This window comes from Nonomuraea recticatena, from assembly GCF_039533245.1.
GTDB classification, from domain to species: domain Bacteria; phylum Actinomycetota; class Actinomycetes; order Streptosporangiales; family Streptosporangiaceae; genus Nonomuraea; species Nonomuraea roseola.
On the sequence record NZ_BAAATE010000045.1, the window covers coordinates 1 to 53918 of the forward strand.

The 53918-nt window shown below is 71.7% G+C and carries 58 protein-coding genes and 1 pseudogene; 33 read left to right on the forward strand and 26 right to left on the reverse strand.

Translation table 11 applies throughout. The annotated features are described in order from the left end of the window. Positions 1 to 1180 precede the first annotated feature (1180 nt). The 4 genes and pseudogenes from ABFX50_RS51595 to ABFX50_RS45220 all read left to right on the forward strand — a co-directional run. Positions 1181 to 1411 (forward strand): annotated as a pseudogene (locus ABFX50_RS51595) (RICIN domain-containing protein); the annotation flags it as partial. A 246-nt stretch (positions 1412 to 1657) separates the two neighbouring features. After that, positions 1658 to 2083, forward strand: a complete 426-nt coding sequence (locus tag ABFX50_RS45210) for a CAP domain-containing protein (protein ID WP_346156032.1) — start codon at positions 1658 to 1660, stop codon at positions 2081 to 2083. 357 nt (positions 2084 to 2440) lie between these two features. Next, positions 2441 to 3421: an ATP-binding cassette domain-containing protein gene (locus ABFX50_RS45215; protein ID WP_346156035.1), complete on the forward strand. Its 981-nt coding sequence runs from the start codon at positions 2441 to 2443 to the stop codon at positions 3419 to 3421. After that, a complete protein-coding gene (locus tag ABFX50_RS45220; RefSeq protein WP_183643994.1) occupies positions 3418 to 4242 on the forward strand; it encodes an ABC transporter permease in 825 nt (274 codons plus the stop codon). Before ABFX50_RS45215 ends, ABFX50_RS45220 begins: the two co-directional genes overlap by 4 nt. A gap of 77 nt (positions 4243 to 4319) precedes the next feature. Here ABFX50_RS45220 and ABFX50_RS45225 read toward each other — a convergent pair whose 3' ends face one another. Further along, a complete protein-coding gene (locus ABFX50_RS45225; RefSeq protein WP_346156038.1) occupies positions 4320 to 4961 on the reverse strand; it encodes a PadR family transcriptional regulator in 642 nt (213 codons plus the stop codon). 78 nt (positions 4962 to 5039) lie between these two features. Further along, complete coding sequence (locus ABFX50_RS45230) at positions 5040 to 5981, reverse strand: GNAT family N-acetyltransferase (protein WP_346156041.1); 942 nt, start codon at positions 5979 to 5981, stop codon at positions 5040 to 5042. Between the two features lie 97 nt (positions 5982 to 6078). On the opposite strand from ABFX50_RS45230, the gene ABFX50_RS45235 reads away from it, so the two are divergent. Continuing rightward, positions 6079 to 6510 carry a type II toxin-antitoxin system PemK/MazF family toxin gene (locus tag ABFX50_RS45235; RefSeq protein WP_346156044.1) on the forward strand — a complete coding sequence of 144 codons (432 nt, stop codon included), beginning with the start codon at positions 6079 to 6081 and terminating at the stop codon, positions 6508 to 6510. A gap of 72 nt (positions 6511 to 6582) precedes the next feature. On the opposite strand, the gene ABFX50_RS45240 is transcribed toward ABFX50_RS45235, so the two are convergent. From ABFX50_RS45240 to ABFX50_RS45250, 3 genes are read right to left on the reverse strand one after another with little or no spacing between them, the layout of a single operon-like run. Then, positions 6583 to 6990, reverse strand: a complete 408-nt coding sequence (locus ABFX50_RS45240; protein WP_346117425.1) for a cupin domain-containing protein — start codon at positions 6988 to 6990, stop codon at positions 6583 to 6585. Further along, positions 6991 to 7812 carry a phosphoenolpyruvate hydrolase family protein gene (locus ABFX50_RS45245; RefSeq protein WP_183644007.1) on the reverse strand — a complete coding sequence of 274 codons (822 nt, stop codon included), beginning with the start codon at positions 7810 to 7812 and terminating at the stop codon, positions 6991 to 6993. Then, positions 7809 to 9176 carry a Tm-1-like ATP-binding domain-containing protein gene (locus ABFX50_RS45250; RefSeq protein ID WP_346156049.1) on the reverse strand — a complete coding sequence of 456 codons (1368 nt, stop codon included), beginning with the start codon at positions 9174 to 9176 and terminating at the stop codon, positions 7809 to 7811. Before ABFX50_RS45250 ends, ABFX50_RS45245 begins: the two co-directional genes overlap by 4 nt. A gap of 61 nt (positions 9177 to 9237) precedes the next feature. Here ABFX50_RS45250 and ABFX50_RS45255 point away from each other — a divergent pair, with 61 nt between their 5' ends. The 5 genes from ABFX50_RS45255 to ABFX50_RS45275 all read left to right on the forward strand — a co-directional run bounded on the left by ABFX50_RS45255 (position 9238) and on the right by ABFX50_RS45275 (position 14605). Further along, complete coding sequence (locus tag ABFX50_RS45255) at positions 9238 to 10287, forward strand: NAD(P)/FAD-dependent oxidoreductase (RefSeq protein ID WP_346156052.1); 1050 nt, start codon at positions 9238 to 9240, stop codon at positions 10285 to 10287. Positions 10288 to 10327: 40 nt separating this feature from the next. After that, positions 10328 to 11026 (forward strand): DUF3152 domain-containing protein, encoded by a 699-nt coding sequence (locus tag ABFX50_RS45260; protein ID WP_346156053.1) that lies wholly within the window; start codon positions 10328 to 10330, stop codon positions 11024 to 11026. A gap of 14 nt (positions 11027 to 11040) precedes the next feature. After that, positions 11041 to 12435, forward strand: a complete 1395-nt coding sequence (locus tag ABFX50_RS45265) for a carboxylesterase/lipase family protein (protein ID WP_346156055.1) — start codon at positions 11041 to 11043, stop codon at positions 12433 to 12435. Positions 12436 to 12558: 123 nt separating this feature from the next. Further along, positions 12559 to 13680 (forward strand): MBL fold metallo-hydrolase, encoded by a 1122-nt coding sequence (locus ABFX50_RS45270; RefSeq protein WP_346156058.1) that lies wholly within the window; start codon positions 12559 to 12561, stop codon positions 13678 to 13680. A gap of 1 nt (position 13681) precedes the next feature. Then, complete coding sequence (locus ABFX50_RS45275) at positions 13682 to 14605, forward strand: pirin family protein (protein WP_346156062.1); 924 nt, start codon at positions 13682 to 13684, stop codon at positions 14603 to 14605. A gap of 95 nt (positions 14606 to 14700) precedes the next feature. Here the strand turns inward: ABFX50_RS45275 and ABFX50_RS45280 are convergent, their stop codons facing one another. From ABFX50_RS45280 to ABFX50_RS45290, 3 genes are all read right to left on the reverse strand, one after another. Continuing rightward, positions 14701 to 15855: an aminotransferase class V-fold PLP-dependent enzyme gene (locus tag ABFX50_RS45280; RefSeq protein ID WP_346156064.1), complete on the reverse strand. Its 1155-nt coding sequence runs from the start codon at positions 15853 to 15855 to the stop codon at positions 14701 to 14703. A 76-nt stretch (positions 15856 to 15931) separates the two neighbouring features. Beyond that, positions 15932 to 16924 (reverse strand): coiled-coil domain-containing protein, encoded by a 993-nt coding sequence (locus ABFX50_RS45285; protein WP_346156066.1) that lies wholly within the window; start codon positions 16922 to 16924, stop codon positions 15932 to 15934. Positions 16925 to 17024: 100 nt separating this feature from the next. Continuing rightward, a complete protein-coding gene (locus ABFX50_RS45290; protein WP_346156069.1) occupies positions 17025 to 18725 on the reverse strand; it encodes a protein kinase domain-containing protein in 1701 nt (566 codons plus the stop codon). A 74-nt stretch (positions 18726 to 18799) separates the two neighbouring features. Between ABFX50_RS45290 and ABFX50_RS45295 the strand changes: the two genes are divergently transcribed. Both ABFX50_RS45295 and ABFX50_RS45300 read left to right on the forward strand, forming a co-directional pair. Continuing rightward, positions 18800 to 19474, forward strand: coding sequence for a GNAT family N-acetyltransferase (locus ABFX50_RS45295; RefSeq protein ID WP_346156073.1), 675 nt, complete (start codon positions 18800 to 18802; stop codon positions 19472 to 19474). 60 nt (positions 19475 to 19534) lie between these two features. Next, positions 19535 to 20164: a DUF4396 domain-containing protein gene (locus tag ABFX50_RS45300; RefSeq protein ID WP_346156075.1), complete on the forward strand. Its 630-nt coding sequence runs from the start codon at positions 19535 to 19537 to the stop codon at positions 20162 to 20164. 13 nt (positions 20165 to 20177) lie between these two features. Here the strand turns inward: ABFX50_RS45300 and ABFX50_RS45305 are convergent, their stop codons facing one another. The 4 genes from ABFX50_RS45305 to ABFX50_RS45320 all read right to left on the reverse strand — a co-directional run bounded on the left by ABFX50_RS45305 (position 20178) and on the right by ABFX50_RS45320 (position 23847). After that, entirely contained in the window at positions 20178 to 21170 is a 993-nt protein-coding gene (locus tag ABFX50_RS45305) for a VOC family protein (protein WP_346156079.1), read from the reverse strand. After that, complete coding sequence (locus ABFX50_RS45310; protein ID WP_346156081.1) at positions 21160 to 21876, reverse strand: TetR/AcrR family transcriptional regulator; 717 nt, start codon at positions 21874 to 21876, stop codon at positions 21160 to 21162. Before ABFX50_RS45310 ends, ABFX50_RS45305 begins: the two co-directional genes overlap by 11 nt. Positions 21877 to 21939: 63 nt before the next feature. After that, entirely contained in the window at positions 21940 to 22659 is a 720-nt protein-coding gene (locus ABFX50_RS45315) for a cupin domain-containing protein (protein WP_346156085.1), read from the reverse strand. Positions 22660 to 22764: 105 nt separating this feature from the next. Then, entirely contained in the window at positions 22765 to 23847 is a 1083-nt protein-coding gene (locus ABFX50_RS45320) for an FAD-dependent oxidoreductase (protein ID WP_346156088.1), read from the reverse strand. Positions 23848 to 23999: 152 nt separating this feature from the next. Here ABFX50_RS45320 and ABFX50_RS45325 point away from each other — a divergent pair, with 152 nt between their 5' ends. After that, on the forward strand, positions 24000 to 24842 hold the full coding sequence (locus tag ABFX50_RS45325) for an NAD(P)H-binding protein (protein ID WP_346156090.1): 843 nt from the start codon (positions 24000 to 24002) through the stop codon (positions 24840 to 24842). A gap of 24 nt (positions 24843 to 24866) precedes the next feature. Next, a complete protein-coding gene (locus tag ABFX50_RS45330; protein WP_346156094.1) occupies positions 24867 to 26252 on the forward strand; it encodes an MFS transporter in 1386 nt (461 codons plus the stop codon). Positions 26253 to 26276: 24 nt separating this feature from the next. Here ABFX50_RS45330 and ABFX50_RS45335 read toward each other — a convergent pair whose 3' ends face one another. Further along, positions 26277 to 26537 (reverse strand): SRPBCC family protein, encoded by a 261-nt coding sequence (locus ABFX50_RS45335; RefSeq protein ID WP_346156096.1) that lies wholly within the window; start codon positions 26535 to 26537, stop codon positions 26277 to 26279. Between the two features lie 77 nt (positions 26538 to 26614). Here ABFX50_RS45335 and ABFX50_RS45340 point away from each other — a divergent pair, with 77 nt between their 5' ends. Both ABFX50_RS45340 and ABFX50_RS45345 read left to right on the forward strand, forming a co-directional pair. After that, a complete protein-coding gene (locus ABFX50_RS45340; protein WP_346156099.1) occupies positions 26615 to 26950 on the forward strand; it encodes a winged helix-turn-helix transcriptional regulator in 336 nt (111 codons plus the stop codon). A gap of 48 nt (positions 26951 to 26998) precedes the next feature. Continuing rightward, positions 26999 to 27643, forward strand: a complete 645-nt coding sequence (locus tag ABFX50_RS45345; RefSeq protein ID WP_346156102.1) for an NADPH-dependent F420 reductase — start codon at positions 26999 to 27001, stop codon at positions 27641 to 27643. A gap of 69 nt (positions 27644 to 27712) precedes the next feature. Here ABFX50_RS45345 and ABFX50_RS45350 read toward each other — a convergent pair whose 3' ends face one another. Together ABFX50_RS45350 and ABFX50_RS45355 are read right to left on the reverse strand one after the other, a co-directional pair. Then, entirely contained in the window at positions 27713 to 28975 is a 1263-nt protein-coding gene (locus tag ABFX50_RS45350) for an MFS transporter (RefSeq protein WP_346156105.1), read from the reverse strand. Then, entirely contained in the window at positions 28972 to 29640 is a 669-nt protein-coding gene (locus tag ABFX50_RS45355) for an HAD-IA family hydrolase (RefSeq protein ID WP_346156108.1), read from the reverse strand. The genes ABFX50_RS45350 and ABFX50_RS45355 overlap by 4 nt, the downstream gene beginning before the upstream one ends. Positions 29641 to 29695: 55 nt before the next feature. On the opposite strand from ABFX50_RS45355, the gene ABFX50_RS45360 reads away from it, so the two are divergent. Next, complete coding sequence (locus tag ABFX50_RS45360) at positions 29696 to 30874, forward strand: ROK family transcriptional regulator (protein ID WP_346156111.1); 1179 nt, start codon at positions 29696 to 29698, stop codon at positions 30872 to 30874. A 32-nt stretch (positions 30875 to 30906) separates the two neighbouring features. Here the strand turns inward: ABFX50_RS45360 and ABFX50_RS45365 are convergent, their stop codons facing one another. Continuing rightward, complete coding sequence (locus ABFX50_RS45365; RefSeq protein WP_183644069.1) at positions 30907 to 31230, reverse strand: NIPSNAP family protein; 324 nt, start codon at positions 31228 to 31230, stop codon at positions 30907 to 30909. Positions 31231 to 31392: 162 nt separating this feature from the next. On the opposite strand from ABFX50_RS45365, the gene ABFX50_RS45370 reads away from it, so the two are divergent. After that, positions 31393 to 31800: a RidA family protein gene (locus ABFX50_RS45370; protein WP_346156200.1), complete on the forward strand. Its 408-nt coding sequence runs from the start codon at positions 31393 to 31395 to the stop codon at positions 31798 to 31800. A gap of 84 nt (positions 31801 to 31884) precedes the next feature. Here ABFX50_RS45370 and ABFX50_RS45375 read toward each other — a convergent pair whose 3' ends face one another. The 3 genes from ABFX50_RS45375 to ABFX50_RS45385 all read right to left on the reverse strand — a co-directional run bounded on the left by ABFX50_RS45375 (position 31885) and on the right by ABFX50_RS45385 (position 33301). After that, positions 31885 to 32598 carry a carbon-nitrogen hydrolase family protein gene (locus ABFX50_RS45375; protein ID WP_346156115.1) on the reverse strand — a complete coding sequence of 238 codons (714 nt, stop codon included), beginning with the start codon at positions 32596 to 32598 and terminating at the stop codon, positions 31885 to 31887. Between the two features lie 164 nt (positions 32599 to 32762). Continuing rightward, positions 32763 to 33140: a GntR family transcriptional regulator gene (locus ABFX50_RS45380; RefSeq protein ID WP_346156117.1), complete on the reverse strand. Its 378-nt coding sequence runs from the start codon at positions 33138 to 33140 to the stop codon at positions 32763 to 32765. After that, on the reverse strand, positions 33137 to 33301 hold the full coding sequence (locus ABFX50_RS45385) for a hypothetical protein (RefSeq protein ID WP_346156120.1): 165 nt from the start codon (positions 33299 to 33301) through the stop codon (positions 33137 to 33139). Before ABFX50_RS45385 ends, ABFX50_RS45380 begins: the two co-directional genes overlap by 4 nt. 125 nt (positions 33302 to 33426) lie before the next feature. On the opposite strand from ABFX50_RS45385, the gene ABFX50_RS45390 reads away from it, so the two are divergent. The 6 genes from ABFX50_RS45390 (at position 33427) to ABFX50_RS45415 (ending at position 38013) form a co-directional block, all read left to right on the forward strand. After that, the gene (locus tag ABFX50_RS45390; protein WP_346156123.1) at positions 33427 to 33582 is read left to right on the forward strand and encodes a hypothetical protein; all 156 of its coding nucleotides are present in this window, start codon (positions 33427 to 33429) and stop codon (positions 33580 to 33582) included. A 218-nt stretch (positions 33583 to 33800) separates the two neighbouring features. Then, the gene (locus tag ABFX50_RS45395) at positions 33801 to 34679 is read left to right on the forward strand and encodes an MFS transporter (RefSeq protein WP_346156126.1); all 879 of its coding nucleotides are present in this window, start codon (positions 33801 to 33803) and stop codon (positions 34677 to 34679) included. Positions 34680 to 34685: 6 nt separating this feature from the next. Continuing rightward, positions 34686 to 35714 carry an alcohol dehydrogenase catalytic domain-containing protein gene (locus ABFX50_RS45400; protein WP_346156129.1) on the forward strand — a complete coding sequence of 343 codons (1029 nt, stop codon included), beginning with the start codon at positions 34686 to 34688 and terminating at the stop codon, positions 35712 to 35714. A 189-nt stretch (positions 35715 to 35903) separates the two neighbouring features. After that, complete coding sequence (locus ABFX50_RS45405) at positions 35904 to 36461, forward strand: GNAT family N-acetyltransferase (protein ID WP_346156131.1); 558 nt, start codon at positions 35904 to 35906, stop codon at positions 36459 to 36461. Between the two features lie 64 nt (positions 36462 to 36525). Then, positions 36526 to 37254 (forward strand): class I SAM-dependent methyltransferase, encoded by a 729-nt coding sequence (locus ABFX50_RS45410; protein ID WP_346156135.1) that lies wholly within the window; start codon positions 36526 to 36528, stop codon positions 37252 to 37254. Between the two features lie 99 nt (positions 37255 to 37353). Beyond that, the gene (locus ABFX50_RS45415) at positions 37354 to 38013 is read left to right on the forward strand and encodes a class I SAM-dependent methyltransferase (RefSeq protein WP_346156139.1); all 660 of its coding nucleotides are present in this window, start codon (positions 37354 to 37356) and stop codon (positions 38011 to 38013) included. A 102-nt stretch (positions 38014 to 38115) separates the two neighbouring features. Here ABFX50_RS45415 and ABFX50_RS45420 read toward each other — a convergent pair whose 3' ends face one another. Continuing rightward, entirely contained in the window at positions 38116 to 38538 is a 423-nt protein-coding gene (locus ABFX50_RS45420; RefSeq protein ID WP_346156142.1) for an HflX-like GTP-binding protein, read from the reverse strand. 96 nt (positions 38539 to 38634) lie between these two features. Next, a complete protein-coding gene (locus ABFX50_RS45425; protein WP_346156145.1) occupies positions 38635 to 39885 on the reverse strand; it encodes an MFS transporter in 1251 nt (416 codons plus the stop codon). A gap of 398 nt (positions 39886 to 40283) precedes the next feature. Here ABFX50_RS45425 and ABFX50_RS45430 point away from each other — a divergent pair, with 398 nt between their 5' ends. From ABFX50_RS45430 to ABFX50_RS45440, 3 genes are all read left to right on the forward strand, one after another. Continuing rightward, positions 40284 to 40703, forward strand: a complete 420-nt coding sequence (locus tag ABFX50_RS45430) for a hypothetical protein (RefSeq protein ID WP_346156148.1) — start codon at positions 40284 to 40286, stop codon at positions 40701 to 40703. Further along, positions 40700 to 40894 carry a helix-turn-helix transcriptional regulator gene (locus ABFX50_RS45435; RefSeq protein ID WP_285778997.1) on the forward strand — a complete coding sequence of 65 codons (195 nt, stop codon included), beginning with the start codon at positions 40700 to 40702 and terminating at the stop codon, positions 40892 to 40894. Before ABFX50_RS45430 ends, ABFX50_RS45435 begins: the two co-directional genes overlap by 4 nt. Positions 40895 to 41233: 339 nt before the next feature. Next, a complete protein-coding gene (locus ABFX50_RS45440) occupies positions 41234 to 41410 on the forward strand; it encodes a hypothetical protein (protein WP_346156152.1) in 177 nt (58 codons plus the stop codon). Here ABFX50_RS45440 and ABFX50_RS45445 read toward each other — a convergent pair. The 3 genes from ABFX50_RS45445 to ABFX50_RS45455 all read right to left on the reverse strand — a co-directional run bounded on the left by ABFX50_RS45445 (position 41407) and on the right by ABFX50_RS45455 (position 44761). Then, on the reverse strand, positions 41407 to 41535 hold the full coding sequence (locus ABFX50_RS45445; protein WP_346156156.1) for a hypothetical protein: 129 nt from the start codon (positions 41533 to 41535) through the stop codon (positions 41407 to 41409). The genes ABFX50_RS45440 and ABFX50_RS45445 overlap by 4 nt on opposite strands. 11 nt (positions 41536 to 41546) lie before the next feature. Continuing rightward, the gene (locus ABFX50_RS45450) at positions 41547 to 43943 is read right to left on the reverse strand and encodes a PQQ-dependent sugar dehydrogenase (protein WP_346156159.1); all 2397 of its coding nucleotides are present in this window, start codon (positions 43941 to 43943) and stop codon (positions 41547 to 41549) included. 179 nt (positions 43944 to 44122) lie between these two features. Further along, the gene (locus ABFX50_RS45455; protein ID WP_183644113.1) at positions 44123 to 44761 is read right to left on the reverse strand and encodes an Lrp/AsnC ligand binding domain-containing protein; all 639 of its coding nucleotides are present in this window, start codon (positions 44759 to 44761) and stop codon (positions 44123 to 44125) included. 110 nt (positions 44762 to 44871) lie between these two features. Here ABFX50_RS45455 and ABFX50_RS45460 point away from each other — a divergent pair, with 110 nt between their 5' ends. From ABFX50_RS45460 to ABFX50_RS45485, 6 genes are read left to right on the forward strand one after another with little or no spacing between them, the layout of a single operon-like run. Next, on the forward strand, positions 44872 to 46449 hold the full coding sequence (locus tag ABFX50_RS45460) for an ABC transporter substrate-binding protein (RefSeq protein ID WP_346156163.1): 1578 nt from the start codon (positions 44872 to 44874) through the stop codon (positions 46447 to 46449). 9 nt (positions 46450 to 46458) lie between these two features. Next, a complete protein-coding gene (locus tag ABFX50_RS45465) occupies positions 46459 to 47574 on the forward strand; it encodes an ABC transporter permease (protein ID WP_346156166.1) in 1116 nt (371 codons plus the stop codon). Continuing rightward, a complete protein-coding gene (locus ABFX50_RS45470) occupies positions 47571 to 48416 on the forward strand; it encodes an ABC transporter permease (protein ID WP_183644118.1) in 846 nt (281 codons plus the stop codon). Before ABFX50_RS45465 ends, ABFX50_RS45470 begins: the two co-directional genes overlap by 4 nt. Beyond that, on the forward strand, positions 48416 to 49231 hold the full coding sequence (locus tag ABFX50_RS45475) for an ABC transporter ATP-binding protein (protein ID WP_183644120.1): 816 nt from the start codon (positions 48416 to 48418) through the stop codon (positions 49229 to 49231). Before ABFX50_RS45470 ends, ABFX50_RS45475 begins: the two co-directional genes overlap by 1 nt. Further along, positions 49228 to 50136 carry an ABC transporter ATP-binding protein gene (locus tag ABFX50_RS45480; protein ID WP_346156171.1) on the forward strand — a complete coding sequence of 303 codons (909 nt, stop codon included), beginning with the start codon at positions 49228 to 49230 and terminating at the stop codon, positions 50134 to 50136. The genes ABFX50_RS45475 and ABFX50_RS45480 overlap by 4 nt, the downstream gene beginning before the upstream one ends. Beyond that, the gene (locus tag ABFX50_RS45485) at positions 50136 to 51095 is read left to right on the forward strand and encodes a M24 family metallopeptidase (RefSeq protein ID WP_346156175.1); all 960 of its coding nucleotides are present in this window, start codon (positions 50136 to 50138) and stop codon (positions 51093 to 51095) included. Before ABFX50_RS45480 ends, ABFX50_RS45485 begins: the two co-directional genes overlap by 1 nt. A gap of 7 nt (positions 51096 to 51102) precedes the next feature. On the opposite strand, the gene iolD is transcribed toward ABFX50_RS45485, so the two are convergent. Together iolD and ABFX50_RS45495 are read right to left on the reverse strand one after the other, a co-directional pair. Next, complete coding sequence (iolD, locus tag ABFX50_RS45490; RefSeq protein ID WP_346156178.1) at positions 51103 to 52944, reverse strand: 3D-(3,5/4)-trihydroxycyclohexane-1,2-dione acylhydrolase (decyclizing); 1842 nt, start codon at positions 52942 to 52944, stop codon at positions 51103 to 51105. 52 nt (positions 52945 to 52996) lie between these two features. Then, positions 52997 to 53872, reverse strand: a complete 876-nt coding sequence (locus ABFX50_RS45495) for a Cgl0159 family (beta/alpha)8-fold protein (protein ID WP_346156181.1) — start codon at positions 53870 to 53872, stop codon at positions 52997 to 52999. Positions 53873 to 53918 lie beyond the last annotated feature (46 nt).

Here is a 53918-nt window from a genome sequence, read left to right on the forward strand (position 1 = left end):
CTTGGTCGACTGCTGTCTTACCGGGAGCCTCCTCTCATCCGCCATCGCTCCGCGCACACCCACCGCGACCAGCGCCGTCAGGGTGAAAAGAGCTCACGGGATGGTGCCGAAGTGGTCGAGCGGGAGCGCGTCTCCCCAGGAACGACCGTCCCGAAACTGCCCTCTCGCTTCTTATGTTTCGGGACGTTTTAGGGACGATGCGCGAGTGAACGCCCCCACCGTCACCGCCACCACGGCGCAGGGCGACCCTGGTAGATGACCCTTCGGAGGCCGGGATCCCACCCTAGGAAGCCAGCGGGAACCCGAGAAGCTGGAGAACACCCGAAGGTCGTGACCCCTCCCCCACCGCACCACGCCCTCCAACCAGGAAACCGGGATCCCTGGGAAAGACACAGGAGATCGGGGAGCCCGGCAGCACGCCCATTCGGAGACCGTGGGCGCCGACACAACGCCACCCGGGAGACTGGGAGCCCCCTGAGCCACCAAGCCGGGAGCCCAGGTCGCCCCTCCCCACCGCGCCATGCCCTTCAACCATAGGGCTGGCTTCCCAGACAGACGCCCACACCGGGAGCCCTGAGGACCCGGAACAAACGGCCCGGGAGCCCGCGGTGTACCGAGTTGCTCGAAACGCCCACCACATGGGTGCGACTGGACGAAGAGGCCGAACCGACCGATGCCCGCGAACTCGCGAGGGAGTAACAACCACGGATGCTGTCACGCACCCGACGGTCATGGACCGCGATGGTGAAACCTGCACGCGCGACGGGGACGTCTTGCGCTCCCGCCAGAGTGCGTTTTCAACTCCCTGTCGGCCGCGACTCCAATGTTCCGTAAAACGCACATTACTTAAGCATTTATGCGGCAGTCGGGAAGAGAGGTATACTCTGTAATAGGCCGTCGAGTCGATAGGGTTGCGCCGTTGGAAAGCTCCACGGGGTGACGGTTCGCGTCGCGCGAGAATATCGTGACACTTCTTTCAAGAGCCGAATCAATATTGTCAGCTCGGAAGTGGGGCATCGCCATGGTGAAAGGTATGTCCAACCTGAGAAAGTGCGCGTCGCGCCTAAGCTTGTCGGCCGTGCTCGTCGTGACGTCAGGTCCGCCGGCGACCAGCGTCGGTATCAGCACTTTCATCCCTTCGGTCAACGGCACCATCACGAATCTTGGCAGTGAGCTGACCATGCAAATCGGGCCCGACGGCGCACTAACTCTCGGGCGCCGCTCGTCAGCCGTAGACACTTTCACGTTCAGGCCTGCCGGTGGGCCGCAAGGATGGGACGGCACCTTCAACATCATTGCGCCAGGTTCGGGCAGATGCCTCGACCTCGAGCAGGCCTCCAGCGGCGATGGAGTCAGGATAATCCAACGAGACTGTAACGCCCGCCCCAGTCAATACTGGTATCGAGAACCAGTCACGGAAGGGCAGTGTACGCCCGAGGCGTTTGTCTGCCGAGGCGGCATCAAGGTTCGGAATGTTCATAGCAAGAAATGCCTCGATGCGGCGAACGGGGCCCTTCCGAAGCCGCCACAGGTGGGCGCTGCCATACAGCAGTGGTCGTGCTTCCGTCCCGGTAGGGACGGATGGGGAGTCAACCAAACCTGGGACAACAGGCCTCGTAGGGCCATAGGGAGAGCAATCACCGCCGAGGAATTGGCGATGCGTGACCAGATCATCCAGGTACGGCGAGATCTGGGCAAGTGCGCTGACCCGAGCGTGCGCATCGACTCCAGGCTCAGCGGCGCAGCACGCGCCCATAGCGCCGATCTCGCTAAGAACTACGCCACACTCATCGACGCCAAGGCGGGTGATCCCAACCGAGGCCACTACGGTTCTGACGGATCACTGCCCGCCGATCGGATCAGGGCGCGTGGCTTCACTCCTGCACGGAGGCCCGAGAACTGGTCCTATGGCACCAACCAGACGCTGGCGCAGGCGATGGACAACTGGCTGTACCACGATGAAGCGTCCAATTGGGGGCATCGCGACGCCATCCTCAACTGTGAATACAGAGTGATCGGAGTGGGACGCGCCTCCGGCCACAATAACCGCGTCTACTGGGTACAAGTTTTCGCCCTTAGGTGATTCGGCACCGCTGCGGCGGCCGTCAGGTCAGGACGAGCTGGCACATCGGCGCGAACTTCGGGTTCGGATCGAGCGGGTTCTACAGCCCCTGCGCGACACGGAAGAGGACAGGCCGCCCTCAGCTTCGGCTGGGGCGGCTTCTGGTTTCCTGAGGTACATGGGGAAGCTGACGGTGAAGCGAACGCGCCGGTGCTGGGGTTTCGTGACCGTGAGGAGCGGGTCGTCACCGACAGCCCGTTCATGCGCCGCGTGATCACAAGGCTTGCACGCGTCAGCTAATCAAGTTTGACCAGTCGCGCCTGACAGGGCTAACCTGATCCCGGTAGTCAAATTTGACCACTGAGTCCGGGAGGATGTGTGGCTGGTCATGAGCTGGCGATCGTCGCGGAGGGCCTCGAAAAGTCCTACCGCGAGAAGAAGGCCCTGGACGGACTGAACATGACGGTGCCGAGCGGCACGGTCCACGGGGTGCTCGGCCCCAACGGCGCGGGCAAGACCACGTTCGTGCGCACGCTGGCCACCCTCCTGCGGGTGGAGGCGGGCAGGGCGGAGGTCGCGGGGATCGACGTGCGCCGCCACCCCGAGGAGGTCCGCAGGCGGATCGGGCTGCTCGGGCAGCACGCGGCGCTGGACGAGGATCTGTCGGGCCGGCAGAACCTCGACCTGTTCGGCAGGCTCTACCATCTGGGCACCCGCCGCGCGGCCGCGCGCGCCGACGAACTGCTCGAGCGCTTCGGCCTCACCGACACGGGCCGAAGGCCCGTCAAGGCCTACAGCGGGGGCATGCGCCGCCGTCTCGACCTCGCGGCCTCGTTCATCATCGATCCGCAGGTCCTGTTTCTCGACGAGCCGACGGCGGGCCTCGACCCACGCGGCCGCAGCGAGGTGTGGAACGCGGTGCGCTCGCTGGTCGGCGGCGGCACCACCGTGCTGCTGACCACCCAGTACCTGGAGGAGGCCGACCAGCTCGCCGACCGGATCTCGCTGATCGACCATGGCCGGGTGATCGCCGATGGCACCGCCGACCAGCTCAAGGCGAAGGTGGGCGGCGACCGCATCGACGTGGTCGTGCGCACCGCCGGCCAGCTGCAGGCCGCGGCCGCCGTACTGGCCGGGGTCTCCGGCGGGGCGGTGGACGTCGACGAGGACACCCGCAGGATCAGCGCGCCGGTCGCCGACCGGATGACCGCGCTGAACCACCTGGTACGGGCGTTGCATGACGCCGGTATCGAGGCCGAGGACCTCGCCGTGCGGCGTCCCACGCTCGACGAGGTGTTCATGCGGTTGACCGGCGACGGCGGCCGCCCGAGCGGCGTGCGCGAGGAGGAATCCGTATGACGACGCTCACGGCGCCGGCGCGGTCCATCGGATCGGACGTCGGCTGGTGGCTGGCCGACTCATGGAACATGACGCGGCGCGAGCTGGCCCACTGGGCGCGCAGGCCCTGGCAGCTGGCGATCGGCCTCACCTTCCCTGTGATGATGCTGGTGATGTTCGCCTTCTTCTTCGGCGGCGGCATGCGGGTCGCGGGTGGCGGCGACTACAAGGAGTTCCTGGTCCCCGGCATGCTCGTGCTCACCATGGCCTTCGGCCTCGAAGGCACGATGACCGCGCTCACCCAGGATCTCAACACGGGCGTCGTCGACCGCTTCAGGTCCATGCCGATGGCGCCTTCGGCGGTCCTGGTCGGCCGCAGCGTCGCGGACATGCTGGAGTCGGTGGTCAGTCTGCTGATCATGGTCGGCGCGGGGCTCGCGATCGGCTGGCGCTGGCACGGCTCGTTCGCGGCGGCGCTGGCCGGGGTCGGGTTGCTGCTCCTGCTGCGCTTCTCGATGCTGTGGTGCGGCATCTGGCTCGGGCTGATCGCCGGGCGGCCCGAGCTGGTCATGGCCGTGCAGATCCTCGTCTGGCCGGTCTCCTTCAGCTCCGCCGTCTTCGCCTCGCCCGAATCCATGCCGAGCGTGCTGGGCGTGATCGCCGAATGGAATCCACTGTCGGCCACCGCCACCGCGGTACGCGACCTGTTCGGCAACCCGGGGGTGGGCGGCGCCTCATGGGCCGCCGAGCACGCCCACCTGCTGGCCGTGGCGTGGCCCCTCGCGGTGCTGGCGATCGCCTTCCCCATGGCGGCGGCCCGCTTCCGCGGCCTCAGCCGCTGAAGCCGAGCAGGGCCCAATGACTGGGCCCTATGACCGTCGTGGCGCCGTGGCGGGTCGCTGCTCCGGCGCCATGATGGTCAGGCGGGCTCGTCCCCGTGTGAGCCGCAGGCCTCCTGCGGGTTCTCGTGCTCCTCAGCGAGCACGCCCTCGAAGGGGTCGCCGTCCTCGCCGGCGAAGATGTACGCCCCTCCCTCGATCCGCTCGATCAGCCCGCGCGTCCACTCCGCGCCGACATCCGCGGAGTGGACCCACATGTGCATGATCTCGCCGATATGGCCCAGCTGCTCGGGCCCTTCCTCCGGCTTGTAGTACTCGGTGACGCTCTCCCGCCACCTCTCGATGCCTTTGATCCGCCGCCTCAGCAGCGTGACGGCCTCCTCGCGGGACAGGTCCACGATGAAGCCGATCCCGGCCGCGAGCAGGTCCATCTTGTCGTGCGAGGTGAGGGCCTCGCGCAGCAGCGAGAAGTACTCGGCGCTGCCCTGCTCCGTGACCTCGTACTCGGTTCGCGGCGGACCGCCCGCCGTGCTGGGGGCGCTCTCGTAGGCGTGCAGCAGCCCCTGCTTGGCCATCTGCTTCAGCGCGTGGTAGATCGAGCCCGGCTTGGTGTTCGACCACTCGTCGGCGCCCCAGAACTCCAGGTCGTTGCGCACCTGATAGCCGTGCGCACGCCCGTGGCGCCGCACCGCGCCCAGGACCAGCAGCCGAATCGCCGACATCCGCGTACTCCCCCGCTCCACCTTCTATTCAACTTTGACTAGGGTATGCGGTGCCGGCCCGAACCGGCCACAGCCGGGTCAGTCGGCGGGGGCCGAGAAGAGCAGACGGATCTCGGAGTTGCGGTAGCCCGCACGGGCGAACGCCGCCGCCATCGGCGCGTTGGTCGTGTCGGTGGTGGCCGTGATCAGCTCGGCGCCGTTCTCCGCGTGGATCCGGGTGATCTCGGCCAGTACGTCGTCGACGTACCCCTGCCCCCTCATCTCGGGCACAATTCCGAGATATCCGACATTCACGTTGTACGGCGTGGCGGAGGGAATCGCCAGGCCCGCCACGGCCCCGTCCTGCGTGTAGGCGATGCGCCACCACGAACGCTTGCCCGGACGCTCCAGGTAGAACTGCATCTCCTCCCGCGCCGCCTCGACGGCGCCCATCGCGGCGACCTTCCTGCGCGTCTCGGCGTCCAGGCTGCCGACCGCGATCAGCTGGAAGACCTCGAGGAACTCCTCGTCCGACGCCTCGGCGAACCGGAGGCGCCCCTTGGTCTCGGGGACGCCGATCTCGGGCGTCCACTCCAACCTCAGGCGCTCGACCTCGTCCGTGAGCCCCGCCGCACGAGCGGCCTCCCTGCGCCAGGCGACCGCGGAGGCCACGGCGGCATCGTCACGCCATCCGTTGGGGAGGGTGAGGTTGTAGCGCGGCGGCTTGGGCGCGCCCTGCCGCGCGAAGGCGGCGTGTCCCGCTTCGAGCAGCCCGGCCGCGACGCTCACGCGGTCGCCGGCCGACGGGTCGAGATGCAGGCAGTCGAGCGCGATCGGGTGTTCGCTGTCGGACTGGCCCCACCAGAGCGCCCGGCCCACGACCCGGTCGCCGGCCTCGGCTATCCACGTCCACTCGGGCCGGTACATCCCCTCGGCCAACTCGGCCAGGTAGCGGTCGGCGGGGATCCAGCTGACGGGCTCGTCGACCGCGAACGCGGTGACGCCATCGAGGTCAGCCTCGGTCGTGGGACGGAACAACATGCGGCCTCCGGGTCGCTGACGGAGGGCTGATGCTACAAGCCCCCTGCCTGGCGGCCGCGCACGGGGTGGCGAACCCGGAGTGGTCTAGGCTCCGAGTGTGCGAGATCACCAGGATGACCCCCGCCCCATGCGCGGCGCGGTCAAAGAGATCTACTCGGTGGACCGGGCCGCGGCCCTCGCCTACTCTCCCGACCTGGACGGCATGGCCGACCCTGGAGAGATCGTGTGGGCGTGGGTGCCGTACGAGGAGGACCCGGACAGGGGCAAGGACCGCCCGCTGCTGGTCGTGGGGCGGCACGGACGCAGGCTCTTGGCGATGATGCTCTCCAGCAGGGGCGACGACGGGCCCGAATGGCTGGAGGTCGGCTCGTGGGGCGGCGACGGGCGGGTGTCGTACCTGCGCCTCGACCGGGTCTTCGCGCTGGACGAGGACGACATCCGCAGGGAGGGCGCCGTGCTGCACCGCGACAGGTTCGCGGTGGTGGCCAAGACGCTCATGCGCACGCACGGGTGGGCCGCCGACGGCTGAGCCCGCGGGAGACCGCGGGAGACCGCGGGAGGCGCGGCCTGCCCGGCCGCGCCTCCTCGGCGAAACGCCGGTTCAGGCCTGGCGCCACTCCGCGACGGCGCCTGCCTCGTGCAGGCAGTAGTCAGGGGCGCCCTCCAGCGCCTTCTCCTCCCCGCCTGGCGTGTACGTCACGATCAGGCGCAACGGCCGCCACGTGGAGTTGAACGTGGAGTGGAAGGCCCCGGCCGGAATGTGCACCGTGTCCCCCTCCCTGATGGGGAACGGTTCGCCGTCGCCGACCATCTGCGTCGCCTCGCCGGAGATCACGTAGATGATCTCCTCGGCGTTCGGGTGGTTGTGTCGGGCGTGGCCGCGTCCCGGGTTGACGATCACCTCGCCGAGCGTGCTGCCCGCGCCGGGGATGGCGGACGGCGTGACGAACCACTTGATCGACCCCCAGTCGAAGGTCATCGTGGGGACCTGGGAGGGGCTCACGAGCATCTAGATCTCCAGATTCTTGAAGGCGGCCACCTGCGCGGTGATGGCGAGCTCGGTGGGCAGCCGCTCGACGGAGGAGGCGCCGAAGAAGCCGACCACCCCCTTGGTGCGCGACAGGACATAGGCGGCGTCGGACGGCTCGGCGATCGGTCCACCGTGGCACAGCACGAGGATGTCCGGCCTGATCTCGGCCGCGGCGTCGCGCATCTCCTGGACGGCGGCGACCGCCTGGTCCAGCGAGAGGGCGGTGCCCGCGCCGATCGAGCCCTTGGTGGTGAGGCCGACGTGCGGCACCAGGACGTCGGCCCCCGCCGCGGCCATCTCACGAGCCTGGGCGGCGGTGAAGACGTAGGGGGCGGTGACCAGGTCACGCTCGTGCGCGAGCCGTACCATCTCGATCTCGAGGTCGAAGCCCATGCCGGTCTCCTCGAGGTTCTGCCTGAAGACCCCGTCGTACAGGCCGACGGTCGGGAAGTTCTGGACGCCGGCGAAGCCCATGTCCTTCAGCGTGTCGAGGAAGCGTGGCATCACCCTGAAGGGGTCGGTGCCGCACACCCCCGCCAGGACGGGGGTGTCGCGCACGACGGGCAGCACCTCGCTCGCCATCTCGACGACGATCTGGTTGGCGTCGCCGTACGGCAGCAGCCCCGCGAGGGAGCCGCGCCCCGCCATCCGGTAGCGCCCCGAGTTGTAGATGATGATGAGGTCGACGCCTCCGGCCTCGGCGCACTTGGCCGACAGGCCGGTGCCCGCGCCCGCGCCGATGACGGGCCTGCCCTCGGAGACGGTACGGCGGAGCCGTTCGAGTACGGTCTGGCGGTTCATCCCTCACCCCTGATCAGGTCGTGCAGCCGGTCGGCCATCGCGCGGCCGAACTCCGGGTCGTTGATGTGCAGGTCGAGCCGGGTCGTGCCGGGGAAGTCGCCGAGCGCCTCGAAGCAGGCGTCGTCGGCCTTGGGGTCATGGAAGGGCAGTCCGGGCGCGTCGAGCGCGGAGACGCCGCCGAGCGGCACGAACAGCGCGGTGGGCCCGGTCGCGGCGGCGAGCTTGGCGGCGACACGGCGACCGAGTTCGGCCATCTCGGCGGGGGTGGTGCGCATGAGCGTGACGGTGGGGTTGTGGACGTGGAGGTTCCTGTCGGCGAAGCGCTCGGGCACGGTCGAGAGCGGCCCGAAGTTCACCATGTCGAGCGCGCCGGGCGCGACGACCTGGGGCACGCCGTGCCGTCCTGCCGCGGTGAGCCTGTCGGGCCCTGCCGACAGGACGCCGCCGACCAGGTCGTCGGCCAGTTCGGTGGTGGTGAGGTCGAGCACGCCCGCCAGCAGCCCGCTGGCGGCCAGGCCCTCGAGGGCCTGGCCGCCCGAGCCGGTGGCGTGGAAGACGAGCACCTCGTAGCCGAGTTCGGAGAGGCGTTCGCGGGCGGCGTCGACGGCGGGCGTGGTCACCCCGAACATCGACGCCGCTACCAGCGGGCGCTCCTCGCCCTCCGGCGAGAGGCCCGCTGACGAGGCCGTCGCGGCCGAGGCTCCAGCCGTCGAGGCCGCCCCCGTGGACGCCGCCGTGGACGCTGACGTGGACGCCGCCGAGGAGGACCAGCCCGGAGGAACGGCGACCGACGATGAGGCGGACCAGGCCGCGGCCATGCCCGCGATCGCCGCGACCGCGTTGCCCAGGATGAGGCGGGAGACGCGGTTGATCCCCGCGATGTCGACGACGCTGTACATGATCGTGACGTCCTTCGCCCCCACGTACGGCGAGACGTCCCCCGAGCCCATCGTGGAGACGATCAGCTTGGGCAGCCCGATCGGCAGGTCACGCACCGCCCGCGCGGCGATCGAGGACCCGCCGCTCCCTCCGACCGCGAGGACCCCGTCCACCCGTCCTTCGGCGTGCAGCTCGGCCAGCACCTTCGCCGCGCCCTCGCCCATGACCGTGACGGCCGCTCCCCTGTCGCCCGCCGCCCGCAGGGAGGCGAGCTCCGCGCCCCCCGCGGCGGCGACCCGCACGTTGGAGACGTCCTCGGGCGAGGCGCTGGCGGGCGCCCCGAAGTCGCTGACCGGGCCGGTGCTCTCCTGGCCGACGCCCGCGTCGACGACGATCACCTCGCGGCCGAGCTCGCTCAGCCGCTCCCGCAGCCACGCGTACTCGCGGCCCTTCGTGTCGAGCGTGCCGATGAGTACCACTGCCACCTGCGCCACCTCCCCGTCGAGGACCTCCTGCCCAACCTAACCGTCTGAGATCATCGGGTACATGAGGATCACCGTGATCGGGAGCGGAATTGTCGGGGCGGGCGCCGCCTACCACCTGACCCTCAGGGGCGCCGAGGTGACGGTCGTCGACGGCGGGCGGGCCGGTGAGGCGACGGCGGCCGGCGCGGGCATCGTCTGCCCATGGGTCGACCACGAGGACGACGACGCCTGGTACCGGCTGGCCCTCGAAGGCGCCCGTCACTACGCCGTCCTTCCCGAGAGCGTGGGGCACGCCAGAGTGGGCGCGCTGCTGGTGGCAGAGGACCCCGCCGAGCTGGAGCCCGTGCGGGCGCTGCTGGCCGCCAGGTACGCCGAGGCTCCGGAGATGGGCGAGGTGCGCCAGGTCGCGCGGCCCTCGGAGCTGTTCCCGCCGCTGGACCCGAAGCTGTCGGCTCTGCTGGTGCCGGGCGCGGCCCGCGTCGACGGCCGCGTGGTGCGCGACGGCCTGCTCCGCTCGGCGGTACGGCGGGGCGCCACGGTTCACGAGGGATCCGCCTCCCTCACCGGCGACGGCGTGGTGACCGTCTCAGGAGGAGCCAGGCTGGAGGCCGACGCGGTGATCGTCGCGGCCGGCGCGTGGACGGGTCAGGTGTGCGGGCCCCTCGGAGTCGATCTGCCCGTCTTCCCGCGCAGGGGCCAGATCGTGCACGCCACGCTGGAGGGCGCCGACAGCTCGGCCTGGCCCATCGTGCTGCCCAGGCGCGGGCCCTACCTGCTGGGCTTCCCAGGGGGACGGGTGGTCGTGGGGGCGACGGTGGAGGAGGTGGGGTTCGACCCGAGGATCACCGTGGCGGGCCTCAACGAGGTCGTGGCCGCGGGGCTCGCCGTCGCGCCTGGCCTGGCCGGGGCGACGCTCACCGAGACCAGGGTGGGGCTGCGCCCGGTCATGGCCACCGGCAGGCCGCTCATCGCGAAGGTGAGCGACAGGGTGGTCGCGGTGACGGGTCTGAGCGCGTACGGGCTGACCGCGGGGCCCTTCGCCGGGCTGCTGGCGGCCGGTCTGGCCCTCGGCGAGAAGCCTGCGCTGGACCTGGCGCCCTTCGCCATATGATCAGACCCTCCCCCGATGAGACGATCATCTGGGGGACGACGTGCGCGTTGTGGCGCTGGGGGCCGTGGCCGTCCTGCTGACCGGCTGTTCGGCGCCGCCGGTCCCCGCTCCCGCGAGCGGCTCCGCCGTCTCCTTCGGCCCGGCGAGGGCGCAGCCGCCGTACGGGAGCGCGCCGGCGCCGCAGGTGAAGGTGCCGAGAAGGGGCAGCGGCCGCTACGCCGTGGTCGGGGGCAGGGCGGCGCCGAGGAGGGGAGGCGGTCCCCTGGTGCGCTACCTCGTCGAGGTGGAAAAGGGCCTGCCCTTCGACGGCGAGGAGTTCGCCGCCGACGTGCACGCCACGCTGAACGATCCGCGCGGCTGGGGCAGGTTCCTGCGCGTCGACCACGGCCCCGTCCGGCTCAGCGTCGCCCTGACCAGCCCCTTCACCACCGACCGCGAGTGCTGGCCGCTGCGCACGGGCGGCGAGCTGTCGTGCTGGAACGGCCGCAGGTCGGTCATCAACGCCCGGCGCTGGGCCAGGGGCGTCGCCCAGTATCGGGGCGATCTGGAGGGCTACCGCCACTATCTGGTCAACCATGAGGTGGGGCACGGGCTCGGTCACCACCACGTCGGCTGCCCTGGACGGGGGATGCCGGCCCCGGTCATGGTGCAGCAGTCGAAGTCGCTGGAGCTCTGCCTGCCCAACCCGTGGCCGTTTCCGGCCAGTGGAAGCGGGGCTTCCGGCCGCTCCCGCCGGTGATCAGACTGGCTGTCATGGTGCGCACAACCGCAGGAATGGTACGGGGATCCAGGGAGGGCGGCCTGTCCGTCTTCAAGGGCATCCCGTTCGCCCAGGCCCCGTACGGCGAGCACTGGCTGGCCGCGCCCGCTCCCGCGCGGCCGTGGGACGGCGTGCGCGAGGCGACGGCGTTCGGCCCGAGGCCCGCCCAGGTCTCGATCGCCCCAGGGGTGCCCGAGTGGAGCGCGGCCGAGGGCCTCGAGTGCCTCACGGTCAACGTCTGGACACCCGACGAGGGCGGCTCCGGCCTGCCGGTGATGGTGTGGATCTACGGGGGCGCCTACCAGGCGGGCTCGGCCGACATGCCCGAGTACGACGGCTCGCTGCTGGCCGCCGAGGGCGTGGTGGTCGTCACGTTCAACTACCGCGTCGGGCTGCAGGGCTTCGGTCACGTGGACGGAGCGCCCGCCAACAGAGGCTTCCTCGACCAGGTGGCGGCGCTGCGCTGGGTGCAGGACAACATCGCGGGCTTCGGCGGCGACCCAGGAAGGGTCACCGTCTTCGGCGAGTCCGCGGGGGCCGGCTCGGTGGCGGCGCTGATGTCGATGCCCATGGCTCGCGGCCTGTTCGGGCGGGCGATCGCGCAGAGCGTGCCTGGCACCTTCTTCAGCGCCGCCTACGCGCGCAAGGTGAGCCGCGACCTGCTCGAGGGCAGGTCGGCGCACGACTGCTCGCCCGAGGAGCTGCTGGCCGCCGCGCGGCGCTTCGTCGCGCGCGGCAAGGGCGTGGCGCTGCCGTTCTCGCCGGTGGTGGACGGCGAGGTGCTGCCGGAGACACCGTGGGAGGCCTTCGCCGACGGCGCGGGCAGCGACATCGAGCTCGTGGTGGGCTACAACCGCGACGAGTTCAGGATGTTCGCCGCCATGGCCCCGCCCGCGACCGAGCACGACCTGGCCGAGGTGCTGAAGGAGTTCGCGCTGCCCGACGCCGACGTCGTCTACCGCACCGCGCACCCTGACGCGGGAGCCGTCGAGCTGTACAACGTGGTGCTGTCGGACTGGCTGTTCAGGATGCCGAGCGCGCTGCTGGCCGACGCGCACGCGGGCGCGACCTACGCCTACGAGCTGACCTGGGCGCCGACCGAGCTGGGTGCCTGCCACGCCCTCGATGTCCCGCTGACCTTCGGCACGGTGAACGGCGCGCTGGCCGGGTGGATCATCAGGGGCGCGCCCGAGGCCGAGGCGGTGTCGAGGCAGTTCCGCGCCGCGTGGACGCGCTTCGCCAAGACGGGCGATCCCGGCTGGCCCGCCTACGAGCCGGTCACGGCCTCGACCCACGTGTTCGACGTCGAGCCCTCGGACGTCCGCGACCCCGAGGCGGCCTCCAGAGCGCTGTGGTCCAAGCGCGGGTTCCCCGTGATCGACGAGTAGGCTGTCCCTGACGATCACCCCGATCGCTCACCCAAACATATCGCGATATATCGTCGTAGCCAGGAACATGTGGGCCTCCGGAAGCAGTTGTCCGGAGAGAGACTGATTTCTGGAGTGTGAGCGATGGCAGGTATGCGGACGGTACGGCGGGCTCTCGCGGGCGGCGCGGCCCTGGCCGTGGCCGGATGGGCGCTGCGCGATGTGCGAGCCGAGCTCGGCGTGCGCCCCCTGAGCTCGGGCGAGGAGCGCGCGAGCAGGATCCGCAGCTCCCCGCAGTTCAAGGACGGCGTCTTCCACAACCCGATGCCCGAGCCGACCAGTCTCGCCGCCCCCTCGCCTGGGCTGCTGAGGGAGCTGGCCAAGGACAGGGAGTCGCGCCGCCCGCCGGGGCCGATCCCGCTGCGCAGGCCCGCCGCCGGCCTGCCCGCGGCCACGGGCCTGAACGCCGTCTGGTACGGCCACGCCTCCACCTTGGTCGAGATCGAGGGCAGGCGGGTGCTGTTCGACCCGGTGTGGAGCGACAGGGTCTCGCCCACCCGTTTCGTCGGCCCCAGGCGCCTGCACCCGCTGCCCGTCCCGCTCGAGGAGGTGCCCGCCGTCGACGCGATCGTGATCTCCCACGACCACTACGACCACCTCGACCTGGCCACCGTCCGCAGGCTCACCCGCATCTCCAGGGCGCCCTTCCTGGTCCCCCTCGGCATCGGCGCGCATCTGGAGCGCTGGGGCGTGCCGCTGTACCGGATCGTCGAGCTCGACTGGGAGGAGGAGACCACGGTCGCGGGCCTGCGGTTCGTCGCGACGGCCGCCCGCCACTTCTCCGGACGCTCGCTCAGGCGCAACGACACGCTGTGGGGCTCGTGGGTCGTCGCGGGCGCGCACCGGCGGGTGTTCTACGCCGGAGACTCGGGCTACTTCGAGGGCTACGCCAAGATCGGCGCCGACCACGGTCCCTTCGACCTGACGCTGATGCCGATCGGCGCCTACAACGCCGCCTGGCCCGACATCCACATGAACCCGGAGGAGGCGGTGAACGCGCACGTCCAGCTGGGCGGGTCGCTGCTGCTCCCCGTGCACTGGGCGACGTTCACGCTGGCGCTGCATCCGTGGTCAGAGCCGGTCGACAGGCTGTGGCGGGAGGCCAAGGCGCGCGACGTCAAGATCGCGGTGCCGCGTCCCGGCGAGCTGGTCGACACCGCCTCCCTCCCGTCCGTGGACGCCTGGTGGCAGGCCGTACAGTCGTAGCGTGAGCAACGTGGAGCAAGACCCGCAGGAGCTGGTGTGCGAGGCGGGCGAGCCCGTGCGCGAGCTGGTGAGCGGCCACCAGGTGGCCCTCGGCGGGCCGCGCGCGATGACCGTGACCCGCACGCTGCCCGCGGTGGGCAGGCGCATGGTGGGCGCGTGGTGCTTCGTCGACCGCTACGGGCCCGAGACGGCCGCGATGAGCGTGCCGCCGCACCCGCACACCGGGCTGCAGACCGTCACGTGGCTGCTGTCGGGCGAGGTGCTCCACCGCGACAGCGTGGGCAGCCTCCAGCAGGTACGCCCCGGCCAGCTCAACCTGATGACGGCGGGGCGGGGCATCTCCCACTCCGAGGAGTCGCCCGAGATGGAGCTGCACGGCGTGCAGCTGTGGGTGGCGCTGCCCGAGCAGGCAAGGCACGTGGCGCCCGGCTTCGAGCACCACGCCGACCTGCCGGTGGCGCGCGGCCCCTCCTACGAGGCGAGGGTCGTGATGGGCTCCTTCGGCGGGGTCAGCTCGCCTGCCACCACGTACACGCCGCTGGTGGGCGCGGAGGTGGTGGTCGACGGCGTGGCCGAGCTGCCGCTGGAGCCGGGTTTCGAGCACGCCGTGCTGACACTGGACGGATCACCGGTCGTCGACGGCGACGCGCTGCCCGTGGGCCCGCTGCTCTACCTCGGCCAGGGCCGCTCCTCGCTGCCCGTGTCGGGGCGGGGGCGGCTGCTGCTGATCGGCGGTGCGCCCTTCGAGGAGCAGATCGTGATGTGGTGGAACTTCGTGGGCCGCTCGCACGAGGAGATCGAGGCCTTCCGCAAGGAGTGGACCGAGGGCGCCCTGTTCGGCACGGTCACCGGCTTCGACGGCGACCCGCTGCGCGCCCCCGCCCTCCCGACCGCGAGGCTGAAGCCGCGCGGCCGGGTCAGGTGACGGCAGGTCGTGCTCGATGAGCGTCGCCGACAGCCGCAGGACCGAGCGGATCGTGCCGACGCTGTGACTGGACCCGCCTGCCGCATCGGGCGGCGTCAGAGGGCCTCGATCAGGCGGGCCAGGTCGTCGCCGGTGTTGTAGTAGTGCACGGAGGCGCGCACCGCCGACTCCGGCGCCACGCTGTCGAAGCGCTGGTCCGGATCTGTCGCGCTGACGTTGACGCCCCGCTCGCGCAGGCGGTTGGTGAGCTCCTCGCTGTCCTGGCCCGCCACGGTGAAGGTGACGATGCCCGACCGGCGGGCGCCCCTGTCGTGCACGGTCACGTCCGGCCGCTCCGACAGGCGGGCGCGCAGGTCCGAGCCCAGGTCGCGGACGCGGGCCTCGATCGCGTCGATGCCGAGCGCGAGCGCGTAGTCGACGGCGACGCCCAGGCCGATCTGCCCGGCGAAGTAGCGCTCCCAGTTCTCGAACCTGCGGGCGTCGGGACGGATCTCGAAGGTCGAGGGCGTCAGCCAGCTCGCGGCGTGCAGGTCGATGAAGGGCGGTTCGAGCTCGGCGAGCAGGCTGCGCCGTACGTAGAGGAAGCCGGTGCCGCGCGGGCCGCGCAGGAACTTGCGGCCGGTGCCCGACAGCATGTCGCAGCCGAGCTCGGCGACGTTCAGGCGCAGCTGACCGACCGACTGGCAGGCGTCGAGCAGGTAGAGCACCCCCGCCTGCCTGCACAGCCCGCCCACCTCGGCGGCCGGGTTGACCAGGCCGTTGTGGGTGGGCACGTGGTTGATGGCGACCAGCCTCACGCCGCCCTTGCCCAGCTCGGCCTCCAGCGCCTCGAGCGAGATGGTGCCGTCGGCGTCGTCGGGCACCACCTCGACGCTCACGCCCCGCGAACGGGCCATCTGGAGGTAGGCCAGGCCGTTGCTCACGTACTCGCTGGTGGTGGTCAGGATCCGGTCGCCGGGTTTGAAGGGGACGCTGTAGAAGGCCATGTCCCACGCGCGGGTGGCGTTCTCCACGTAGGCGATCTCGTCGCGGTGCGCGCCGAGCAGCTCGGCGAGCGCGTCGTAGAAGCGATCCAGCTCCGGCGCCGCCCGCTCGCGCGCCTCGTAGCCGCCGATGTGCGCCTCGAGGTCGAGATGGCCCTTCACGGCGTCGAGGACGACGCGAGGGGGCAGCGCCGCGCCGGCGTTGTTGAGGTGGACCACGTGCGCGCAGCCTGGAGTCTCGGCCCGCGCCTTCTCGATGTCGATCATGCGGAAAGCTACCTCTCAGCGATGGTCGTCTCCCTCCCCTCTGCCCGTCGAGGAGGGAGCGACGCGCCTTCGAGGCTCAGTAGACCGAGATGTGGGGGTGGTCGTAGTGGTTGGCCGTGGTGCCGCCCCTGTTGGACATCACCTTCCAGGCGCCCGTCCTGGCGTGCCAGATCCGCTGCCGGTAGATGATGTACATGATCCCGAGCCGCTGGGCGTTCTTGATCGCCCACGCCGAGATCTCGTTGCCGCGCCGCACCTCGGCGGCTGACGGCATCGCGCCGCCCCTGCTCAGCATGAAGTCGCAGGCGCGGCCCAGCGGGTGCTCGCCGCCGTCCTGGATGGAGCGGTAACACCCGATCCCGTACGGCACGCCGAACCGCTCCGCGATGAGGTTCCTCACGAGCCGCATCCTGGGAGTGATGTTGTCGGGACCCGACGGCAGCTGCGGCACCCACGAGCCGTCGGGCCTGCGCACGCCCGGCGTCGGGTAGAGCCGGTCGATCCGGTCCTTGATCTTGCCGATGACCTTCTCCGCGGCCTTCTTCTGCTTCTCGAGCTCCTTGATGCGGTCGCTCAGCTCGTCGGCGCGGTCCTTGGCCTCGGTCCTGGCCCGCCGGTGCCTGTCGCGCACGTCGGTGAAGCCCTGCAGCCTGGCGCCCTGCTCGGCGGCCATGGCCTCCACCAGGGCGAGGCCGTTGAGGTCGACCTCGCCGAACATCACGCCGATCGCGCCTGTGCCGCCCGAGATGTACTGCTCGGTGGCCATCAGGCGCAGCTGGGCCGACTCTCTGTCGAAGTCCGCCTGGGCCACGCGCAGCCGCTCGCGGGCCGCCTTCTCCGCCTTCTCCACCTTCTGCAGCTCGTGGCGGCTGGAGTAGTACTCGGCGATCAGCTTGTCGGAGTTCTTCTGCAGGGCGGAGAGCTCCTTGCGCAGCTGCTTGGCCGTCGGCTTCGGGTCCGCGTGACCACCCGAGGCCGGGACGGTCATCGGCAGGCTCACCGCCAGTCCCACCGCGAGCAGCACGCGGAGCGGGGCGCGCCGCCGGTCGCCGGGGGCCGCAACCGCCACGCTTCTCCTTCGTCCGAGGGTGAGGGCGGGCGAGGGCCGCCTTCCGTCCGATGGACGATAGTAGAGGATCAGCGGAGAAGTGCGACATTCGGCCCCGAGGCTACGGCTCCCTCCTGACGCGGCGGTGCCGTACGAGCGTGGGCACGCGGCCGAGGAGGAGCACACCGGGCAGGAAGGCCCCACCGAGCAGGTCGCCGCCGACCCTGATGCCGAGACCCGCGTCGACCAGGCCCTCGCCCTCGCCGCTGAGCGCGGGGAGGTTCACCGACGCCGAGACCTCGAGCGAGATCAACGGATCCGCGCCCTGCGGAACGCCCGGGAGCACGGGCCCCTGATCGCTGGGGCCAGGAGCGCCGGGACCCGGGGCTTCGGGGCCGGCATCTTCGGGGCCGGGATCTTGGGGGCCGGGATCTTGGGGGCGGCCGGGGCCTTGAGGGCCAGGGTCGGCCGCTTCGGTGATCTCGGACCGGGCCGGCTCGCGTTCGGGCGCCGGTTCCGGCTCCGGCTCGGGCTCCGGTTCCGGGGCGGGCTCGGGTTCGGGTTCGGTGGGGCGGCGCGTGGGGGACGGCCTCGGCTCGGGGGCCGCGCTCCCTCTGGTCGTCGGCACGGTCCTTGGCCGCTCGGGCACACCGGGCTCCGGCTCGCGTTCGGCCAGGCGCTCGGGCTCGTCGACGGGGACGAGGAGGGTCGGCTCCGGCGTCGGCTCCGCCGTGCCGGGCGAGGGCGTGGATGGCGGGACGGACGGCGGGACGGACGGCGGGACGGACGGCGGGGCGGGCAGCGCGGCCGGCCTGGAGGCGGCCGGACGCTGCGCCTGCACCGGCTCAGCGGGAGACTCGCGCCACACCGTGAAGGTGGCGATCACCGCCGCGACGGCGGCGACGGTCACGGCCGTGGTGACGGCCAGCCTGCCCCCCGGCATCGTCAGGGCCAGCGTGCTGGAGGTCTCGGCCACCGGAGTGGACAGCGGGAACAGCGCACTGTACGGCACCGCGAGCACCGCCAGGTCCGTCCTGCCGCGCTCCTGCCAGTTGTCGCCGTACGCGGCGGCCGCGGCCTCGAGTTCGGCGAGGAAGTGCCCTGCCGAGGCGGGCCTGTCGGCGGGATCCTTGGCCATCCCGTGCGCGACCAGCGGCCTGAGCGGTTCGTCCACCTCCTCGAGCGGCGGCGGCAGGTGCTGGTGCTGGAAGGCGAGGACGGCCGGGTCGTCGCCGTCGAAGGGGCGGTGACCCGTGAGGCATTCGTAGAACACCACCGTGGCGGCGTAGACGTCGGTGGCGGGGCCAGCGGGAGTGTCGCGCCACTGCTCGGGCGCCATGTAGCTCGGCGTCCCCTCCGGCGGGCCCTCCTGGCCCGCATGGGCGGCGACGCCGAAGTCCACCAGGCGGCTGCGGCCCTCGGCGGTGACCATCACGTTCTCGGGCTTGAAGTCGCGGTGCACGACGCCCGCCGCGTGCGCCTCGGCCAGGCCGAGCAGCGCGCCCCTCAGGATCAGGAGCGCCGCCTCGGGGCCCGTGGCCCCCTCGTGGGCGAGCAGGTGGCGCAGCGTGACGCCGTCGACCAGCTCCATGACGATGGCGGCGCCCTCGTCGTCCTCGGCGTACTCCATGAGGCGGGCGATGTGCGGGCTGTCCAGCCCGGCGATCAGCACGGCCTCAGCTCTGAATCGCTCGATCAGGTCGGGGTCGGACAGGTGTTTGACGGCGACGGGTAATCGGTCGGTGTCGCGCACGGCCAGCATGACCCGTCCTGCGCCCCCGTGGCCGAGCTCCCTTATTTCGGTGTAGCCAGGCACCCGCATATCCGGGACGTTAACCCGATCCTCACAGGCTGTCGAGATCTCCAGTGGAACTATGCCCTGTAGTACTCTGTGGCGTGATCTCACGACTTGACCGGCATCTGGCCGACTGGCTCGGCGCATGGCCGCCCTCCGCCCCGCTCTGCGTCGTCGGCAGCATCCGGCGCTCCACTCCCGGCTGGGACGGCAACGTCCATCCGGCGATCGGGGTCGGCTCCCCTGCGGGAGCCGTCCTGTCGGTGGCGCCGCCGTACGGGGAAGAGGTGGCCGCGCGCGCCGGCGAGGGGCTGGCGGCGCTAGGGCCGCTGGTGCCGGCGCTGGTGGGGTTCGGCGAGCGGGGGTGGTTCACCGCCACGTTCCGATGGAGTACGGCTCCCGCCGCGCTGCCGGACGCCGGGGTGTGGAAGGCGGCGGACGATGCTTCCGTGCCCGAGTGGCTGCGACCGTTCGGCGGTGAGGTGCTGGTGGTGGAGGATCCCACCTCCGGCGAGCATCTGGCGGGGGTGGGCGTCAAGCGGCACGACGCCCATGGGCACGAGCTGTCGGTGGTGACCGCGCAGGCCGCCAGGGGCAAAGGTCTGGCCAGGCGGCTGGTGGCTCAGGCGGCCAGGCGGGTACTGGACGAAGGGGCGGTGCCGACGTACATGCACGCCACGTCGAACGCGGCGTCCGCGGCGGTGGCCGAGGCCGCCGGATTCCCCGACCAGGGGTGGACCGCCTTCGGAGTAACGGAACGACCCCGCTTGCCTTGATACCCGTAGGGGGTTTAGGTTTCGGGGAGATTAGATCGCTTTGGGTGGATGGAGCAAGTTATGTCCGAACCAACGGCTCACGGGCACGCACATGACGAGCACGCGGGACACCGCGGCTCGCACGGCGCGCACCGCATGACGGAGGGCGCGCCCGCGACCCACGGAGCGCATGCCGCGCACGGGAGCCACGCAGACCACGCCGGTCACGACGGTGTCTACGGTCACGGGGGTCACGGCGGGCATGCCGCCGAAGGTGTCTCGTGGCGCATGGCGATGACCGCGACGCTGCACTGCCTGACAGGGTGCGCGATCGGCGAGGTGCTCGGCATGGTCATCGGCACCGCGCTCGGCTGGTCCAACGGACCGACGATCGCCCTGGCCGTGGCGCTGGCCTTCGTGTTCGGCTACCTGCTCACCATGATCGGCGTGCGCAAGGCGGGGCTCGGCTGGGGCCAGGCGCTCAAGGTGGCGCTGGCCGCCGACACCGTCTCGATCCTGGTGATGGAGATCGTCGACAACGGGGTCATGCTGATCATCCCTGGCGCGATGGACGCGGGGCTGGCGTCGTGGCTGTTCTGGGGCGCGCTGGCCGTGGCGTTCCTGGTGGCCTTCGTGGTGACGACCCCGATCAACAAGTGGCTCATCGGCAAGGGCAAGGGCCACGCCGTGGTGCACGCCTACCACCACTGAACGTCACACGCCGTCAATACGGCTGGCTCGCCTGGCGGAAGACGATCGCGACGCCGAGCGCCTGCGCGGCGGGCACGAAGAGGTCACCCCCTGCGCTCCGGACGAGCGGGAAGCCGTTCCCGCGCAGGAGGCGCTCGGTCGCGGACAGGTCGCGCACCGCCACGCCGTACGCCACGAAGGCGGGCAGCACGGGGGCGCGCTCGCCGGGGAGCAGCCGGTCGAGCGCGGACGCGGCGACCAGCACCACCTTCGCGCCACCGAGGTCGAACACCCGCGTGAGCGCGTCGCCCCTCGCCGGGCGGCCGAGGTAGCTCTCGTAGCGCCGCTCCGCCTCGCCGAGCTCGCCGTCCGCGACGCACAGCACGCACTCGGCAAGGCCGATCGCGCCGTTGGGGTGGTCGACGCGCCGCTGGGCGTCGACCAGCTCCGCCGAAGGGCTCTCGGCGAGGCCGACCCTCCCCTCGGGCACGCGCCCGCGCGGCATCGCAGGGTCGTCGCCGTCGATCTCCAGGTAGCGGACGGGCTCCATCCGCGTCCCCTTCGCCGTCTCGACCGGGCGCTGCACGGCGTGCACTCCGCCATGCCCGACTCCGCCCGCCTCCAGCCGTCCCGCCGCCCCCTCGACGTCGGCGGAGTCGAACATCAGGATGTGCATCCCCTCGAAGCGCCGCAGGCACGCGGCCAGGTTCTCGGCGGTGCCGCGCACGGCGGCCATGACCGCGGGCAGCTTGTCGTCCGGGACCCGCAGCGGGATGAGGTGGGCGTCGGCAGGAACGGCGCCGCCGGCGTCGTCGACGACGGTGACCAGCTCGACGAAGTCGCGGGGGAAGTAGGCGTGGGTGTTGCCCGCGCCGAACGGCTCGGCGGGCGCGCCCGCGGCTCCCGGGAGCGCGGGGTAGGCCGGGGGCGGCAGCGTGAAGCCCAAGAGCCGGTAGCGTTCGAGCGCCCGCTCCATGTCGCGCACCACATGTCCCACGTGGTGCAGGCCGTCGATGTCATGACCCATGCTCGGGGTCTCCTCCCTTGGTGGTCCCGTAGGCGACGGCCTTGTACTCGCGGGCGAGCCGCTCGAAGATCTCCACGACTTCCGGCGCCGCGGCGGCCAACCTCGCCGGGGACGGCGGCCTCGCGGGACCGTACGTCCGGCGCAGCACGTCGGCCAGCTGATCGGCCTTCTCCTCGAGGCCCAGCGCGAGCTCCTCGGGCAGCAGCGGCTCGATGGCGAAGAAGCCGAAGGCGATGGTGGGCAGCGAGTAGTCGAGATCCTCAGGACGAAGGTCCTCGCGCAGCAGGCCGTGGCCGGCGAGCGCACCGAGGTACTGGCGTGAGGCGAGCAGCTTGGCGCCCTGCAGCGGCTGCCTGGCGGGGCTGGACAGGAACCTGTCCAGGGTGTCGGTGTCCCTGGTGAAGAGGGCGCGCAGCACGGGCCGCCGCATCGCCTCCAGGAAGAACCTGCGCATGTAGGCGTGCAGCGCGATCTCGGCGGGGTCGGCCCGCATCGCGGCGGCCACCGCCTCGATCATCGCCACGGCCTCCCGCGCGCCCACCCCGAGGAACAGCTCGTCGCGCGTGCGCCAGTACAGGTAGACGGTGCCCTTGCCGACCCCGGCGCGCTTGGCGATCTCGTCGATCGTGACCCGGCGGTATCCCCATCGCAGCAGGAGGTCCTGGGCGGTGTCGAGGATCCGGTCGGCGCGTTCGAGCTGGGACACGCTCCCCCTCTCATGGGGTGACTGATGACTGGTGACCAAAGTAGCATTTTGGTCACCACCTGCCTACCCCTTCCGTACGTGGTAGACCTCCAGCAGGCCGCACATCCCCCTGCGCTCGCGCTCGCTCGGCCCTGCCAGCTCGTGGACGGCGGCGGCCTCGAAGTGCGCGACGTCGCCGCGCTCCAGCGCGTCCAGCTGCCTGCCGGTCTCCTCGGCCACCGCCCGCGCCCCGCTCTCCCAGCGCCGGCGCCACTCCGCCAGCCGCGGACGAACCAGGCGGGCGGCGGCCTGGTGGAACGTCTTCAGCGGGCCGAGGTCACCCCCCTTCGCCGCTTCGGCCAGCACCGTGAAGCCCTCGACCGCCAGGTCCCTCCGCCTGAACGCGGCTCCCAGGTCCGATCCGGGGGCGCCGCCGTCCGGCAGCGTGGCGGCTGCGGCGTAGGCCTCGGGATCGTCCAGCAGGTGCTGGGGGAAGGTCAGGACCGCGTCGCCCGCCTCGGGCAGGCCGCTGTTCTGCATGAGCACGACGATCTGCAGACCGCCGTGGTTGACGAGGCGGTGGATGGTGCCAGGGGTGAACCAGACGACGGCGCCCTGCCTCAGCGGCGTCCGGGCGAAGCCGTCCAGGCTGAGGGTCTCGACCAGGCCTTCGCCCGAGGTGACGACGTAGGCTTCGCTGCAGCACAGGTGGAGGTGGGGGGTGCCGCCCACCTGACCGTCGGGGGCGAGCGTGTCGTAGACGCACAGCCGCGAGACGCCGACGGCGCCGGGGAGCTCAGCCACGGGGACCTCCACAGGAGCTGGGAAAGGGCTTTCCCGCAAGCTAGGCCCCTACGATCCCGACGTCAACGCCCCTGCGGGCCCCTGCCCGGCTCCCTCGCGAGGGGATCAGGGGGTGACGGGCACCTGGTCGGGGGCTCGCGTGGCGGTGAGGTGGCGGCGGACGTTCAGGGCGGCGGTACGGCCCGCGCGGTTGGCGCCGATCGTGCTCGCCGAAGGGCCGTACCCCACCAGCTGCAGCCGGGGTTCGGCCACCGCCTGCGTGCCGTCCACCTGGATGCCGCCTCCGGGCGTGCGCAGCCGCAGCGGGGCCAGGTGGTCGAGTGCGGAGCGGAACCCGGTCGCCCACACGATCGTGTCGGCCTCCTCGAAGCGCCCGTCGGCCCAGGCGAGGCCGTTCGGCTCGATCCTGGAGAACATCGGCAGCCGGTGCAGCGTCCCCTTGGCCAGCGCCTCCAGCACGACGGGCGTGTAGCCGAGGCCCGTCACGCTGACCACGCTCTGTGGCGGGAGCCCCTGGCGGACCCGCTCCTCCACCATGGCCACCGCGTCCCTGCGCGCCTCCTCGCCGAAGTCGTCGTCGCGCCAGACCGGCGGCCTGCGGGTGATCCAGAGAGTCCCCGCCGCGACCCCGCCCAGCTCCGACAGGACGTGCATCGCCGAGGCGCCGCCGCCCACGACCGCCACCCTGCGCCCGGCGAACTCGGCGGGCCCCCTGTAGGAGGCGTAGTGCATCTGCCTGCCCAGGAAGCCCGCGCCGCCCGGGTAGAACGGCCAGTACGGACGCGTCCAGGTGCCCGTCGCGTTGACCACCGCCCGTGCCGCCCACTTCCCCGCGTCGGAGGCGACGACGAGCCTGTCGTCCTCGCCTCTCGTGACGGCGCCCACCCGCACCGGCCGTACGACGTGCAGGCCGACCGAGCGCTCGTAGTCGCCGTAGTACGCGGGCACCACCAGCGCGGTGGGGGCCCGGCCGTCGGCCGTCGGCTCCCTGCGCACACCGGGCAGGTCGAAGATGCTGTGGATCTTGTCCATGGTCAGCGAGGGGGACCTGTGCCGCCACGCGCCGCCGGGACCGTCGGCGGCGTCGAGCACGACGGGGTCCAGGCCGTAGCGGGCCAGGAAGTAGGCGCTGGACAGTCCCGCCTGCCCCGCGCCGATGACGACGACGTCCGTACGCTTCACGTTCATGCCCAACCGCGATGGATGTCGCGCTCTTCCCGCGCGCCCCACGAGCGCCCAGCCGGGCCATGGCATCTCCGTGCGCCTCTACAGGCATGTGTTGACATGAATTTATGTGCATGACAGCATGCACATGCTTTCATCAACGAACGGAGATTCCCGTGACCACTCTCGTGACCGGCGCTCGCGGCACAGTCGGCCAGGCCGTCATCAGCCGCCTCCACACCGCCGGCCTGCCGGTGCGCGCCGCCAGCGCCAACCTCGCCGAGCTGACCGTTCCGGCCGGCGTCGAGGCCTTCCACCTCGAGCTCGACCGGCCCGAGACCTTCGCCACCGCGCTGCGCGGCGTCCGCCAGGTGTTCCTGTATCCCGAGCCCGGCGGCATCGACGCCTTCGTCAAGACCGCGCAGGACGCCGGCGTGGAGCACGTCGTGCTGCTGTCGTCCGCCTCGGTCCTCAGCCCGGACGCCGAGAGCAATCCCCTGGCCGGCCACAGCCTCAAGGTCGAGCAGGCCCTGACCGCCTCCGGCCTTCCCAGCACGTTCCTGCGGGCCGGAGCCTTCGCCGGCAACGCCCTCGGCTGGGCCCACTTCATCAGCAGGAACCTGCCGATCGAACTCGCCTACCCGGACGCCGACGTCGCCCCCATCCACTCCGCCGACATCGCCGACATCGCCGTCGAAGCGCTGACCGGTCCCTCGCTCAAGGGCCGCGCCGTCGTCCTGACCGGACCGGAAGCGCTCACCTTCCGCCGGCAGCTGGCCGTCCTGTCGGAGGTTCTCGGCCGCGACATTCCGCTCGTGCGGATCACTCACGCCGAGGCCGAGCAGCAGATGAGCCGGTACATGCCCGCTCCGGTGGTCGGCTGCCTGCTCGCGTACTGGGCCGCCGCCTCCGAGGAGCCCGCCGCCATCGAGGACACCACCCAGACCCTCCTCGGCCGGCCCGCCCGCACCTTCCGGCAGTGGGCGGCCGAGAACGCCGCCGCCTTCTCCGGACACTGATCCCGACCTTCGACAAGGCAGACCATGACCACCCTCCCCGCTTCCGCGCCACCGCGATCCACCGATCGAAGGCGCTGGGCCGTCCTCGCCGTCATCCTTTTCGCCGCGATCCTCGACCTGCTCGACGCGACGATCACCAACATCGCCGCACCGACCATCGCCGCCGACCTGGGCGGTGGCGATGCCCTCGTCCAGTGGCTCGGCGCCGGCTACGCCCTCGCCATGGGCGTCCTGCTCGTGGTCGGCGGCAGGCTCGGTGACAAGTACGGACGACGCCGCCTGTTCCTGACCGGCATCACCGGCTTCACCGTGGCCTCGATCGCCTGCGGCCTGGCCTTCGACCCGGTCTCTATCGTCGCCTTCCGGCTGCTCCAGGGGGCCTTCGGCGCCCTGCTCATCCCTCAGGGGTTCGGCATCCTGGGCGCCGTCTTCCCCCGTGAGGAGCTCGGTAGGGCCTTCAGTGTCTTCGCGCCCGCCCTCGGCCTGTCCGCGATCTGCGGACCCGTCCTGGCCGGGGTCCTCATCGACGCCGACCTGTTCGGGCTCGGCTGGCGCTCCATGTTTCTGATCAACATCGTGCTCGGCGGCCTGGCGATCGGCCTGGCCGTCCGGCTCCTCCCCCACGACGACGGCGACCGTGGCGTCACCGTCGACGGCCTCGGCTCAGGTCTCCTGGCGGGCGCGATGCTCGGCCTGCTCTACGGCCTGATCGACGGCTCCGGTCACGGGTGGACGCTGCGCCCGGCCTCGTGCCTGGCCGCGGGAGCCGTCCTCTTCGCCTTGTTCTGCCTGCGCCAGCGCACCGCGTCCAGTCCGCTCATCGAGCCCTCGCTGCTGCGCAACCGCGGCTTCGTCTCCGGCCTGGTCCTCGGCCTGGTCTTCTACGCGGCGATCTCCGGCCTGCTGTTCGTGCTCTCCCTCTTCCTGCAGGACGTGCTGCACCGCACGCCGACCCAGGCCTCGCTCGGCCTCGCGCCGATCGCGGCGGGCATCGTCGTCGCCTCGATCGCGGCCCACCGGCTCATCGCCCGCCTGGGCCGTACCCTCGTTCTCGCCGGTCTGGTCCTCACCCTGACCGGGACGCTCTGGCTCCTCGCGCTGGGATCGGGGCCGGCGGTCCCCGCGCTCGTCGCGCCCGTCTTCGTCACCGGGCTGGGCATGGGGACCTGTTTCGGCACCATCTATCAGATCACCCTCGGCGGCATCGACCCGAAGGAGCCCGGCAGCGCCAGCGGTTCCCTCTCTGCCATCCAGCAACTGGCCAACAGCATCGGCGCGGCGGCCGTCACCACGGTCTACTTCCATGCCGCCGGCGGCACCGCCCTCAGCCTGTCCGTCGTGGCCGCCGGCGTCCTGGTCTGCTGCGCCCTCGTCCGCCTGCTGCCCCGCCACGCCCAGCCGCACCACTGAGCGCACCACGACGAAGCCGCACGATCACCGTCGGGGTGATCGTGCGGAGCTCTCGATCGTCTGCTTCATCTCCGCCGCGCCCCGCTCGACGCGCACGCGGATCTCGGCCGCGACCGCGTGCGGCAGCACGTCGGTGGTCCAGATCAGCCGGCTCGCCTCCGCGCCCTCCGCCCTGACCTCGAATGCGGCGTGGTGGTGCTCGACCGGGGGCCGCGCGCCCTCGACGACGGCGTAGGCGAGGCGGCGGGCGTCGTCGTCGCTCGTGACGATCAGCTCGCGGATCACGTGCCCGTCGGGAAAGGTCGGCCCGCCTACACTGGGAGGCCGTAACCAGGGGGTCGGATGCGGGGCAGCGCCTGTACATGAGTGACTACGATGTGTTCCTTGCCGACTGTCCGGCCCGCACCACGCTGGATCTGATCGCCGACACCTGGTCGGTCGTGGTGGTGTTCGGGCTGGGACGCGGCCCGCGGCGCTACAGCGATTTGCGCGACCAGATCGGCGGGATCAGCAACAAGATGCTGACCCAGACGCTGCGCAAGCTGGAACGCGGCAACCTCGTGGAGCGGCGGACCCTGGCCACCGCCCCGGCGGGCGTGGAGTATCGGCTGACCCGCCTCGGCGAGAGCCTCCTCGAGCCGGTGTCGGTGCTCGCCCGGTGGGCCGAGGAGCACGCCGACGAACTGGGTGACGACTGACGCCGTGGGGAACCGGTCGGTGCCCCACGCGCTCCTAGCGTTGCGGCCATGAGAATCGGAATCTTCGGGGCCGGTGCGATGGCCGACGCGCTCGGCACCCAGTGGGCCGCCGCGGGACACGAATTGATGATCACCGGCCGGACGGCGGGCAAGGCGCAGGCGCTGGCCAGCAAGTGGGGCGCTCGCGCCGGCGGTTCCAGGGAGGTGGCCGAGTTCGCGGACGTCGCCCTGATCGCGGTGCTCTACCAGGGAATGGCGGGCACGCTCGCCGCGATCGGCGACGCGTTGCGGGACAAGCCCATCATCGACTGCAACAACCCGGTCGAGGTCGAGCACTTCACGCTGGTCACCCCGCCGGGCCGGTCGATGGCGCAGGACATCGAGCAGGCGACCGGCGGACATGTCGTCAAGGCGTTCAACCTCTGTCACGCGCGGGTCTGGCAGATGCGGCCGCCGGTGTTCGACCACCGCAGCCTGGTCGTGCCCTACTGCGGTGACGACCAGGCGGCGCTGCAGACGACGCGTCAACTGATCACCGACATCGGCTGCGACCCACTGCCGGTCGGAGATCTTCGGCATGCGCACCACCTCGAAGCGATGGCCGCGATCATGATCTCGCTGCTGTACGGCGGACATGACGCGCACACGGTCTTCAATCTCGTCGACCACGCCGTCGTCCCCGCGAGCGCGTAGCCGCCGCCGCTGGAGGCCGCGAGGCAGCGGTCCTGGTCGTGGAGGAGGGCCGGCTGCCGAGGCGAGAGGTCAGGGGCGAGCGCGCCTGGGCAGCGTGGCGGCGGCCAGGACGAGTGCCAGGGGAAGCACCGCGACGAGGTAGGCGGTTCGCAGGTCGAGGGCGGCGCCGAGCGCGGCGAGGGTCGCGGGCGCCGCCAGGATCGCGGTGCCCGAGGCGAGCGCGCCGTAGGCCGCCGCGCGTGCCGTGGGGAGGCCGGGCACCTGGACGAACCGGGCGAGCGTGACCGGGTAGAACGGCGCGACGCCGAGGCCGGCCAGGGCGAGCCCCAACGTGACCGGCACCGGCGCGTCGAACAGCGCGACGACGACGGTTCCGGCCGCCGCGAGCCCGCAACCCACGAGGATGACGGGGACTCGGCGGGCGATCAGGCGGGGCGCCGCCAGCCGTCCCGCCGCCATCCCGACCAGGAACGTGGTCGCGGCGGCCGCGGCCGCTCCCGCGGGCAGGCCGGTGGCCTGCAGCCTGGTGGTCGACCAGATCGTGAAGCAGAACTCGATCGACACCGCCACCACGATCGTGGCCCACACCCCCGCGGCCCGCCACACGGACGGCACCCGCGCGACCTCCACCTGAGGCCGGGCGCGCTCCACGGCGCCGAGCGGCCCGTCACCCGTTCCACGCCCGGAGCCCGAACTGGAGACGGAGACGGCGTCCGAGCTGGCGACGGTGGCGGTGGCTGAGACAGAGACGGCGTCCGGCACAGAGACGGCGTCCGCGTCAGGGCCGGTGGCGGCGGGTGAGCGGCGGAGGCGGGTGTCGGCTGCCAGGAACAGCAGAGGAGGGACGGCGATCAGCAGGGCGAGCCGTCCGCTGAGACCAGTGGCGGCCAAGGCCCCGATCGCGAGCGGCCCGAACAGCGCGCTGACGCTCCCGGCCGCGTACGCCCGAGCCAGCCCTGCAGCGGCGTCAGGTCCGCTCAGCAGGGCGGGGGTGACCAGCACGAACCCCGCCGCGCCCAGGCCGAGCAGCAGCGCGCCTGCCGCCGCCATGACCGCGCTCGCGCCGATCGCGAGCAGGATCGTTCCCGCGGCGGCCACCAGGGCGGAGCCGAGCAGGGCCGGTCGCGGTCCGGGGCGGAGCGCCCAGCGTCCGGTGACGCCGGCGACCAGCAGGCCGACGCCGAACGACGACGACAGCCACGCGAGCTCCTCCGGCGCGCTGTCCAGGTCGGCGGCCAGCAGCACGAGGCAGGCGCCGAGACTGTTGACGGTGAAGCCGAGCGCCGCCTGCGCGAGCCCGACCTGGCGGACCACGCGCCGGTCCCAGCTCATGGTTGCACCTGGTGGCCGACGGCTTCACGCCTGGTTCGCGCGCGGCGCAGCAGGTGGGCCAGGTGTCCGAGGTCGCTCACGCGCAGGTCGCCGTCGAGGCCGCGGAGCGCCGCGGTGATCATTCCCGCCGCCGTGCCCGCGGCGAGGCCGGGGGCGGAGTCCTCGACGACGAGGCATGCGGCGGGGTCGACGCCCAGCTCGGCGGCGGCCCGCAGGTAGCCCTCGGGATCGGGCTTGCCCTGCCGTACGTCGTCGATCGTGAGAAGCAGCGGCGGTTCGATCCCGGCCGTGGCCAGCCGCGCCTTCGCCAGCCGTCCGTCGGCGCTCGTGACCACCGCCCACGGCAGGCCCGACTCCTCCAGCGCGGCGAGCAGGTCGGACGCGCCGATCGCGGCGGCGACGTCCGACAGGTCGTCGTACTGCAGAGCGAGCTGCCGCTGGGCCGCGATCGTGGCCGCCTCCTCGTCGAGCTGCGGGAAGAGCTGTCGCACCGTACGGCCTGACGGGTTGCCATGGGCGATCGCGAGCACCGTTTCCACCGCGACGCCGTACTCGCCTGCCCAGGTGGTCCAGGCGCGCTCGACGCAGGCGTCGGAATCGACGAGAGTGCCGTCCATGTCCAGAAGTACCGCCTCCACCTCACCGAGGTCCGGCCGTCGTGTCATGGGGCCTCCTTCTGTATAAACTCGTCCATCGAGCATAAAGGAGACAGTGGTGCGGATGGCAAGCCCCTCTCGCGTCGGCGACGCTCGCTGGCGCGGGGCGTTGGCGGTTCTCGAGGAGATGCGCCGCGAGCCCGGGGTGACGAGAGCGGTGGTGGCGCAGCGGCTCGGGCTGAGCAGCGGCTCGGCCACCGAGATCACCGCGCGCCTGCGTGAGCTGGCGCTTCTGTCCGAGACACCGGCCGCGGCCTCGGGGCGGGGCCGTCCCACCACCGTCCTCGGTCCGCACCCCGAGGGCCCGCTCGTGATCGCTGTCGACCTGCGCCAGGAGGACTGGCGGTGCGCGGTCGCGGCCCTCGACGGCAGGCCGGAGATCGTCGAGGCGGGTGTCCACGCCGGGCGCGGCCCCGAGCAGGTGATCGGCCCGATCGCCCAGGCGGTGCGACGCGTCCACACCCGCCACGGACGGCGGGTCAGGGCCGTGGGGGTGGCCGTCGCGGCGACCGTGCAGCACGGCAGGGTCGTCCAGGCCGCCACGCTGGGCTGGGACGCGGTGGACCTCGGCGCGCTCGCCTCCGACGCGCGGCTGCCCCTGCTCATCGGAAACGACGCGACGCTCGCGGGGGTCGCCGAGGCCCGCGAGGGCGCCGCGGCGGGCGCGGCGACGGCGCTGCACGTCATGATCGAGGTGGGGGTCGGCGGCACCCTGGTCGTCGACGGGCGGCCGGTCAGCGGCGCGACGGGAGCGGGCGGCGAGTTCGGCCACCTCCCGCTCGGGGAACCCGGGCTGCGCTGCCCGTGCGGGGCCACCGGCTGCTGGGACCTGGCCGTGGACGGCAGAGCCATCGCCCGCCATCTGGGCGAGCCGCCGCCGGACGATCCCCGGACCTACGCGCTGGCCGCCATCGCCCGGACCTCAGCGGACGCGGCGACAGCCGCGGCCGTCGGCCGTACGGCAGGCAGCTTCGGCGGCGGCCTGGCAGGGCTCATCAACGCCCTCGACCCCGACGTCGTCACGCTCGGCGGACTCGCCCAGCCGCTGCGGGCGGCGGCCACGCCGGAGTTCGAGGCCGCGCTGACCGGCGGGCTCATGCGCTTTCGCCGGGCGGACCCGCCGCGCGTGGTGGCCGCCGTCCTGGGCCAGGACGGCGCGCTGCACGGAGCCGCCCTCACCGCGCTGGACCACGTCCTGACCGAGGCGGGGATGAACGCGTGGACGGCCGCGCTGCGGCCCTGAGCTGTCGTGGACGCGTGCGGCGCGCCCCTGGCTCATCCCTCGTCCGGAGGTTCGGGAAGCAACGGCCGCATGAAGGTCCGCTCGTAACGGAGGACGCACCCGCTCTCGTCCCTGATGCGGTCGGCTTCGACGAAGTCGGGATGGACGCCGAAGAGGGCGCGGTACTCCTCGTAGGCGGCCAGACTGGGAAAGCTGAACAAGGCCAGGGCCTTGTCGCTGGCGCCCTCCGCCGGAAGGAAGTAGCCGTGGTGCGTGCCTCCGTGGCGGTTGACCAGTTCGATCCAGCGGCGGCCGAAGCGCTCGAAGGCGTCGATCTTCGAAGGGTCGATCACGTACTCGACGACACAAGTGATCACAGTTGACCCTAGCAACCCGCGGCCGCTTCGCTGTTCCGGCGGGCAGACCGTCAGGGCGCGCCGTCGAGCGCGGTGAGCACGCCGTACCCCGCGTCACTACTTACGGCCTGAATAGTATGCTTTGACACACAATAAGCATGAGGACACCATAGGCGGATGCCTATGAACTCTGGTGTCCGACTGATTCGCAACGACCGTCTCACGCAGGCGGTCGACTACGCCTACGCCGCCGTCGCCGACGCGCCCGTGCGCTCCATCTGGGTGGCTGGCGCGTGCCCGCTCGACCTCGACGGCAACACGGTCGCCGTCGGCGACTACGCGGGGCAGACCCATCAGGTGATGCGCAACCTCGTGACCGCGCTGGAGGGCGCGGGAGCGTCGCTGGCCGACGTCGCCAAGACCACCGTGTACGTGGCCTCCTCCCGACAGGCCGACCTGGTCAGCGCGTGGCAGGTCTACCGCGAGTACATGGGGGAGCACGACGTGCCCAGCACCCTGCTCGGCGTCACCGTTCTCGGCTACCACGACCAGCTGGTCGAGGTCGAGGCCGTCGCGGTGATCCCTGGCTGACGGGGTCTGCCCACAGGGTCCTGGCCGTGGCGCTCACCGTGGCAGGGTGCGGGCTGCTGCCCGGCGAGGCCGCGGGCCGGCGGCTCAGCCGGTGAGCGTGGCGCGGGCGAGGGAGCCTGGGTCGGCGTCGGCGCGGGCGATCACGGCACCTTCGGGCGACCAGAGGCCCGAGCGGCCCGCGGTGCGCGCGAACCCGCCTCCCGTCGGTCCTGCGAAGCTGGCCACGGCGACCCAGACCCGGTGGTCGGCGACGACGCGGCGGGCCCGTTCCTCCATGATGGGCAGGTCCTCCTCCAGCTCGCACACGCCGGCCACGTAGGCGTCCATCCCCAGTTCGGCGGTCTCGGCAGCCTGCCGTGGCACCCCCATGTCCTTGCAGATGGCCAGGCCCAGCCTCCAGCCGCCGACCTCCAGCACCGAGGGCTTCTCGCCGGCCTGGAAGCGCTCCGGCTCCTGCCCGCCCAGGCACATCTTGCGGTAGGCCACCAGGACACCGCTCGCGTCCACGGCCAGCGTCGCGATGGACGGGCGGTCCTGCTCGCCCCGCACGAGGGCGCCCGCCAGGGCGACCGATCGCGTCTCGGCACACGCCTCGACGATCGGGATGAGACGCGGGTCCTCGCAGGTGATGACGGGGGCGTCCAGTTCGTAGCCGGTCAGCGACAGCTCGGGGAAGACCACCACGCGCGCGCCGGCCGCGCGGACGACGGCGGCGTGGGTCCGCGCGTTCGCGGCCACGTCGAACGCCATGGTCGGCGGCTGGGCGACCGCGATCGTCAGAGGGTCACGATGAAGCATGTCTCGCCCCAGGATCAGGTGATCGTTCGGATGCAGACTACCGGGCGGCTCCCACGGCGCTCAGCCGCCGGTGGCGTCACAAGACGCGCGGGACGGGGTGTCGATAAGGTTCCGGTCCGTCGAGGGTGAGAGTGACGGCGACGCGCGCCTCGAGGCGCGGCGGGTCAATCGCCAGGGTCGGTGAGGTGGTGCCGGGCGGTGGCGAGGGCCACGTCGACGTCGACGCCGAGTTCGCGGACCGCGGCGGCGTAGGCGCGGGCGGCGTCGGCGAGACGGGCGGTGCGTTCACGTTCCGGCAGGTGGGGGATGTCGCGCACCACGGTGCCCTGGCCCGCCCGACCGCGCAGGTAGCCCGCGGCCTCCAGTTCGCGGTAGGCGCGGGCGACCGTCCCCGCCGCCAGACCGAGGTCGTGGGCCAGTTGCCTGATGCTCGGAAGGCGGTCGCCGACCGACAGCCTCCCGGTCCGGATCAGCGCCGCGATCTGGGCCCTGAGCTGCTCGTACGGCGGCGCGGCCGCGTCCGGATCGATCTCGACGATCATGCCGGGGCCTTCGGGGCAGGGCGCGGCCTGGCCCTGATGCCGAACCAGGAGTACAGCGCTGCCGGCACCATCGCGAAACCCAGCGCATTCATGATCCAGTTGGCGGGTTCCGGGGCGTCGAGGGCGAGCGTCATGGCCCACATGACGTCGAGGGCGGCCATGCACATCAGGGCCAGCGACGCTCCGCCGATGGCCTGCAGCGAGCTCGCCCTGATCGCGTCGTCGGCCGCGCCGAGATCGGCGGCGCGCCTGGTAGATCCAGGTGTGAACGCCCAGCGTCGCGACGATGAGGACGGGCCCCCAGCGCGCTCCCCACGTCAGGCGGTCGCTCGGCCTGCGCACCACGAGGCTGGCCCGGCGACGGCCTTCGGGCATCGGCAGGGACGCCCCGACCTCGGCGAGCAGCGCCCCCGCCAGATATCCGGCGACGCCCAGGAAGTAGTGGTAGCCGCCGCTCCCGGAGGCGAACGCGCACAATGTACCAATACAACGCTACATTCGCGCCCCGCTTGTTGCTTGACATTCCGGACGACGGGGGCATAACGTCCCGTCAATCGGCAGGCACAGACGAAGACATCCCTGTCAGTGGTCTTCGTCTGTGCTTTTGTCATTTCCGGACCGCTGGCAAGGGACCTGAACCCCCCTGAAAGGCGGCTGGGCATGAGCGACGCCCCCGTGGCCACCAGTACGACCCGCATCCGCAACGCCGCAGACGCGGCCGGCCTCATCGACACCCTCACGCGCCTGACCGGCAGGGCCAGCTGGATCTGGTTCCTCGCCCTGGCGGGTCTGTTCCTCGACGCCTACTCCAACGCGGCGCTGGGCGCCGGGCTGTCTCCCATGGTCAAGCAGCTCGGCCTGTCTCCCACCGAGGTGGGACTGCTCACCGCGATGGCGCCGGCTATCGCCATCGTCTCCAATCCTTTCGGCGGCTGGCTGGCCGCTCGGATCGGCCGGGTCAAGCCGCTGCTGATGACCAAGGTCGTCTTCGCGCTCGGCGCGCTGCTGACCGCGGCCGGCTCCGATTTCCAGACCGTCTTCGCCGGGCGGGCCCTGGTCGGCATCGCCTACGGCATCGACTTCGCCGTGGCCATGGCGCTGCTGGCCGAGTACACCCCGGCCTCGCTCAAGGGCAGGCTCAACTTCTGGCAGGGCGTCTGGTACACCGCCACCACCACGAACCTGCTGCTCACGCTGGTGTTCTATCGCTTCGACGTGGGCGCAGACATCTGGCGCTGGTCCGTGGCCTCCTCGGCCGCCTTCGCGCTCGCGCTGTTCCTGCTCCAGCTGACCTTCCTCGTGGAGAGCCCGACCTGGCTGGCCGCCAAGGGCCGCCTGCGCGAGTCCGCCGCGGCCCTGCGCCGGCTGTACGGCTTCGCCGTCCAGGAAGGGCCTCAGGAGGGCGGATCTGAGGGCGACAGGCGGGTGGGGATACGCGACGCCGGCGTGCTGTTCCGCCCGCCCTACCTGCCGAGAACGGTGCTGTCCACGGTCATCTCGCTCACCCAGGCCATGCAGTACTTCGCGGTCGGCTGGTAACTGCCGGTGATCAGTCTGGAGCTGGACCCGCCGGGCCCTGGCGAGCTGCTCGTCAGGGTGGAGGCGGCGGGCGTGTGCCACTCCGACCTGTCGGTGGTCGACGGCAACAGGACGCGCCCGGTGCCCATGCTCCTCGGACACGAGGCGGCAGGCGTGGTGGAGCAGGTCGGACCGGGAGTGACCGGCCTTGCCCCCGGGCGACGCGTCGTCATGACGTTCCTGCCCAGGTGCGGCGGCTGCGACGGCTGCGCCACCGACGGCGTCGCGCCGTGCCTTCCCGGCAGCGCCGCCAACAACGGCGGCACCCTGCTGAGCGGCGCCGTCCGCCAGCACAGGGACGGCACGCGGGTGCTGCACCACCTCGGGGTGTCGGCGTTCGCCACCCACGCGGTGGTCGACCAGCGCTCGGCCGTCCCCGTCGACGACGACGTGCCGCCCGAGGTGGCCGCGCTGCTCGGCTGCGCCGTACTGACCGGCGGGGGCGCGGTGCTCAACGTCGGCAGGCCCCGCGCGGGGCAGACCGTCATGGTCGTCGGGCTCGGCGGCGTCGGCATGGCGGCGCTGCTCACCGCACGTGCCCTCGACGGCGTCAGGGTCGTCGGCGTGGACGCCAACCAGGACAAGCTCGCCACCGCCCGCGAGCTGGGCGCGCACGAGGCGTACCTCCCTGCCGACCTGCCGGAGAAGGCGGAGATCGTGGTGGAGGCGGCGGGCAGCGCACCGGCGTTCGAGACGGCGGTGAACGCGACCGCCCCCGGCGGCCGCACCGTCAGCGTGGGGCTGCCCGCGCCGCACGCCCGCGTCTCGATCTCGCCGCTGGCACTGGTGGCCGAGGGCCGCAGCATCGTCGGCAGCTACCTGGGCTCGGCGCTGCCCGCCAGAGACATCCCGGTGTTCGCGCGCATGTGGCGCGAGGGCAGGCTACCGGTGGAGAAGCTGATCTCGGCCAGGATCGGGCTCTCGGCCGTCAACGAGGCGATGGATCACCTGGCCGACGGCACCGCACTCCGCCAGGTGATCGTCTTCGACCGGTAGCCGCCTGCCGCGTCGGGGGCGCGTCGGGGGCGCGTCGGCCCGCCGAGCGGCGGCGACGGTCGCGGCTGCGGGAGGAGGCGGGCGTGCAGGGGCGTGCGGGGGCGGGCGGGCGTGCGGGGGCGCGGGGCAGCGCGCCGGACGGTCGTGCGAGGATCCGGGGATCGTGCACGACCACTGTGGAGGATGAGAATGTTCGCCGTTCCCCTGGGTGATGGAGCTGAGCTTCGGCCGCTGGAGCCCTGGCAGGCCGAGGAGTTCCTCGCCCACATGGATCGCGGCCGTGAGTTCGTCGGCCAGCACATCGGGCTTGCCGACGTGGTGGGCGACCTCGACTCCGCGCGCAGATGGCTCCAGTCGTACGCCGACAGGGCCGCCGCCGACACCGGGCGGCTGTACGGCATCTGGCTCGACGGGCTCCTCGTCGGCGGCGTCCTGTTCAGGGTGTTCGACGCGGGCATGGGCACCTGCGAGGCCGGTTGCTGGCTGGAGCCGGCCGCCGCGGGACGCGGCCTGGTCACCCGCGCGGCGCGCGTCATCATCGACTGGGCGATCACGGAGCGCGGCATGCACCGGGTGGAGTGGCAGGTCTCCTCCAAGAACACGCCGAGCATCAACGTGGCCAGGCGCCTGGGCATGAGCCGCGACGGGGTCCAGCGAGAGAACAGCCTCCACCGGGGCGTACGGCAGGACACCGAGATCTGGTCGGTGCTCGCGCCCGAATGGCGTTCCGCGCACGGCACCGCCTGACGGGCTCTCCCGTCATGCCGAAAATCCGTCGCCGGAGCGGCCTGCTCATGGATATGGTCGCCAGGTGCCCGATGCGATCTTCTCCCACCCTCGTCTCGCACCCGTCTACGACGCCTTCGACGGCGAGCGCGATGATCTGACGGCCTACCTCGACATCGTCGAGGAGCTGGGCGCCGACCAGGTGCTCGACGTCGGCTGCGGGACAGGATCCCTGGCCGTCCTGCTCGCCGAGAGGGGCCACACTGTCGTGGGAGTCGATCCGGCCGAGGCGTCACTTGAGATCGCGAGGTCGAAGGATCGAGAGGCAAGCATCACCTGGGTCCACGGGGATGCCACGGCAGTGCAGGGGCTCGGCGCCGATCTCGCCCTGATGACGGGAAACGTGGCGCAGGTCTTCCTCACCGACGACGACTGGACACGGACGCTCCAGGGCATCCACGCCGCCCTTCGCCCGCACGGCCACCTCGTCTTCGAGACCAGGCGCCCCGAACGCCGGGCATGGGAGGACTGGGCCGCCGACCCTGCTCCCATCGTCCTCGACGTCCCTGGGAGCGGGCCGGTGGAGCAGCACCGTGAGGTCACCGACGTCAGCCTTCCGCTGGTCTCCTTCCGCCACACCTACAGGTTCCTGTCGGACGGCGCGGTGGTCACCTCCGACTCCACTCTCCGCTTCCGAGGCCGCGAGGAGGTGGAGTCGAGCCTGGTCGCGCACGGTTTCCGCGTGCTGGACGTGCGAGATGCCGCTGATCGTCCAGGTCGCGAGTTCGTGTTCGTCTCCGAGCGCACGACCTGAGGTCGTCGGGGCGGTCCGTGTCCGCGCCAGTCTCACCATCCGGTCCCGGAGGCGCCGGGAGGACCGCGCGCGGGAGCGCTGATCGTTACGGTGATCGTCATGACGCTGCTGTCTCGCCTCGACCGTTTCAACCGGCGGCACCCGTGGAGCCACAACGACCACTACGGCCCGTGGGTCGCCTCCCAGGTGGCCTCCTCAGGGGCGGGCACCGTTCTCGACGTCGGATGCGGCACAGGCAACCTCGTCGCGCTGCTCAGCCGGCGCGCCTCCACCGTCACCGGGCTCGAACCTCATCCCCCGACGGCCCGCGCCGCGGCGGAGCGCTTCGCCGGCGAGTCCGCGGTCACCATCGTCAACACCGACTTCGCCGGGCGTCCTCAGGGGCGCTGGGACGCCGTCACCCTCGTCGCCGTCCTGCATCACCTCCCCCTGGCCCCGACCCTTCGTGAGCTGCGCGGCTGTCTGACCCCAGGCGGGCGCCTCGTGATCGTCGGCTGCTACCGGGAGTCAGGACCCGCCGACCTGCTCGCCGCCCTGCCTGCCATGGCGGCCAATCCGATCATGGGGCTGGTCAAACACCCGGCCCGCGCCGAGGCGCCGCCCCTGCACATGACGGCGCCCACCACCGAGGCCCGGGAGACCCTCGCCGACATCCGGGCCGCGGCAGCAAGGGAGCTGCCCGGCGCCCGGATCCGGCGTCGCCTCTTCTGGCGGTACACCCTGGTCTACGACGCCCCACGAGACACGGCAGGGCTCTGACGCCGTGTCCGGCACCGCTGACCAGCCGGGACACGCCTCCACGGCTCTTTGCCGCCGTCTCCGCCTTCAGCGCGGCCGGCCCTCACCCCGCGGCCCCCGAGGTCACGCCCGCAGGTCGGTGGAGCTGATCACGGGGCAGCCGACGAGCTCCGCGAGCACGTCGCGCTGTTGATCCGTCAGCGGAGGGAGGAAGACGACCGCGTCGGCGCCGCTCTCCTCACGAGCCAGTGCGATCTCACGCGCCTTGCCCGCGCTCACCAGCGTGCGCGAGGAGTAGGGCCTGTCCATCGCCTTCACGCCGCCGTCGGAGACGCCCCTGCGCTGCACCACGCACCCCACCACGCGAGCGCCGAGGGCCGTCACCGCCTCGGCGAGTTCTGCCATGAGGATGGCGTGCCGCCGCTGCCTGGCGGAGAAGAAGCCGACGAGGAGGACGTCCCCACCCGACAGGGTCACCGGTGAGGAGTCCCGCCGCCTCTTCGGGCGCGGGGCGCGGCCCCGCCGTTGACGTCCGTGCCACTTCACGACGGACACGGTAGCGCTCGCCCGCCAGGCGCCCTGCCTGGCTCCCCGGCGGGATCCGCGACCGGCCGGGCCACCACCCCAGGAGGCCGGCATCCGCTAGGCGCGCGGCCGGCGGGGCCAGGCCAGCAGCGCGGCGGCGGCCACGAGGCTCGAGGCGACGAGGAACGGCGCGCTCAGCCCGAACAGGCGCGCCAGCACGCCGCCCATCAGCGCCCCCAGGCCCGCCGCGCCCATCCCGAAGAGCCGGAACACCGCGACCACGCGTCCGAGCAGGTCGTCGGGGGTCAGGGCCTGGCGGCCCGACCCGACGGCCACGCTGGTCAGCGTCGCTCCCGCGCCGCCGACGGCGAGCAGGACGCCCGTCATCCAGACGTTCGCGCCGGCGAGGACGCCCAGCCACACCAGCGCCTGGACGCCGAGCGCGAGAGCCGTCGTCTGCCGGTAGGACAGGCGCCTGGTGAGGGCGCGGGCCCGCCATCCGGCGACGACGCCGCCGACCGCGCCCGCGGCCACCAGCGCGCCGTACGCCGCGGCCGGTACGGCGAGCACGTCCGTGGCGTACAGCACGAAGGTGGCCAGGACGAGGTTGAAGCCACAGTTGTAGGCGCCGAGGCTGAGCGCGAGCGCCCACAGCTCCCGCGTTCGGAACACGTGGCGCAGGCCCGCCCGCACCGCCGACAGCAGGCCCTCGCGGGCGGCGCCTGCCGTACCGGTGTCGGGCAGCCGGCGCACCAGCCACGCCGAGACGAGGAACGAGGCGGCGTCGATCGCGAACGGCAGGGCTCGTGCCAGCGCGAACGCGGCCGAGCCGAGGGGAGGCCCGAGAAGCCCTCGCCCGATGGTGTCCAGCGCCCAGAAGCGGCCGTTCACGTGGGCGAGCGCGTCCTTGTCCCTCCCAGCGACCGCCGGAATGGTCGCCTGCGCCGCGGAGTCGAAGAAGCACTGCGCGGCGCCCACGGCCAGCACCGCCGCCACCAGCGCGGGCACGCTCGCGCCGCCGGTGACGACCAGGACGGCGGCCACGGTGAGGACCAGCGCCCTGACCAGGTCGGCCGCCAGCATGACCCGCCGCCGGTTCCAGCGATCGACGAGAGCACCCGCGGGCAGGCCGATGACCAGCCAGGGCACGAAGAAGGCGGCCGTCACCGCCGCGACGGCGAGCGGATCCCTGGTCAGGGAGGCGGCGAGGAGCGGGGCCGCCGCGAGGAAGGCGCCGTCGCCGGTGACGGAGACGCCGGTCGCCGCGAGCCCAGAATCTCCAGGTAGTCGAAGTCGGGGCAGCCGCCTGCCGTGGTGGCGGTGGCCCTGATCGTGTTGGCGCCCGCGACGAGCGGGACCCCTTGGCACCCAAGGGACTGCCCACGGGCCCGTACTCCAGCCACCGCCATTCCGACGCCGGCCGCGAGTCCTCACCCCGCGACCACGCCCCCTTCGCCAACCGTTCGGCATCCTGATCAGCGCGGAAGATGATCCGCATGTAGATGCGCTGACGCTCGTTCAGCGCGGACCACGCCTCCACGGCGCGCTTCGACGGCGGCATGACCGCGACGCTACCAATCCCGACCGGCACGCGGCTCGTCCTCGCGCACGCGCGTCAAGGGGCTCGCAAAAGTCCCTCGGCCGGAGTGCGAGGCGCACCACCGGGCGCTGAGGCTACCCGGCCGAAGTCAAGCACACTTGACATCACGGCGGCCTCCTCCTACCGTGTCAAGTGTCCTTGACTTCTCGCCGCAGGAGGGCGACCCGTGCAAGCACACACCACGACCGGGGACTACCGGGAGTCGGCCAAGGCAGCAGTCCGGCTCGTACTCTGGACACTCGCCTGGACGGCGACCCTCGCCTTGGCCAAGTTCGGTCCCGAACTCCTGTGGGACTCTCAGCAACCGGTGGCAAGCTGGGCCGCGGTCGCCGTCAACCTGGCCGTCGGCATCGGATGGATCGTCGCCTTCACTCGCTTTCTTCAGAGAATCGATGAGCTGCAGCGCAAGGTCATGCAGGAGGCTCTGGCCATCTCCCTCGGAGCAGGGTGGGTCGGCGGATTCGCCTATGTCGTCGCGGATGCCGCCGGCCTCATCACTTACGACGTCAACACCGCAGTCCTGCCCGCGCTCCTGGGAGTCGTCTTCGTGATCGCCTTTGCCGCTGGCATGATCAGATACCGATGAAGAACCGTATTACGGAACTCCGGGCCGAACGCGATTGGACACAGGCCGATCTGGCTCAGCGGATCAGCGTGTCGAGGCAGACGATCAACGCGATCGAAAAAGGCAAGTTCGACCCGAGCCTTCCCGTCGCCTTCCGCCTCGCCAAGGTGTTCGACCTGACGATCGAAGAAGTCTTTCTCGACGAGCAGTAGAACATCATCCGAAGCAGCTGAACACCGATCGGACGGCCGCGGAAGCACCCGCGCCGGTAGATCGCCCATGCGACCCCGTACGCGCGTGCTCGATACCTCCCCTTCGATAGAGGCGGCCGGGGTGGGAAGCGCGGCGTGCGCTTCCCACCCTGCCCACCATGCTTCGGCGTACAGCCGGTCGATCAGCTCGACCGGCTCGACCGGGTTGCCGTCCGGGTTGCGGATGCCAAGTACCTCCTGCGCCCACCCATCGGCGGCTCCGGCGGCTCCCCTTCGTCGAGGGCAGGCCCCACACGCAGGCCCCGCTCCCCAAGGCGGTACGCGAAGTCCGGCGAGCTGATGGCCGCGTACAACTGGTCGGAGAGAGCGTGGAACAGCGAGTCAGCGACCAGGTCGTACGGAGGCGCCTCGTCGTCGTTGACCCTGCGCAGCGAGGTGACGGTGATCGGAGGGGTGCCCGTGCCGGGCATCCTGGTCTGCATGATGTGGGTGAAGGAGGTCGTGGCCTTCAGCTAGGAGGGGATGTACATCGACCACATCAGCTTCCAGGCCGGCGCGGCCACGGCCGGGCGGCCCGGCTGCTGCGGGGCCGGGAGCGCCGCCCCGACGAGCGCGCCGAGCCGGCGTCGCGACAGACGCATGGCGGTCCTTCCTACTGGATCGTCGAGCGCCTGATCACGTCGGCGCTCCCGTTGCCGTTGTTGTCGGAGTTGCTCGAGCCGAACCAGATGGCACTGGCGTTGGGCACCTTCTCCACCAGGCGGAGCCTGCCGTACGTGCTGGTGAAGTAGGAGTTGACGGAGGAGACGTTCTCGCCGTTGAGCACGACGCGCCACAGCCGCTGGCCGCGCAGGGTCGCCACGAAGACGGTGTTGTTGACGATCGCGATGCCGCTGGGCGAGGCCTCGGAGACCGTCCAGGTGTGCTTGGGGTTGGTCATGCCGGAGACGTTGCAGGTGCCCTCGCAGGTGGGCCAGCCGTAGTTCTTGCCCGACTGGATCAGGTTGAGCTCGTCACGGGTGGCGTTGCCGAACTCCGAGGACCACAGCCGTCCCGCGGAGTCCCACGCCAGGCCCTGCGGGTTGCGGTGGCCGTAGCTGTAGACGCGGGTGCCGAACGGGTTGCCGGGGGCGGCGGCGCCGGTCTTGGTGATGCGCAGGATCTTGCCGTTGAGCGAGGAGAGGTTCTGGGCGGTGCTGGTCTGCTGGGCGTCGCCGGTGGTGACGTACAGGTGGCCGTCGGGGCCGAACCTGAGGCGGCCGCCGTTGTGGTAGCGGTTCTTGGCGATGCCCTGCAGGACGGAGGCGTAGCCGCTGAGCGAGGTGCCGTTGAAGTTCATCTTCGCGACCCTGTTGCCCTCCGAGGCGGTGTGCATGAAGAACACCTCCTGGTCGGTGGTGCCGTTCCAGCCAGGCGAGAAGTCGATGCCCATCAGGCCGCCCTCGCCGTCGGTGGTCACGACGTTGGGCACGGTGCCGACCTGGGTCTTGGCGCCCGAGGGTGTCACCTTGAAGACCCTGAAGGTGTCGCGCTCGGTCACCAGCGCGTAGCTGCCGTCCGGGGCCCACGACAGGTCCCACGGCACGTCCCAGCCGCCGGCGATCGTCGTCGGGGTCTGCGGCACGCTCCCGCACGAGCCCGTCGTGAAGGCGGCCGACGGCGCGCTCGGCGTGGACAGCTGGTTGGCGGTGTCACGGGCGACGACGCGCAGCTGGTAGGTCCTGCCGCACTCGAGAGGGACCGTGGCGGTGGTCGCGGGCGGGCTGCCCGTGACGGTCTGCAGCACGGTGTCGGCGGCGTCGCGGATCAGGTAGGCGCGCACGCCGGCGTCGTCGGTGGAGGCGCCCCACGTGAGCGTGGCCTGGGTGGGCTGCACGCCTGAGACGGTCGGCTGGCCAGGCTGGGTGGGCGGGTTGTCCGCCGGCGCGGGCAGGGTGCGGCAGGCGGCCTCAGGGCTGCTGAGCGAGACGTTGCCCGAGGCGTCGCGGGCGAAGACCGACAGCTGGTAGCCGAAGTCGGGGTTCAGGCCCGTCAGCGTGTACGGCGAGGCCGGCGCCGTCGCGATCTGGGTGCCCTGGTGGAAGATGTCGTAGGCCACGACGCCGAGGTTGTCGGTGGAGGCGCCCCAGGTCAGCTTGAGGCTGTTGTGCGTGATCTCGCTGCACGACGGCTGTCCTGGCGGGGTGGGCTTCTCGGCGTCGCCGGGGCCGCTGACGCGCAGCCTGTCGAGGTTGGGCCCGCCGTTCGCGGTGGCGGCGGTGGCCCTGACGACGTTCGCGCCCGCGTTCAGCGTCGCGTTGAGGGTGACCTCCTGCCAGGTGGTCCACGCGCCGGTGCCGGGGAAGTCCCTGGCGACGACGGTCCCGTTGACCGAGATGTCCAGCGGCCTGTTGGTCGTGGTGCCGTTGGCGTAGCGGAAGGCCAGCGCCTGCTGTCCCGCGGCGGCCGCGCTGACGGTGAACTCCACGTAGGAGCCCGCGACGTTGGCGTAGTCGACGAATCCCGAGCCCGTGTAGCCGGCGTGCTTGGTGTCGACGACGCCCTGGGAGATCGTCGCGCTCTCGGCCTGGTAGTCGGTGAAGTCGCTGGGTGCCTGCACCTCGAAGTCGAGGAAGTCCCAGTTGGGGTTGCCGCCGACGGCCGAGGCGGTCGCCCTGATCGTGTTCTGGCCGGCGGCCACGGGGGCGGTCAGCGTGCTGGTGGCCCAGGTGGACCAGGCGCCCGTGGGGCCGAAGGCGCGGTCGTCGGCGACGAGCGTGCCGTTGACGGAGATGTCGCTCGGCCGGTTGGCGGTGGCGCCGTTGGCGTAGCGCAGGGCGATGGTGGCGGTGCCCGCGTGCGGCGCGGTGACCGTCCACTGGGTGTAGGCGCCGGCCACGTTGTCGGCGTTGACGAAGCCGGTGCCGGAGTATCCGGCGTGGTTGGACTCGACCACGCCCTGGGAGACGGTGGCGTTCTCGGCCTCGTAACGGGTGGGCGCGGCGAAGGCGAGCGAAGGGGCGGACACGACGAGTAATCCCGTAAGGGCCAGAAGGGTGCGTAACTTCATCTGGGTCTCCGTGAAGAGATAGGAGCTTTGCACCGTGATCCCACAGAAAGTCACGGGGGTCAACGGAATTTAGGAAACTTTCCTAACTTCCATTCGCGGGCCGCCCTCCAGAAGATCCACTCGAGGAGGACCGGTCCGGCCGGCCCTCCTCGGCCGCGCGGCGAAAGACATGAAAGGTCTCAGCCTCCCTCCTTCCTGAGCGCCGCCCTGCCCTCGGCCGCGCCGACGAAGCGCATCTTCCCCAGCGGCACCTCCGCGGGCTCCGGCGCGGCGGGCCGCCTGGCCGTACGGCCTGCGTCCCTGTCGGTGGGCAGCACGTACGGCCGCCTGAGCACCTCGTCGAGGATGAAGACCGTCTCGGTCGCCTTCACCGCAGGGATGTTGGCCATGCGCTCGGTCACCAGCCTGTGCACCGCCGCCACGTCGGCCATCCGCACCTGGATCATGGCGTCGTGCTGGCCGGTGGTGATCGCGCAGTACTCCACCTCGGGCATCCTGGCCAGCTCGGCCCTGAACTGCTTCCACATCTGCTGCCGCACTGTCACGAAGACCAGCGCGGTGATGCCGAGCCCTGCCCTGACGTGGTCGATCTCCGCGGTGAACCGCTTGATCGCCCCATCGGCCCTCAGCGCCTCGAACCTGGTGTAAGCGTTCGCCCGCGAGATCCCCACCCGCTCGGCCAGCGCCGCCACGGAGATCCTGCCGTTCTCGCGCAGGACCTCGAGGATCTTCATATGGATGCCGTCCAGTTCGAGCCCGATGCCGATCCGTCCAGAAGGATCAGCTGGGCGCCCGCTATTTGAAGACATTTCCGTCATTAGGTGATCAATCCCTTCACGTACGTCTCAGTCTTGTGACATGAGCTGGACATTCTGCCGGACAATCCAGCACCAATCGCAACCAACCGTCCAGCTTCGGAGGACACCCCATGGCGACCCGCTCTCAGACGGCAGCTCTGCTGGTCGTCGGTGCTCTCGCGCTCGCCGCCTGCTCCGCCGGCGGCGTCAAGCCGTCGTCCGCACCGCAGTCCGGCGCCAAGACCCTCGTCATCGACACGTCCTTCGACCTGAAGACCGCCGATCCAGGCCGCACCTACGAGCCGACGGGCCTGTTCGTCGGCAAGGCCGTCTACGAGACGCTGCTGACCTTCGACGGCGCGGACGTGACCAAGCCGGTTCCCGCGCTGGCCGAGTCGTACGAGCTGTCCGAGGACGGCAAGGTGCTGACGCTCAAGCTGAAGAAGGGCGCCACCTTCGCCGACGGCTCGCCGCTGACGGCCGACGACGTGGTCTTCTCGCTGACGCGGGTGCGCGACATGAAGGGCACCCCCTCGTTCCTGCTCGACGGGGTCGAGGTCGCCAAGACCGATGACACGACGATCACGCTGACGTCGAAGGCGCCCAACCCCGCGCTGCCCTACATCCTGCCCAATCCCGCGCTCGGCGTGATCAACAGCAAGGTCGCCAAGGAGCACGGGGCGACCACCGACGCCGGTGACAAGGCCGAGCAGTACCTGAACACCACCTCCGCGGGCTCGGGGCCGTACACGATCGAGTCGTTCAACCTGTCGAGCCAGGTCGTGCTCAAGGCCAACCCCAAGTACTACGGCGCCAAGCCCGCCTACGACAGGGTCGTCATCCGCAACGTCGAGGCCGCCACGCAGAAGCTGAACGTGCAGCGCGGCGACAGCCAGGTGGCGCTCAACCTCTCCGGCGACCAGGTGACCGGCATGCCGGCGAACCTGCAGGTGAAGAAGACCGCCTCGGCCAACGTCATCTTCCTGCTCGCCAACCAGGACTCCTCGGTCAGCAAGACCACGCCCAACGCCAAGTTCGTCGAGGCCCTGCGCAAGGGCGTCGACTACGCGGGGCTGCTGGAGCTGGCCGGTGAGGGCTCGACGCAGGCGCCTGGGATCATCCCCTCGCAGCTGCTGGGCGCCCTGCCGCAGGACCAGGCGGCCAAGCGCGACGTCGAGGGCGCCAAGGCGGCGCTGGCGGCCAGCGGGCTGTCCAACCCGACCGTGAAGCTGGAGTTCCCGAGCGAGCTCACCGTCAACGGGCTGTCCTTCCAGCCGCTGGCCGAGCGGATCCAGGCCAACCTGAAGGAGGTCGGCATCACCGTCGACCTCGCGCCCGCGCCGGTCACCACCGCGCTCGACAACTACCGCAACGGCAAGGAGGAGCTCGGCCTGTGGTACTGGGGCCCTGACTACCCGGACCCGAGCGACTACCTGGCCTTCCTGCCCGGCAAGCTCGTGGGCCTGCGGGCCGGGTGGAAGGACGGCGCCGACAAGGCGGTCTCGGCCGCGGGCGACAAGGCGGCCACGACCATCGGCGACGAGGCCCGCAAGGCCGCCTACGCCGACGTGCAGACCAAGCTCAACGCCTCCGGCCCGTTCATCCCGCTCATCCAGCCGAGCCAGAACATCGTCACCGCCGCGTCGGTGACCGGACTGGAGTACCACCCGGTCTGGACGGTCGACCTCGCCGACCTCGGCGCCAAGTAGGCCGTCGCGATGACCGACCCCGACGGCCCCTCCGGTACGGCCACGGCCGTACCGGAGCCCCCAGAGAAAGCCGCAGGGACACGGGGGCGGCGGCGCGCCCTGCGGCATCCCCTCGCCAGGTTCCTCCTGCGCAGGGTCCTCATCGCGGTCCTGCTGGCCTGGGGCATCACGGTGGTGACCTTCGTCCTGACCAACCTCGTCCCCGGCGACCCCGCGACCGCCAACCTGGGCCAGCGCGCCCTCGGCGACCCCGCGATCGTCGCCCAGTGGCGACAGGACCACGGCCTGGACAAGCCGCTCCCCCAGCAGTACCTCATCCACCTGGGCGGCATGCTGCAGGGTGACCTCGGCGTCAGCCAGCAGAGCCACCGCCCTGTCAGCCAGGATCTCGCGGAGACCGTCCCCGCCACGCTGGAGCTGGCAGGAGCGGCCATCGTGGTCTCCCTGATCCTCGGCGTCGCGTTCGGCGTGGTGGCGGCGCTGCGCAGGGACCGCCTGCCCGACCACGTGCTGCGGGTGCTCAGCCTGATCGGCATCTCGGTGCCGACGTTCTGGCTGGCCCTGGTGGCCTTCTACGTCTTCTTCTACCGGCTCCAGATCACCCCGGGCAGCGGTCGCATCGACCCCGGCCTGCAGGCCCCGCCGCCCGTCACCGGCCTCGCCACGGTCGACTCGGCGCTGGCGGGCCAGTGGGACGTCTTCGCCAGCGCGGTCGGCCATCTGCTCACCCCCGCGCTGGTCCTCGCCCTCTACACCATCGGCCTGCTCACCCGCTTCACCAGGAGCGCGGTGCTCGAGGTGCTCGGCCAGGACTACGTCCGCGCCGCCCGCGCCAAGGGCCTGCCCGGCAGGGTGATCCTGTTCAGGTACGTGCTCCGCTCGGCGCTGGTGCCCATCATCACGGTGGCGGGCCTCGCCTTCGGCAGCCTGCTGTCGGGCACCGTCCTGGTCGAGGCGATCTTCGCCTGGCCCGGTGTCGGGCAGTACGCCTACAAGAGCGCCACCACCCTCGACCTGCCCGCCGTCATGGGCGTGGGCCTGGTGGTCGGCGGGGTCTACCTGGGCATCAACCTGATCGTGGACGTGCTGTACGGCGTCATCGACCCCCGAGTGAGACTGCAGTGAGACGACGACTGCCCGAAGCATGGCGGCAACCTCTGGCCATCGTCGGCGGGGTGATCGCGCTCGCCTGGCTGGTGATCGCGCTGGCCGCCCCGCTGCTGGCCCCGCACGACCCGCTCGCCCAGGACCTGCCGAGGCTCGCCCCGCCGGGCGCCGACCACTGGTTCGGCACCGACCAGCTCGGCCGCGACATCCTCAGCAGGGTCATGTACGGCGCGCGTGTCTCCATCCCGCTGACGCTCCTCCTGGTCGTGCTGAGCCTGCTGATCGGCGGCCTGCTCGGCGCCTGCGCCGGCTACTTCGGCAGATGGGTGGACGAGACGATCATGCGGGTCGCCGACCTCGTCTTCGCCTTCCCCACGGTCATCCTGGCCATGGTGGTCGCGGCGGCGCTGGGCGCGAGCCTGGTCAACGCGGTGCTCGCCGTCCTGGTGGTGGCCTGGCCCGCCTACGCCCGCGTCACGCGCGGGCTGGTGCTCGGCGTGCGGGAGCGGGAGTTCGTGCTGAGCGGCAGGCTGCTGGGCTTCTCGGTGTGGCGCTCGCTGCGCGTGGACGTGCTGCCGAACGTCACGGGCCCCGTGCTCGTGCTGGCCACGCTCGACATCGGCACCGCGCTGCTGCTGCTGTCGGGGCTGTCGTTCCTGGGCCTGGGCGCCAAGCCGCCCTCCCCCGAGTGGGGCGCGATGGTCGCGGGCGGCGTGGAGGTCTTCGACAGCTGGTGGGTGGCCACCTTCCCCGGTCTGGCGATCCTGACCGTGGTGCTGGCCTTCAACTTCCTCGGTGACACGCTGCGCGACGCTCTCGACCCCCGTACGGCCCGCGCCATCAAGGAGCGTGCGCTCTGATGCTCGACATCACCGATCTCAGGGTCACCATCGGCGGCAGGGACATCCTCGGCGGCGTGGACCTGTCGCTGCGGCAGGGCCAGGTCCACGGCCTGGCGGGCGAGAGCGGGTCGGGCAAGACCATGACCGGCCTCGCCGTCCTCGGCCTGCTCCCGCACGGCGCCAGGGCCACGGGCTCGATCGCGCTGGAGGGCAGGGACCTGCTCGGCCTGCGGCCCAAGGAGCTCAACAGGGTGCGCGGCGGCGAGATCGCCATGGTCTTCCAGGACCCCGCCACCAGCCTGCACCCCATGCTGACCATCGGCAGGCAGCTCACCGAGCACATGCGTCACCACCTCGGGCTCGGCCGCTCGGAGGCCAGGTCGAGGGCGGTGGAGCTGCTGGCGAAGGTCCGCATCCCCGGGCCTGAGGAGGCCTTCGGCCGCTACCCGCACCAGTTCTCCGGCGGGATGCGCCAGCGCATCGCCATCGCCATCGCGCTGGCCTGCTCGCCGAAGGTGCTCATCGCCGACGAGCCGACGACCGCGCTCGACGTCACCGTCCAGGCGGGCGTCCTGCGGCTGCTGCGCGGCCTGTGCGACGACCTCGGGCTGGCGGTGCTGCTGGTCACGCACGACCTCGGCGTGATGTCGGCGGTGGCCGACGAGGTGAGCGTGATGAAGGACGGCCTGGTGGTCGAGTCGGGCCCGCGCGGGCAGGTCCTGCGCACGCCCTCCCACCCCTACACCCGCTCCCTCCTGGACTCCCTGCCCGAGGCGCACGCCGTCCCGGGCGAGTCCGGGCAGCAGAGCGCAGGAGACGGAGAGACGGCATGACGACGCTGACGATCAGCGACCTGGTCGTGGAGCACCGCTCTCCAGGGCGGCCCGTGGTGCGGGCGGTGGCGGGGGCGAGCCTGACCGTCTCCCCCGGCGAGGTGGTCGGGCTGGTGGGCGAGTCCGGCTGCGGCAAGTCCACGCTGGCCAGGGCCGTGTGCGGTCTGCACCCCGCCGCCGAGGGCGAGATCACCTTCGGCGGCCGCCCGGTCGGCCCGCTGGGCCTGCGCAGGCGCGAGCTGACCGCGATCCAGATGGTCTTCCAGGACCCCTACGCCTCGCTGAACCCGCGCCGCCGCGTCGGCGACCAGATCGCCGACGGCCTGCGCACCGCGGGAGACACCACCACCGCCCCCGCCGACCTGCTGGAGCGCGTCGGCCTGCCCCGCGAGTTCGCCGGGCGGCACCCGCACGAGTTCTCCGGCGGCCAGCGCCAGCGCATCGCGATCGCCAGAGCCCTGGCGGCCAGGCCGTCGCTGCTCATCGGTGACGAGCCGATCTCCGCGCTCGACGCCTCGGCGCAGTCACAGGTGGCCAGGTTGATGCGCGACCTGGCGGTGGACTCGGGCGCGGGGCTGCTGTTCATCAGCCACGACCTCTCGGTGGTGCGGCTGATCGCCGACAGGATCGCGGTGATGTACCTCGGCAAGATCGTCGAGGTGGGCCGGACGGAGGAGGTGTGGGCCGACCCGAAGCACCCCTACACCAGGGCGCTGCTGGGCGCGATCCCGCAGCCCGACGGCCTGGGCGTATTGCCGGCGGAGCTGCCGGGCGACGTCCCCGATCCAGCCGACCCGCCCCAAGGGTGCAGGTTCCACCCGCGCTGTCCGCTGGTCATGGACGTGTGCAGGGTGAAGGAGCCCGAGTTCGGCCCCGTCGCCTGCTGGCTGCACGCCCCCGAGTGATGAGGGAGCAGCTGGTGCGCGAGGCGATGGCGGCGGCGGGCGTGGACGCGCTGGTGCTGCGCCCCTCCCCCGACCACCGCTTCCTCGGCGGCACGGGCGAGTCCTTCCTCGTCGTGCTCCAGGGCCGCCCGCCGGTCGAGACGAGCGATCCGGCCTCGCTCGTGCCCAGGGGGGCGCGCAGGGTCGGCGTGGACGACGAGATGCGCGTCGCCGAGCTGTTCGCGATGCGGATCGACGCCGAGCTGATCCCCGCCTCGGCGGTGCTGCGGCCGCTGCGGCTCAGGAAGTCGCGCGAGGAGGTCGAGGCGGTGGCGCGGGCGGCGCGGGCGGCCGACGCGGTCCTGACGGCCGCCCGTGAGCTGGCCTGGTTCGGCGCGACCGAGAGGGACATGGCCGCCAGGCTGCGGACGCTCATGGTCCAGGGCGGCTGCGAGGAGATCCTGTCGGTACGGGTCGCCGCGGGAGAGCACACCGCCTCACGCGCGCAGCCGCCCACGGCGCGGGTCATCAATCCTGGCGACGCGCTGCAGGTGTCGGTCTGCGGCAGGTGGGACGGCTTCTTCGCCGAGGTGGCCAGGGTGTTCGCGGTGGCCGAACCTCCCGAGGACTTCGAGGCGATGTACTCGGTGGTGCTGGCCGCCAGGGCGGCGGCGCTGGATGCCGTACGGCCGGGCGCCGCCGCCCTGCAGGTCGCGGGCCGCGCGCGCCAGGTGATCGAGGACAGCGGCTACGGCGACTTCGGCCAGGTGGGCGGCAGAGGAGTGGGCTGGGGCCACGACGAGGGGCCCAGGCTGGACGAGCCCGAGCCCCTGGCCGACGGCATGACCCTGTGCCTGGAGCCCGCCATCCACCTGAGCGGGCTGTTCGGCGCGCGGGTGGCCGACACGATCGCGTGCGGGCGCGACGGCGCGCTGCTGCTCACTCCCAGCTCCCCCGCCCTCCACGTGCTCGACCGCTGAGCCGTCCCTACAGCAGCGGCCGCTGGGCGCGCCTGCCCTCCTCGTAGGCGACGCGCGCCCGCCTGGTGCTCTCCAGCTCCGAGACCTGCGCGACGGGCACGTCCCACCACGACTCCGAGTCGGGCGCGGGCACCGAAGGGTCGGTCTCGACGTGCACGACCGTGGTCACCTCGGCCGCCCTGGCCTGCGCCAGCGCCTTCCTGAACTCCTCCACCGTGCTCGCCCTCAGCACCTGGGCGCCCAGGCTGGCCGCGTTGGCCGCCAGGTCGACGGGCAGCAGCGCGTCGGCGCCCCTGTAGCGGTAGCGGGTGCCGAACCGCTGCGAGCCGAGCGACTCCGACAGCGCGCCGATCGACTGGAAGCCGTGGTTCTGCACGAGCACGATGGTGAGCTTCACCCCCTCCTGCACGGCGGTGGCGATCTCCTGGGCCATCATCAGGTACGACCCGTCGCCCACCATGACCGTCACCTCGCGCGAGGGGTCGGCCATCTTCACGCCGAGCCCTCCGGCGATCTCGTAGCCCATGCAGGAGTAGCCGTACTCGACGTGGTAGCCCTTCGGATCGCGGGTGCGCCAGAGCTTGTGCAGGTCGCCCGGCATGCTGCCGGCCGCGCACACCACCACGTCGGCGGGCTCGCTCAGCTCCTGCACGACGCCGATGATCTCCGACTGTGCGGGCAGCGGGCCGTGGCCGAGGGTGTGGGCGCGGGTGACCGTCCGCTCCCACTCCTGCGCCAGCCGTACGGCCAGCGCGGCGTAGTCGCCCTCCACCGACCAGCCGCGCAGCCCGTCGGCCAGCGCGAGCAGTCCCGCGCGCGCGTCGGCGACCAGCGGCACGCCCGCGTGCTTGTAGGCGTCGACGGGCGCGACGTTGAGGTTGACGAAGCGCACGCCGGGGTGCTGGAAGGCGGTTCGGGAGGCGGTGGTGAAGTCGCTCCACCTGGTGCCCACGCCGATCACCACGTCGGCCTCGCGGGCCAGCGCGTTGGCGGCGGTGGTGCCCGTCGCGCCGATCGCGCCCACGGCGGAGGGGTGGTCGAAGGGCAGCGAGCCCTTGCCCGCCTGCGTCTCGGCGACCGGGATGCCCGTCGCCTCGGCCAGCGCCCGCAGCGCGCCCGTCGCCTCGCTGTAGATGGTGCCGCCGCCGCTGACGAGGAGCGGCCTGCGCGCGGTCCTGATCAGCTCGACGGCCTCGGCGAGGTCCTCGGCGTCCGGGGCGGGACGGCGGACCTTCCACACCCGCTCGGCGAACAGCTCCTCGGGGAAGTCGTGGGCCTCGGCCTGAACGTCCTGGGGCATCGCGAGCGTCACCGCGCCGGTGGCGGCGGGGTCGGTGAGCACCCTCGTCGCCGCCAGGAGCGAGGAGGCCAGCTGCTCGGGCCTGCTGATCCTGTCGAAGAAGACCGACACGGGCCTGAAGCAGTCGTTGACGCTGACGTCGAGGGAGCCTGGCAGCTCCAGCTCCTGCAACACCGGCGAGGCCACGCGCGTGGCGAAGGCGTCGGCGGGCAGCAGCAGGACGGGCACCCTGTTGATGGTGGCCAGCGCCGCGCCCGTGACCATGTTGGTCGCGCCCGGCCCGATCGAGGTGGTGCAGGCGAAGGTCGACAGCCTGTTCCTCATCCGCGCGTAGCCGACGGCTGTGTGCACCATCGCCTGCTCGTTCCTCGGCAGGTGGTAGGGCAGCGCGTCGCCCGCCTCCAGCAGCGCCTGGCCGAGGCCCGCGACGTTGCCGTGCCCGAAGATGCCGAAGCACCCCGCGAACAGTCGTTGCCGCACGCCGTCGCGCTCGGTCCACTGGTTGGCGAGGAACCTGACGGTCGCCTGCGCGACGGTCAGCACGGTCATGACGTCCTCCCGAAGAGCAGCCCGGGGTCGGCGGGACCCCTGCGGTGGTGGCTCACAGCAGCCCCACCGCCGCGTCGACGGCGGAGACGACGTCGTCGTCGGGCGGGTAGAGCAGCGACCTGCCGACGGCGAGGCCGCGCGCGGTCGGGCAGGCCAGCGCCTTGCGCCATCGGGCGAACACCGCCTCCTGGTCGGAGTCCACCTCGCCGCCGAGGATGACGACGGGCAGCGTGGTGGCGGCCATCACGCGCTCCATGTCGTCCACCACGGGCAGCTTGAGCCAGGTGTAGGCGGAGGTGCTGCCGAGCGCCGCGGCGATCGCGGCCGCCTTCACCGTGGCGTCGGCGGTCAGGATGTTGCGCACCAGGCCGTCCACTCTGTGCGAGATGAACGGCTCGACCATCGCCAGCAGGTCGCGCCTGGCCAGGTCGTTGACTGCCCTGGCGGTCGCCTCGAGGGTGTCGACGCTGGCGGGGTCGGCGTAGTCGATCCTGGTCAGCGTCTTGCCGCCCTCGAACCGCATCGCCTGGATCCTGGCGGCGTCGTAGCCGGTGAACCTGTCGTCCATCTCGAAGGCCGAGCCCGCGAGGCCGCCGCGGTTCATCGAGCCGATGACGACCTTGCCGTCGAGCGCGCCGAGCAGCAGGAGGTCCTCGAGGATGTCGGGGGTGCCGAGGACGCCGTTGACGCCCGGCCTGGCCAGGGCGGTGCAGAGCCGGTCGAGCAGGTCGAGCCTGTCGGCCATGGCCATGGGGCGGTTGCCCGCGCTGAGCGCGCCTCTCGCGGGGTGGTCGGCGGCGATCACCATGAGCTTGCCGTGCTCGCCTAGCAGGCTGTCGGGGCGCAGCCGCAGGGCGGCGGCCTCGGCGATGGCGGCGGGCCTGTTGGCTCTGGTCTCGACGAGCGTCGCGAGCCTGTCCTGGATCATGAGCGCTCTCCTGTGAGGTTCTTCGGCGGATCGAAGGCGGGCACGG

What these genes read in the sequence shown, in the direction of transcription:
- ABFX50_RS45210 (WP_346156032.1), top strand. Translation starts at nt 1,658, where the DNA reads ATGCGTGACCAGATCATCCAGGTACGGCGAGATCTGGGCAAGTGCGCT.
- ABFX50_RS45220 (WP_183643994.1), top strand. Translation starts at nt 3,418, where the DNA reads ATGACGACGCTCACGGCGCCGGCGCGGTCCATCGGATCGGACGTCGGC.
- ABFX50_RS45225 (WP_346156038.1), bottom strand. Translation starts at nt 4,961, where the DNA reads ATGTCGGCGATTCGGCTGCTGGTCCTGGGCGCGGTGCGGCGCCACGGG.
- ABFX50_RS45230 (WP_346156041.1), bottom strand. Translation starts at nt 5,981, where the DNA reads ATGTTGTTCCGTCCCACGACCGAGGCTGACCTCGATGGCGTCACCGCG.
- ABFX50_RS45240 (WP_346117425.1), bottom strand. Translation starts at nt 6,990, where the DNA reads ATGCTCGTGAGCCCCTCCCAGGTCCCCACGATGACCTTCGACTGGGGG.
- ABFX50_RS45245 (WP_183644007.1), bottom strand. Translation starts at nt 7,812, where the DNA reads ATGAACCGCCAGACCGTACTCGAACGGCTCCGCCGTACCGTCTCCGAG.
- ABFX50_RS45255 (WP_346156052.1), top strand. Translation starts at nt 9,238, where the DNA reads ATGAGGATCACCGTGATCGGGAGCGGAATTGTCGGGGCGGGCGCCGCC.
- ABFX50_RS45265 (WP_346156055.1), top strand. Translation starts at nt 11,041, where the DNA reads ATGGTGCGCACAACCGCAGGAATGGTACGGGGATCCAGGGAGGGCGGC.
- ABFX50_RS45270 (WP_346156058.1), top strand. Translation starts at nt 12,559, where the DNA reads ATGGCAGGTATGCGGACGGTACGGCGGGCTCTCGCGGGCGGCGCGGCC.
- ABFX50_RS45280 (WP_346156064.1), bottom strand. Translation starts at nt 15,855, where the DNA reads ATGATCGACATCGAGAAGGCGCGGGCCGAGACTCCAGGCTGCGCGCAC.
- ABFX50_RS45290 (WP_346156069.1), bottom strand. Translation starts at nt 18,725, where the DNA reads ATGCGGGTGCCTGGCTACACCGAAATAAGGGAGCTCGGCCACGGGGGC.
- ABFX50_RS45300 (WP_346156075.1), top strand. Translation starts at nt 19,535, where the DNA reads ATGTCCGAACCAACGGCTCACGGGCACGCACATGACGAGCACGCGGGA.
- ABFX50_RS45305 (WP_346156079.1), bottom strand. Translation starts at nt 21,170, where the DNA reads ATGGGTCATGACATCGACGGCCTGCACCACGTGGGACATGTGGTGCGC.
- ABFX50_RS45320 (WP_346156088.1), bottom strand. Translation starts at nt 23,847, where the DNA reads ATGAACGTGAAGCGTACGGACGTCGTCGTCATCGGCGCGGGGCAGGCG.
- ABFX50_RS45330 (WP_346156094.1), top strand. Translation starts at nt 24,867, where the DNA reads ATGACCACCCTCCCCGCTTCCGCGCCACCGCGATCCACCGATCGAAGG.
- ABFX50_RS45340 (WP_346156099.1), top strand. Translation starts at nt 26,615, where the DNA reads ATGAGTGACTACGATGTGTTCCTTGCCGACTGTCCGGCCCGCACCACG.
- ABFX50_RS45345 (WP_346156102.1), top strand. Translation starts at nt 26,999, where the DNA reads ATGAGAATCGGAATCTTCGGGGCCGGTGCGATGGCCGACGCGCTCGGC.
- ABFX50_RS45350 (WP_346156105.1), bottom strand. Translation starts at nt 28,975, where the DNA reads ATGAGCTGGGACCGGCGCGTGGTCCGCCAGGTCGGGCTCGCGCAGGCG.
- ABFX50_RS45355 (WP_346156108.1), bottom strand. Translation starts at nt 29,640, where the DNA reads ATGACACGACGGCCGGACCTCGGTGAGGTGGAGGCGGTACTTCTGGAC.
- ABFX50_RS45360 (WP_346156111.1), top strand. Translation starts at nt 29,696, where the DNA reads ATGGCAAGCCCCTCTCGCGTCGGCGACGCTCGCTGGCGCGGGGCGTTG.
- ABFX50_RS45370 (WP_346156200.1), top strand. Translation starts at nt 31,393, where the DNA reads ATGAACTCTGGTGTCCGACTGATTCGCAACGACCGTCTCACGCAGGCG.
- ABFX50_RS45375 (WP_346156115.1), bottom strand. Translation starts at nt 32,598, where the DNA reads ATGCTTCATCGTGACCCTCTGACGATCGCGGTCGCCCAGCCGCCGACC.
- ABFX50_RS45380 (WP_346156117.1), bottom strand. Translation starts at nt 33,140, where the DNA reads ATGATCGTCGAGATCGATCCGGACGCGGCCGCGCCGCCGTACGAGCAG.
- ABFX50_RS45385 (WP_346156120.1), bottom strand. Translation starts at nt 33,301, where the DNA reads ATGGCCGCCCTCGACGTCATGTGGGCCATGACGCTCGCCCTCGACGCC.
- ABFX50_RS45390 (WP_346156123.1), top strand. Translation starts at nt 33,427, where the DNA reads ATGAGGACGGGCCCCCAGCGCGCTCCCCACGTCAGGCGGTCGCTCGGC.
- ABFX50_RS45395 (WP_346156126.1), top strand. Translation starts at nt 33,801, where the DNA reads ATGAGCGACGCCCCCGTGGCCACCAGTACGACCCGCATCCGCAACGCC.
- ABFX50_RS45405 (WP_346156131.1), top strand. Translation starts at nt 35,904, where the DNA reads ATGTTCGCCGTTCCCCTGGGTGATGGAGCTGAGCTTCGGCCGCTGGAG.
- ABFX50_RS45415 (WP_346156139.1), top strand. Translation starts at nt 37,354, where the DNA reads ATGACGCTGCTGTCTCGCCTCGACCGTTTCAACCGGCGGCACCCGTGG.
- ABFX50_RS45435 (WP_285778997.1), top strand. Translation starts at nt 40,700, where the DNA reads ATGAAGAACCGTATTACGGAACTCCGGGCCGAACGCGATTGGACACAG.
- ABFX50_RS45440 (WP_346156152.1), top strand. Translation starts at nt 41,234, where the DNA reads ATGGCCGCGTACAACTGGTCGGAGAGAGCGTGGAACAGCGAGTCAGCG.
- ABFX50_RS45445 (WP_346156156.1), bottom strand. Translation starts at nt 41,535, where the DNA reads ATGCGTCTGTCGCGACGCCGGCTCGGCGCGCTCGTCGGGGCGGCGCTC.
- ABFX50_RS45450 (WP_346156159.1), bottom strand. Translation starts at nt 43,943, where the DNA reads ATGAAGTTACGCACCCTTCTGGCCCTTACGGGATTACTCGTCGTGTCC.
- ABFX50_RS45455 (WP_183644113.1), bottom strand. Translation starts at nt 44,761, where the DNA reads ATGACGGAAATGTCTTCAAATAGCGGGCGCCCAGCTGATCCTTCTGGA.
- ABFX50_RS45460 (WP_346156163.1), top strand. Translation starts at nt 44,872, where the DNA reads ATGGCGACCCGCTCTCAGACGGCAGCTCTGCTGGTCGTCGGTGCTCTC.
- ABFX50_RS45465 (WP_346156166.1), top strand. Translation starts at nt 46,459, where the DNA reads ATGACCGACCCCGACGGCCCCTCCGGTACGGCCACGGCCGTACCGGAG.
- ABFX50_RS45475 (WP_183644120.1), top strand. Translation starts at nt 48,416, where the DNA reads ATGCTCGACATCACCGATCTCAGGGTCACCATCGGCGGCAGGGACATC.
- ABFX50_RS45480 (WP_346156171.1), top strand. Translation starts at nt 49,228, where the DNA reads ATGACGACGCTGACGATCAGCGACCTGGTCGTGGAGCACCGCTCTCCA.
- ABFX50_RS45485 (WP_346156175.1), top strand. Translation starts at nt 50,136, where the DNA reads ATGAGGGAGCAGCTGGTGCGCGAGGCGATGGCGGCGGCGGGCGTGGAC.
- iolD (WP_346156178.1), bottom strand. Translation starts at nt 52,944, where the DNA reads ATGACCGTGCTGACCGTCGCGCAGGCGACCGTCAGGTTCCTCGCCAAC.
- ABFX50_RS45495 (WP_346156181.1), bottom strand. Translation starts at nt 53,872, where the DNA reads ATGATCCAGGACAGGCTCGCGACGCTCGTCGAGACCAGAGCCAACAGG.